This is a genomic window from Streptomyces sp. D2-8 (assembly GCF_023184515.1).
In the GTDB taxonomy this organism is placed as follows: domain Bacteria; phylum Actinomycetota; class Actinomycetes; order Streptomycetales; family Streptomycetaceae; genus Streptomyces.
This window is the reverse complement of record NZ_JAAHBP010000001.1, coordinates 974,986-1,031,562: the sequence shown is the minus strand read 5'-3', so window position 1 is coordinate 1,031,562 and position 56,577 is coordinate 974,986. Positions and strand designations below refer to the sequence as shown.

Below are 56,577 nucleotides of genomic sequence, written 5' to 3'. Positions count from 1 at the left end.
CATGCCGGGCCGGCCCGCGTGGGCCGCGGCGGCGATCCCGGCGACGGGATCGGCGAGCAGCACCGGCACGCAGTCCGCGGTGAGCACGGCGAGGGCGAGCCCCCGGCGCGTGGTGACGATCGCGTCGACCGACGGGATCACGGTCGAAGATCCCCACGGTCCGTCCACCACCGCCACGTCGGCCCCGTGCACCTGGTTCATCCAGACGACCCGGTCCGGTTCGACGTCCAGGGCCTTGGCGGCCAGCTCCCTGTTGGTGCGTACGGCGCCGGGATCGTCGCCGACGGCTCCGCCGAGGTTGAGCTCCTCATACGGAGCGGCGCTCACCCCGCCCCACCGGTCGGTGAAGCCGAAGTGCGCGCCGCTCGCGCTTTCGCGCTGTCCTATCACGACTGAAGGATCACTTGAGGAAGTCCGGTACGTCCAGTTCCTCGGCCGCGCTGTCCGAGTAGGTCCGCGGCGCCGGCGGGACCGGCGGGGCGACCGGGATGTCCTTGACCGGCTCCGGCGCGGGCTCCGGGTCCTCCTTCGGGGTCACGCTGCCGAGCGATCCGAAGGACGGGCGGCTCTCCGCCTGCCGTACCGGGGTCGGCTCCTCGCGCTTGGCCGAGGACGAGCCGAGGACGTTGTCCCGCTTGGCGGGGGGCTGGCCGCCGTCGAAGCCGGCCGCGATCACGGTGACCCTGACCTCGTCACCGAGGGCGTCGTCGATCACCGCGCCGAAGATGATGTTGGCCTCGGGGTGGGCGGCCTCGCTCACCAGCTGGGCCGCCTCGTTGATCTCGAACAGACCGAGGTCGGAGCCGCCGGAGATGGAGAGCAGCACACCGCGGGCGCCGTCGATGGACGCCTCCAGCAGCGGCGAGGAGATCGCCATCTCGGCGGCGGCCACCGCGCGGTCGTCGCCGCGGGCCGAGCCGATGCCCATCAGGGCCGAGCCGGCCTCGGACATGACCGACTTGACGTCGGCGAAGTCGAGGTTGATGAGGCCCGGGGTGGTGATGAGGTCGGTGATGCCCTGGACACCGGAGAGCAGGACCTGGTCGGCCGACTTGAAGGCGTCCAGCACCGAGACCTGGCGGTCCGAGATGGACAGCAGCCGGTCGTTGGGGATGACGATGAGGGTGTCGACCTCTTCGCGGAGTTCGGCGATGCCGTCCTCGGCCTGGTTCGCGCGGCGCCGTCCCTCGAAAGTGAACGGGCGCGTGACCACACCGATGGTGAGGGCACCGAGCGAGCGGGCGATGTTGGCCACGACGGGCGCGCCGCCGGTGCCGGTGCCGCCGCCTTCACCGGCTGTCACGAAGACCATGTCGGCCCCCTTGAGGACCTCCTCGATCTCCTCGCGGTGGTCCTCGGCGGCCTTGCGGCCCACGGCCGGGTTGGCTCCGGCGCCGAGTCCGCGGGTGAGTTCACGGCCGACGTCCAGCTTGACGTCGGCGTCGCTCATCAACAGAGCTTGCGCGTCGGTGTTGATGGCGATGAACTCGACGCCCTTGAGACCGACCTCGATCATCCGGTTGATGGCATTGACACCACCGCCGCCGACACCGATGACTTTGATGACTGCGAGGTAGTTCTGCGGTGCTGCCACGTCGAAGGCCTCTCGCCTCGAGTTACGTGTCGCCGAATCACCGTGACGCCCTGCGCCCCGCGACCCGACGACTGATGCCGAATGGGACGGTCCGTATCGCCGACCCGAACCCTAACCCTGAAGTTTAGGGTTACCAGTGTGTCTGTTCCTTGGAGTCTTCTGAACAGGACACTAAGTCGACAAGTGGCGCACGTTCAACGAACACGCCGAACCTCCCGTTTTTCTTTTCACCCTATGTGATCAGCCGTAGCACTGCCCAACCAGGGTGCTGGCCTGCGCGGATGTGCGTCAACTCCGCGATGACGCGGGCGCGGTGGGGACGCTCACGTCGAAGTACCGCGCGCCGGACGAGGCTTTCATCAGAGCGGTGAGCGTGCGGGCCTTCGCGGCACCCTTCTCGCTGCTTCCCCAGAGGACGGTGCGACCGTCCGTCAACTCCAGTGAGATGTCGTCGTAGGAACGGACCTTGACGGTCCGTGTCCCGCGCGCGACGGCGTCCGGAACCGCACGGGCGACGCCGACCGCCTCGCGCACCAGCCGGGACTCGCCGAAGCGGCGCAGGCTCGCGGCGGCGGAGCTGGACCGGGAGAGCGTCAATTCCAGTGCGGGGACGCCTTTCGGGGCTTCGGAAACCGTGGCGAAGCGGACACCTTCATCGTCCACTTCGACGAACTTTCCGCCCTTTTGGACAATCAGAACCGGAGTCCGTTCAACCACTTTCAGGTCGATTCCGCGAGGCCAGGAACGGACCACGTCAACCGCGTCAATTCGGGGCAATTTCCGGCGCAGTCGCGTCTCGATCTCATCGGTGTCGACGGAAATCAGCGGCTTCCCGAGCGGAACCTCGGCGGCGGCCTCGACCTGAGCTGGCGTCAGGACCCGGGTGCCGGACACGGAGACGTGCTCGGCGCGCAGCCAGTCGGAGCCGTAGAACAGCCAGACCGTCGGGATGCCGAGGAAGACCAGGGCGAGGCCCAGGAGGACGATCGCGCGGAGCCGGGCCCGCCGCGACCGCAGGCGGGGCGGCGGGCCGGACGACTCCTGCTGGCGTTCACCGCGCTCGGCGGTGGTCGATCCGGCCACGCTCCCTGCCTTCCGTCATACAGTCCTATCGGTGTGCACGGCTGGCGGCGATCGCCTCGTACACCATGCCGACGAGCAGGTCGTCGGCGTCCCGGCGGCCGAACTCGGCGGCGGAGCGGGACATCTGGTACAGCCGGTGCGGGTCGGCGAGCACGGGCAGGACGTTCTGCTGGACCCATTCGGGGGTCAGCTCCGCGTCGTCGACCAGCAGTCCGCCGCCGGCCTTGACCACCGGCTGGGCATTGAGCCGCTGTTCGCCGTTACCGATGGGCAGCGGGACGTAGGCGGCCGGAAGCCCGACGGCGGAGAGTTCGGCGACGGTCATCGCGCCGGCGCGGCAGAGCATCATGTCGGCCGCGGCGTACGCGAGGTCCATCCGGTCCAGGTAACTTACCGGGATGTAGGGGGGCATCCCCGGCATCTGGTGGACCTGCGGCAGTTCGTTCTTCGGGCCGACCGCGTGCAGGATCTGGATTCCGGCCTGCTGGAGCCAGGGCGCGACCTGCTGGACGACCTCGTTCAGCCGGCGGGCGCCCTGGGAGCCACCGGTGACCAGCAGCGTGGGCAGGTTCGGGTCGAGACCGAACGCGGCCCGGGCCTCGGGGCGTACGGCGGCCCGGTCGAGCGTGGCGATGGAACGGCGCAGCGGGATGCCGATGTAGCGGGCGCCCCGCAGCTTGCTGTCGGGCGTGGAGACGGCGACCTGGCTGGCGTAGCGCGAACCGATCTTGTTGGCCAGCCCCGGGCGGGCGTTGGCCTCGTGGATCACGATCGGCACCCCGAGGCGCTTGGCCGCGAGGTAGCCGGGCAGGGCGACATAGCCGCCGAAGCCCACCACGGCGTCCGCCTTGGTGCGCTCCAGGATCTGCTCCGTAGCCTTGATCGTGCCGCGCAGCCGGCCCGGGACGGTGATCAGCTCGGGGGTGGGCTTGCGCGGCAGCGGCACGGCGGGGATCAGCGCGAGTTCGTACCCACGCTCGGGGACGAGACGTGTCTCGAGGCCTCGCTCCGTGCCCAGGGCCGTGATGCCCACGCTCGGGTCCTGCCTGCGCAGGGCGTCCGCGAGGGCGAGCGCGGGCTCGATGTGGCCCGCGGTTCCCCCGCCGGCGAGTACGACATGCACCGAAATTCACCGCTCTCCGGACGAGCGCGCCGCCGAGGCGCGCCGTCGCATCGTGTTCCATCTCCGGGGACTCCGCTTGGAACCGGTGCCCCCAGCCCCCCGCTTTCTACCAAAGCGGGGTTGCCGCATCGCAAGCGCCGCCCGCGCAGCGGGCTCGTCGCGCGCGAAGGCGATCAGCAGCCCGATGGCGAACATGGTCGGCAGCAGGGCGGATCCTCCGTAGGAGAACAGCGGGAGGGGGACACCGGCGATCGGCAGCAGACCGAGCACCGCACCGATGTTGATCACGGCCTGGGCCGTGATCCAGGTGGTCACGCCTCCCGCGGCATACCTCACGAACGGGTCCTCCGTGCGTCCGGCCACGCGGATACCCGCATAGCCTAGAGCCGCGAAGAGGGCGAGTACCGACAGCGTCCCCGCCAGGCCCAGTTCCTCACCGGTGACGGCGAAGATGAAGTCGGTGTGGGCTTCGGGGAGTTGGCCCCATTTCTCCACACTCGCGCCCAGTCCGGAACCGAAGATTCCGCCCGAGGCCAGGGCGTAGATCCCGTGCACGGCCTGCCAGCAGTCGACGGGCCCCGACTGGGGTTCGGTGGCGCCCAGGCACTGCAGGCGGGCCATGCGGTTGGCGCTGGTCTTGATCAGGATCAGGCCGAGGACGGCGGCGATCGACAGCACCCCGGCGAACAGCCGCGTGGGGGCACCGGCCAGCCAGAGCAGGCCGAACAGGATGGCCGTGAGGATGATCGCGGTGCCCATGTCGCCGCCGATCATGATCAGACCGAGCAGCATGAAGGCGGCCGGGACCAGCGGCACGAGCATGTGCTTCCACTGGGTCAGCAGCTTCCTGTCCTGCTTGCGGGCGAGCAGGTCGGCGCCCCACAGCACGAGGGCGAGCTTGCCGAACTCGCTGGGCTGGATCTGGAAGGAGCCGCCGAGGGCGATCCAGTTCTGGTTGCCGTTGACCGACACCCCTATCCCGGGGACCTGCACCAGCACCATGAGGACGACGGCACCCGCGAGGATGGGATAGGCGAGCGCCCGGTGCAGTTTCACCGGCATCCGCGAGGCCGCGAGCAGCAGACCGGCGCCGATCCCCGCCGCGAGCAACTGCTTGCGGAAGAAGTACGAACCCGGCAGCGACATCTGCAGCGCGGTGATCTGGGAGGCCGAGTAGACCATCACCAGGCCCAGCACGGTGATCAGCAGACTGCCGCCGAGGATCAGGTAGTAGGCGGTCAGCGGCCGGTCCCAGCCCCTGCGCGCACGCATGTAGAGGCCCAGGACGCCGTTCTCACGCGCGAGCCGTGGCGCGACGGCGCGCTTGGGGGCGCGTGGGGTCGGAGGCCGTCCGGTGCGGCTGGTGGGCATCGCCGCTCACCCTGCCATGCCGGAGGGGACCGTTGCGCGGTGAACGCCCCCAGGCCGCTCGGGCACCAGCCACATCCGTGTCACGCGTCCCTCCCAGGTACGCCCGGCACCGCCGCCAGGGCGAGGCGGACCCGGGTCAGCCGTCGACGGAGCCGAGCTCACGAACGGCGTCCGCGAAAGCGTCCCCGCGCTTGTTGTAGTTGGCGAACATGTCCATGGAGGCACAGGCCGGGGCCAGCAGCACCGTGTCGCCGGGCTGTGCGAGCCGACGCGCCTCCTGGACCGCCGCGCGCATCGCCCCAGTGTCGGTCCGGTCGAGGTCGACGACGGGTACCTGCGGGGCGTGTCGCGCGAGGGCTTCCCGGATGAGCGCGCGGTCGGCGCCGATCAGCACGGCACCCCGCAGCCGCTGCGCCGACTTGGCGACCAGTTCGTCGAAGGTCGCGCCCTTCGCGAGCCCGCCCGCGATCCACACGATCGGCTCGTACGCCGCCAACGAGGCTTCCGCCGCATGCGTGTTGGTGGCCTTGGAGTCGTCGACGTAGGCGACCCCGTCCACGTCCGCCACGTGCGCGATGCGGTGCGCGTCCGGGGTGAACGCCCGCAGGCCGTCCCGTACGGCGCCGGCGGGCACGCCGTAGGCGCGGGCGAGGGCCGCCGCCGCGAGGGCGTTGGCGATGTTGTGCGGGGCCGGCGGGTTGACGTCGGCGACCTCGGCGAGTTCCTGGGCGTTCTTCTGCCGGTTCTCGACGAAGGCGCGGTCGACCAGGATGCCCTCCACGACGCCGAGTTGGGACGGCGCCGGGGTGCCCAGCGTGAAGCCGACGGCCCGGCAGCCCTCCTCGACGTCGGCCGCGCGGACCAGGTCCTCGGTGGCCTTGTCGGCGGCGTTGTAGACGCAGGCGACGCCATTGCCCTCGTAGATGCGGCCCTTGTCGGCGGCGTACGCCTCCATGGAGCCGTGCCAGTCGAGGTGGTCGGGGGCGAGGTTCAGCACGGCGGCGGAGTGGGCACGCAGGGACGGCGCCCAGTGCAGCTGGTAGCTGGAGAGCTCCACGGCCAGGACGTCGTACTGCTCTTCGCCGAGGACCGCGTCCAGCAGGGAGACTCCGATGTTGCCGACGGCGGCCGTGCGCAGGCCGGCCGCCTTCAGGATCGACGCCAGCATCTGGACGGTGGTGGTCTTGCCGTTGGTGCCGGTGACGGCGAGCCAGGGGGCGGCGTCGGGGCCGCGCAGGCGCCAGGCCAGTTCGACATCGCCCCAGACGGGAACGTCTGCCCGCGCCGCCGCCGCGAACAGCGGCTTGTCCGGCTTCCAGCCGGGCGCGGTGACGATCAGCTCGGTGCCCTCCGGCAGGGTGTCGCCGTCCCCGAGGCGCACGGTGACGCCGAGCGCCTCCAGGTCGGCCGCCTGCGCCCGCGCGCGCTCGTCGTCGCCGTCGTTGACGACCGTGACGAGGGCGCCGAGGCCGTGCAGCACCTTGGCCGCCGGGACGCCGGAGACGCCGAGCCCGGCGACGGTGACGTGCTTGCCCTGGAAGTCGAAGGGCTCCGAGGAGGTCACTTGTCCGCTGCCCATCCTGCGTAGAAGAGGCCAAGGCCGACGATCACACAAATGCCCTGGATGATCCAGAAGCGGACCACGACGAGCACTTCGGACCAGCCCTTGAGTTCGAAGTGGTGCTGGAGTGGCGCCATCCGGAAGACGCGCTTGCCCGTGAGCTTGAAGGAGCCGACCTGGATGACCACCGACATGGTGATCAGGACGAACAGGCCGCCGAGGAGGGCGATCAGCAGCTCGGTGCGGGAGCAGATCGCGAGGCCGGCGAGCACACCGCCGAGCGCGAGCGAACCGGTGTCACCCATGAAGATCTTGGCCGGCGAGGTGTTCCACCACAGGAACCCGAGGCAGGCGCCCATCAGCGCGGAGGCCACCACCGCGAGGTCGAGGGGGTCCCGCACCTCGAAGCAGGCGCCCGGGTTGGTCAGCGTCTGCGCGTTGGCGCAGGACTCCTGGAACTGCCAGACGCCGATGAAGGTGTAGGCACCGAAGACGAGCACCGAGGCGCCGGTGGCCAGACCGTCCAGACCGTCGGTCAGGTTCACGCCGTTCGACATCGCCAGAATCATGAACAGCGCCCAGACCACGAACAGCACGGGGCCGATCGTCCAGCCGAAGTCCGTGATGAACGACAGCTTCGTGGAGGCCGGGGTGTTGCCGCGGTTGTCCGCGAACTGCAGCGACAGCACCGCGAAAGTGATGCCGACGATCAGCTGGCCGGCCATCTTCGCCTTGGCGCGCAGGCCGAGCGAACGCCGCTTGACGATCTTGATGTAGTCGTCGAGGAAGCCGACCAGGCCCATGCCGACCATCAGGCCGAGCACCAGCAGGCCCGAGAAGGTCGGCGCCGCGTCGACGTCCGGGTCCAGATAGCCCGTGATCACCTTGGCCAGGAAGTACGCGGCGACGGTCGCCAGGATGAAGGCGATACCGCCCATGGTCGGCGTACCGCGCTTGCTGGCGTGCTCGCGCGGGCCGTCGTCGCGGATGTACTGGCCGTAGCCCTTGCGCGCGAGGAGCTTGATCAGCAGCGGGGTGCCGACCAGCGTCAGGAAGAGGCCAATGACTCCTGCGAACAGGATCTGCTTCATCATCGGGCGGAAACCTCACCCTCGGCACCGGTCTCGAGCAGCGCCTGGGCAACGCTCTCGAGGCCGACCGAACGGGACGCCTTCACGAGCACGACGTCCCCCGGGCGCAACTCGCTGCGCAACAGGTCGACCGCCGCCTGTGCGTCGGACACGTGCACCGACTCCTCACCCCACGAACCCTCGTTATATGCGCCCAGTTGCAGCCAGGCGGCTTCCCTGCCACCGACCGCGACGAGCTTGCTGACGTTGAGCCGGACGGCGAGCCGTCCGACCGCGTCGTGCTCGGCGAGAGCCTCGTCCCCGAGCTCGGCCATCTTGCCGAGCACCGCCCACGTACGACGCCCCCTGCCCATTGCCGCGAGCGCGCGCAGAGCGGCTCGCATGGACTCGGGGTTCGCGTTGTAGGCGTCGTTGACGACCGTCACGCCGTCCGGGCGCTCGGTGACCTCCATCCGCCAGCGGGAGAGGGAGCCCGCCTCGGAGAGCGCGACGGCGATCTCGTCAGCGGACATGCCCAACTCGTGGGCGACGGCGGCCGCGGCGAGCGCGTTCGACACGTGGTGCTCACCGTACAGGCGCATGGTCACATCGCTTGCACCGGAGGGTGTGTGAAGCCTGAACGAAGGCTGTCCGGTGTCCGTGAGTCGCACGTTCTCGGCGCGAACGTCCCCTTCGCCGGACTCTCCGAAAAGAAGCACCTTCGCCTTCGTACGGGAGGCCATGGCCCGTACGTAAGGGTCGTCCGCGTTGAGGATCGCGGTGCCGCCCTCGGCCTCGGACGGCAGGGACTCGACGAGTTCGCCCTTGGCCTGCGCGATCTGCTCGCGGCCGCCGAACTCGCCGATGTGGGCGCTGCCGACATTGAGGACGAGACCGACCTTCGGGGGCGTCAGGCCGGTGAGGTAGCGGATGTGCCCGATGCCGCGGGCGCCCATCTCCAGGACGAGGAACCTCGTCTCATCGGTGGCGCTGAGCGCGGTCAGCGGCAGCCCGATCTCGTTGTTGAGCGAGCCGGGCGTGAACACCGTGGGGGCCTTGCGCCGGAGCACCTGCGCGATGAGGTCCTTGGTGCTGGTCTTGCCCGCCGAGCCGGTGAGGGCGACGAGGGTGGCACCGAGACGCCGTACGACGTGGCGGGCGAGGGCGCCGAGGGCGGTCTGGACGTCGTCCACGACGATCGCGGGCACGCCGACGGGGCGGGTACCGAGCACGGCCACCGCTCCCGCCTCGATGACCGCCGCGGCGAAGTCGTGGCCGTCCACGCGCTCCCCGGCGAAGGCCACGAACAGGCTGCCCGGCCCCGCCTCCCTGGAGTCCCGGACGACCGGGCCGGTGACCTGGACGGACGGATCCGGTATGTCGTGCGTCTGCCCGCCGACGACTTCTGCGATCTCGGCGAGGGAGAGGGCGATCACAAGTTCATCCCCTGGGTCTTCTGGATTTTCATCCCTGGGTCTTCTGGATGGCTTCGCGGAGCACCTGGCGGTCGTCGAAGGGACGGACCACCCCGGCGATGTCCTGGCCCTGCTCGTGGCCCTTGCCCGCGACCAGCACGGTGTCGCCGGGTTCGGCGCGGGCGACGGCGGCGGCGATCGCGGCGGCCCGGTCCTCGAAGACCTGCACCTCGCCGCGCTCGTGGGCGGGCACGGACGCCGCGCCCTGGAGCATCGTGGCGAGGATCGCGAGGGGGTCCTCGCCGCGGGGGTTGTCGGAGGTCAGTGTGGCGGTGTCGGCGAGCCGGGCCGCCGCGGCGCCCATGGGCTGGCGCTTGGTCTTGTCCCGGTCGCCGCCGCAGCCGAGGACGATGTGCAGCTTGCCCTCGGTGACCTTGCGCAGGGCGCGCAGCACGGACTCGACGGCGTCGGTCTTGTGGGCGTAGTCGACGACCGCGAGATAGGCCTGTCCGGCGTCCACGCGCTCCAGGCGGCCCGGCACACCGGGGACGGCGGCGACCCCGTCGGCCGCGGACTGCGGGTCGAGGCCGGCGACGGCGAGGGCGACGATCGCGGCGAGGGTGTTGGCCACGTTGAAGGGCCCCGGCAGCGGCGACTTGGCGCTGATCCGCTCGCCCTTGGGGCCGATGACGGTGAACGTCGAGTCCAGCCGGCCGACCTCGACGTCCTCGGCGCGCCAGTCGGCGTCCGGGTGGCCCTCGGCGGAGTAGGTGACGACCGGGACGGTGGCTTCCTTCGCCAGCCTGCGGCCGTACTCGTCGTCGACGTTGACCACGCCGAGCTTGCCCCGTTTCGGGGTGAACAGCTGCGCCTTCGCCTGGAAGTAGTCCTCCATGCCGGAGTGGAACTCCATGTGTTCCGGGCTGAGGTTGGTGAAGACGCCGATGTCGAAGACGCAGCCGTCGACCCGGCCGAGGACCAGGGCGTGGCTGGAGACCTCCATGGCGACCGCGTCGACGCCGCGTTCGCGCATCACGGCGAACAGGGCCTGGAGGTCGGTGGCTTCGGGGGTGGTGCGCTCGGACTTGATGCGCTCGTCGCCGATGCGCATCTCGACCGTGCCGATCAGGCCGGTGGACCGAACCGTCTTCAGGCCGCCCTCGACGAGGTAGGCGGTGGTGGTCTTGCCGGAGGTGCCGGTGATGCCGATCTGGAGCAGGTCCCGGCCGGGGTGGCCGTAGATCGTGGCGGCCAGCTCGCCCATCTGTGCGCGGGGGTCGTCGACGACCAGGACCGGCAGCCCGGACGCGGCGGCGCGCTCGGCGCCGGTCGGGTCGGTCAGCACGGCGGCGGCGCCGAGGCCCGCGGCCTGGTTGACGAAGTCGGCGCCGTGCAGCCGGGCCCCGGGGAGGGCGGCGTACAGGTCACCGGGGCGTACGGCGCGCGAGTCATGGGTGATGCCCGTGACCTCGGCGGCGCTCTCCGGCGTGGAAGCACCCAGCTGATCGGCGAGTTCCGCGAGGGGTGTGGCGGAGACCTGCACCGGCCTGGGCGGCCCGGGGTATGTCACGGGGTGGCCCTTCTGGGTGATTTGGGACTGATCAGCGTGTGGCACGGCGGTGAGCGTACCGGGCGTACCCGCCTCCGGGCGAAGCGAGGGGCTGGAGCTGCTCTGATTCCCGGGGTCGGGGGTGATCGTTGTCACGGAGGCGGTCCTGGTGGCTCGGTGGGGCTGGGTGCTGATCAAGGCGTGTGGGCGCTGATCACTGCTTGAAGGAGACGGGCAGCTTCGCGGGCTTGGCGCCGGTCGGCGGGACCTGGAGGGACTTCAGTGCGAACTCCATGACCTTCTTGTAGACGGGTCCGCAGATCTGACCGCCGAAGTAGCTGCCCTGGGTGGCGTTCTGGATGGCGCAGTAGACGGTGACGCGGGGCTTGTCGGCGGGCGCGAACCCGGCGAACGACGAGGTGTAGCCGTGGTACTTGCCGGTGGCCGGATCCACGCGGTTGGCGGTACCCGTCTTGCCCGCGACGCGGTAGCCGGGGATGCGCGCCTTGGTGCCGGTGCCCTCCTCGTCGTCCACGACGGACTCCAGCATCTGGGCGAGGGTCTTCGCCGTCCTGTCGCTGACGACCCGGTTCTTCGCGGGCTTCGGGGCGGGTGTGAAGCGCCCGTCGGGGCCCTTGGTGCCCCGCACGAGGGTGGGTTCGACGCGGACGCCGCCGTTGGCGATGGTCGAGTACACGGAGGCCGCCTGCATGGCGTTGATGGAGACGCCCTGGCCGAAAGGGATCGTGTACTGCTGCGAGGTCGACCACTTGTCGGGCGGGGCGAGGATGCCCTTGGTCTCGCCGGGGAAGCCGAGCCCCGTGTAGCTGCCGAGGCCGAACTTGCGCAGGTAGTCGTAGAGGACCTTGTTGGCCTGGGCCTGGGTCCTGCCGAGCTGGCCGGTGGCGAGGATGGTGCCGATGTTGCTGGACTTGGCGAGGACGCCGTTGAGCGTCAGGTACCAGGTCGGGTGGTCGATGTCGTCCTTGAAGAGCCGGTCGCCGCGGTGCAGCCGGTTGGGCACGACCACGTGGGTCCCCGGTGTGGCCGCGTTCTCCTGGAGGACGGCGGCCATCGACATGACCTTGGCGGTGGAGCCGGGCTCGAAGGCGTCCTGGAGGGCGGCGTTCCCGAGGGCGGCCGGGTCGGCGTCCGACAGGTCGTTCGGATCGAAGCCGGGCGAGTTCGCCATGGCCAGGATCTGCCCGGTGCGGGTGTCCTGGACGATGACGTAGCCGCGGTCGGCCGCGGACTCCTTCACCTGCTCGCTGATGGCGTTCTGGGCGGCCCACTGGATGTCGCGGTCGATGGTGAGCTCGACGTCGCTGCCGGGGACGGCGGGGGTCTCGGTGGAGCCCGCCGTGGGCACGAGACGGCCGCCGGACTGGGCGTAGCGGATCTTGCCGTCCTTGCCGGCGAGCTGCTTGTTCAGCTGCAGCTCGATGCCGCCGCCGGGCTTGCCCTCGCCGTTGACCCAGCCCAGTATCCCGGCGGCGAGGTCCCCGCCCGGGTACACGCGCTTGCTGGTGGCCACGGAGAAGACGCCCGAGAGGACGTTGTGCGTGGACTTGTCCGTCTCCGCCTTCTTGGCCAGTGCCGACTTGAGGTCCTTGATCTGCTTCCAGACCTGCGGGGTCTGGCGGGAGGCCAGTTTGACGTAGCGCAGGGCCGTGTTCTTCGGCCGCAGCTTCTCGACCAGGTCTTCCTGCTCCTGGCCGAGGATCGGCGCGAGGAGGGCGGCCGCCTGCTCGGGCCCGTCCGCGATCTTCAGCATGTCGGGGGCGAACATGGTGGGGTCGGCGGTGATGTCGTAGGCGTCCTCGCTGGTCGCGAGGGCCACACCCGACCGGTCCGTGATCTCGCCGCGGTCCGCGGCCAGCACCTGCCCGACGTACCGGTTCTGTTCGGCCTTGGCGGCGTATGTGCTCGCGTCGACGGCCTGCACCTGGAAGAGCCGCACGACGAAGGCGGCCAGGACCAGGGTCAGCGCGAGTCCGACCAGGCGCAGGCGGGGGCGGGGGCTGCCGAGCCTCAGCGGTTTGGGTGCCGCGGGGCGGCCCTGTCCCGGCCGCCGGGCCGGACGGACCCCGGGGCCGGGACGGCGCCGGGCGTCGGGGCGGCGCCGGGCGTCGGGGCGGGCGGGCCTGGAGGGGCCGGGCACGCGGCGGCGTGGCGGTTGCCTGTCGGACACTTCCGTCACCTGCCGGGGGTCGGGGCGGGGCCGTTGGGCATGGCCTCGGGGGCGAGGACCAGGGGCGTGTGCGCGGAGGACTGCCGGACTCCGGGGGCGGCGCTGGGCACGCCCTTGACGGTGCCGTCGGGCTCGAGGAAGGCGGGGTCGCCGCCGGGCACCATGCCGAGCTCACGGGCGCGGCGCTGCAGGGCGTCGGGAGCGGAGTAGGCGTCGATGTCCCGCTGGAGGGCCTGCTCCTCGTCGGTGAGGTTCTTGGTTCCGCTCTGGAGGTCGTCGAGTTTGAACGCGCCTTCGCTGAGGGCCGAGTTCAGCACCAGGAGGGCGATGAGACCGCCGCCGAGGAGGAGGACGACCAGGAGGACGAAGGGCGTGCGGGCCGCCTGCCCGGGGCCGGTCGGGAGGAGGCGCGCGAGTCGGGCCGCCCTCCCCTTCAGTTCGGGTTTGCCGCTCACGCACGCTCCCTCGGTCCGGCCTGCTCACGCCTCACTCGACGTCCTCCCTGATGCGCTGGGCGCCGCGCAGCCGCGCCGGTGCCGCTCGCCGGTTCTCGGCGATCTCCTCTTCGGTGGGGAGTTCGGCACCGCGCGTGAGGAGCTTGAGCCGCGGCTGGTAGCGCTCGGGGACGACGGGCAGCCCGGCCGGCGCGGTGGTGGCGGCGCCCGCCGCGAAGACCTGCTTGACCAGCCGGTCCTCCAGCGAGTGGTACGACAGGACCGCGATCCGCCCGCCGACGTCGAGCGCCTTCACCGCGGCCGGGATCGCCCGCTCCAGGACGGAGAGCTCGCCGTTGACCTCGATGCGCAGGGCCTGGAAGGTGCGCTTGGCCGGGTTGCCGCCGGTGCGCTTGGCGGCCTGCGGCAGGGCGTCGCGGATCAGCTCGACCAGCCGCGCGCTGTTGCTGAACGGCTCCTTCTCCCGCTCGCGCACGATCGCGCTCACGATCCGCTTGGCCTGCTTCTCCTCGCCGTAGGCCCGCAGGATGCGCACGAGTTCGCCCGGCGGGTAGGTGTTGAGGACCTCTGCGGCGCTGACGCCGGTCGTCTGGTCCATGCGCATGTCGAGCGGGGCGTCCTGGGCGTAGGCGAAGCCGCGGTCGGCCTCGTCGAGCTGCATGGAGGAGACGCCCAGGTCGAACAGGACGCCCTGCACGCGCGCGATGCCGAGCCGGTGCAGCACCTCGGGGAGCTCGTCGTAGACGGCGTGGACGAGGGTGGCGCGCTCGCCGTAGGGCGCGAGGCGCTCGCCGGACAGCCGCAGGGCCTCCTTGTCGCGGTCGAGCGCGACGAGCCGGGTCTCGGGGAACCTCGCGAGGAGCGCCTCGCTGTGGCCGCCGAGGCCGAGGGTGCAGTCGACGACCACGGCGTCCGGGCCCTCCAGGGCGGGTGCCAGCAGATCCAGGCACCGCTGGAGCATCACCGGGACGTGTCGACTCTCTCCCTCCCGTCGCCCACCACCCTCATTCGAATGCGCTTCGCGCCCCATCGATCCCGGGCCCTCTCAGATCCGGCGCGGCCGTACGCACCGCCGGGTCCCCGCCCGCTCGTGAAGGGGAGGCCTGCCGGCGCCGGGAGCGTCAGCCGACCGGGAGCGGGAGGAGGCCGAGCCGTACGTACGCGCCGCGCACGCGGGGAGACCTCCGGTCGTCGCCGGGGTCTCCGAAGAATTCAGTCCAGCGGGGAGTCTCGCCTCCCGCTTCGCGTCACTTTAGTCCACCGTGTCGCCCGGTCAATCAACCGGCCTGCGCGTCGCCGCCGTTCGCACGGAGACCCGGGCGCCACTCTTGTGGGTTACCTCACAACCGTCCCTCGACGGCATTCTTTGTCCACTCTCACAGGAGGCCTGGACGGGGTGTGACCAGTAACGTCATACCTATGACGACTTCTGCATCGGTTCCCACAGGTTCGGAGAGCGCCATCGCGGCCGGCGACACGGTCACGGACCGCCTCGTCGAGTCCAACGCCCGGTACGCCGACGCCTTCACCGATCCGGGGATGGACGCCCGGCCCGTCCTGCACGTCGCCGTCGTGGCCTGCATGGACGCCCGTCTCGACCTGCACGCGGCACTCGGCCTGGAGCTCGGCGACTGCCACACGATCCGCAACGCGGGCGGTGTCGTCACCGACGACGTGATCCGCTCCCTCACCATCAGCCAGCGCAAGCTGGGCACCCGCAGCGTGGTCCTCATCCACCACACCGGCTGCGGCCTGGAGAGTCTCACCGAGGACTTCCGCAACGAGCTGGAGGCCGAGGTCGGCCAGCGCCCCGCGTGGGCCGTGGAGTCCTTCCGGGACGTCGACCAGGACGTGCGGCAGTCGATGCAGCGCGTGCGCACCTCGCCGTTCGTGCCGCACACCGACGACGTGCGCGGATTCGTGTTCGACGTGAAGACCGGCCTGCTGCGGGAGGTCGACCCGGCCTCCTGACCCGGCCTGCCGACCTGGGCGCCGCGGGCCTCCCGCCCCGGAAGGCCACCTGCTGTAGCTGTCGAAAACCTGTCAGTCACGCGTTCGAATGGCGGCAAGACCGACATATCGCGGCCAGTTGTCCACAGTCGAGTGACACGAAACGGTAACGGCAGCAAGAATGCGGGAGTGGCGTCGCGCGGAACTTTTCACGCGTGGTGTCCGTGGTTCGGGGTGGGCCGGCCTGCGTCATGCGGCGTCGGCCGGGAAATTGGGGTATCCCGCGCTTCCAGGGAGCAAGGGAAAGGCCGAGGAGGGCCGGGTGACGACCTATGACGATCGAGCGAGCCTCACTGATCTGACCGCCGTGGTGGAACGCGTGCGGGAGTCGGTGGAAGGCGTGATCGAGGGCAAGCCCGAGGTCGTACGGCTCTCGCTGACCGTACTGCTCGCCGAGGGACATCTGCTGATCGAGGATGTCCCGGGAGTCGGCAAGACGATGCTGGCCAAGGCGCTGGCGCGGTCCATCGACTGCTCGGTGCGGCGCATCCAGTTCACGCCCGACCTGCTGCCGTCGGACATCACCGGTGTGTCCATCTGGGACCAGCAGCGCCGCGACTTCGAGTTCAAGCCGGGCGCGATCTTCGCGCAGGTGGTGATCGGCGACGAGATCAACCGCGCCTCGCCCAAGACGCAGTCCGCGCTCCTGGAGTCGATGGAGGAGCGGCAGGTCACCATCGACGGCAAGACCTACGAGCTGCCCAGCCCCTTCATGGTGGTGGCGACGCAGAACCCGGTCGAGATGGAGGGCACCTACCCGCTGCCGGAGGCCCAGCGCGACCGTTTCATGGCCCGGGTGTCGGTCGGCTACCCGAGTGCGGAGGCCGAGCTGCAGATGCTGGACGTGCACGGCGGCGTCTCGCCGCTGGAGGACCTCCAGCCGGTGGCCCACGCGCACGAGATCCTCAAGCTCATCGAGGCGGTGCGCGGTGTGCACGTCGCCGAGCCGGTCCGGCGCTACGCGGTCGACCTGGTCGGCGCCACACGCACGCACCCCGACCTGAGACTCGGCGCCTCACCGCGCGCGACGCTGCACCTGCTGCGCGCGGCGAAGGCGTCCGCGGCCCTCAGCGGCCGGGAGTACGCGCTGCCGGACGACGTGCAGGCCCTCGCCGGGGCCGTCCTGGCCCACCGGCTGCTGCCCACCGCCCAGGCCCAGCTCAACCGGCGCACCGCCGAGCAGGTCGTCGAGGAGATCCTCCAGCGCACCCCGGTGCCGGCGGCGCCGCCGCAGCAGAGCGGCTTCGGCGGCCTGGGCCGTACGGCGCCGGCGTATCCCCAGCAGCCGCCGCGGAGGCTGTGATGACCACCGCGGGGGCGGGGCAGGCGGAAGCCGACCGGGGCGAGAAGGGCGGCATCCGCACCGCCCTGGCCGGTCTGACCACCCGCGGACGCTCCTTCCTGGCCGCCGGCGTCGCGGCCGCGATCTGCTCGTACGTACTCGGACAGAGCGACCTGCTGCGCGTGGGTCTGCTGCTGGCGGTGCTGCCGCTGGTGTGCGCGGCGGTGCTGTACCGCACGCGCTACCGGGTCGCCGGCAGCCGCCGGCTCTCCCCCGCGCGCGTGCCCGCCGGCAGCGAGGCCCGGGTCCACCTGCGGATGGACAACGTCTCGCGGCTGCCCACGGGCCTGCTGATGCTCCAGGACCGGGTGCCGTACGTGCTCGGCCCCCGGCCCCGCTTCGTGCTCGATCGGGTGGAGGCGGGCGGCCGCCGCGAGGTGTCCTACCGGGTGCGCTCCGACCTGCGCGGCCGCTACCCGCTGGGCCCGCTCCAGCTGCGCCTGACCGACCCGTTCGGCATGTGCGAGCTGACCCGGTCCTTCTCGACGTACGACACGCTCACGGTCATCCCGCGTGTGGAGCCGCTGGCGCCGGTGCGCCTCAGCGGCGAGGCGAAGGGCTACGGCGACGGGCGGCAGCGTTCGCTCGCCCTGGCCGGCGAGGACGATGTCATCCCGCGCGGCTACCGCTACGGCGACGACCTGCGCCGCGTGCACTGGCGCTCCACCGCCCGCTACGGCGAGCTGATGGTGCGCCGCGAGGAGCAGCCGCAGCGCGCCCGCTGCACGGTGCTGCTGGACACCCGGGGCATCGCCTACCAGGGCGCGGGACCGGACTCGGCCTTCGAGTGGGCCGTGTCGGGCGCCGCGTCCGTGCTGGTGCACATGCTCGAACGGGGCTATTCGGTACGGCTTCTGACGGACACCGGCAACGCGGTGCCCGGCGAGGGCGGTGACGGCTTCGCGGGCGCGAGCCAGGAGTCGGCGGACGCGGCCGGGCTGATGATGGACACCCTCGCGGTGATCGACCACTCCGACGGCGCGGGCCTGTCCCGGGCCTACGACGTGCTGCGCGGCGGGAACGAGGGGCTGCTGGTGGCCTTCCTCGGCGACCTGGACGAGGACCAGGCGGCCGTGCTGGGCCGGATGCGGCAGCGCAGCCCGGGCGCGGTCGCCTTCGTGCTGGACAGCGACACCTGGGTGCGGGAACCGAGCGATGTGCCCGGCCCGTTGGACGGGAGCGGGGAGCGGCTGCGCATGCTGCGCGAGGCGGGGTGGACGGCCCTGCGCGTGCCGCGGGGCGCCTCCGTGGACGAGCTGTGGCGGCAGGCCGACCGGGAGCGCAGGGGCGTGGCCGCCGCGAGCGGCGGGGAGGGACCGTGATGAGCGGGCGGGTACGACTGACGCTGAGTGCCTGGGCGGCCACGCTGATGGCCGCGTGCGCCCTGCTGCCCCTCGTCCAGCCGGCCACGTGGATCGTGCAGGCGGCCTTCCTGCTGGCCCTGCAGTCGGGCGTGGGGACCGCCGCCCGCAGGGTGCCACTGGCCCGGCCGCTGACGGTGGCGGCGCAGGCCGTGGTCACCGTCGTGCTGCTGACCTTCGTCTTCGCCCGTGAGCAGGCCCTGGCCGGGCTGATCCCCGGGCCGCGGGCCTTCGACCGCTTCGCGCTCCTGCTCCAGCAGGGCGGGGACGACGTCGCGCGGTACGCGATCCCGGCGCCCCTGGAGTCCGACGGCATCCGGCTGATGCTCATCGGCGGGGTCCTGATCATCGGCCTGCTGGTGGACGCCCTCGCGGTGACCTTCCGCAGCGCCGCCCCGGCCGGGCTGCCCCTGCTGGCGCTGTACTCCGTGGCCGCGGGGCTGTCCGACGGGGGCACGGACTGGCTGTGGTTCCTGGTGGCGGCGGCCGGCTATCTGATGCTGCTCCTGGCCGAAGGGCGGGACCGGCTCTCTCAGTGGGGGCGGGTCTTCGGCGGTGCCCCGCGCACGTCCGGCGGGGAGCCGAGCGGCGCGGTCGCCCCGGTCCGCACCGGCCGGCGCATCGGTGTGGTCGCGCTGGGCATCGCCCTGGTGGTGCCGCTCGGCCTGCCCGCGATGAACGGCGGCCTGCTGGACTCCGTGGGAGCGGGCGCGGGCGCCGGCCCCGGCGGCGGGGGCACGATCTCCGCCGTGAACCCGCTGGTGTCGCTGCGGGACAGCCTGAACGCGGACGAGGACCAGCAGGTGCTGTCCGTGCGGACCAAGATGGAAGACGTCTCGGACCTGTATCTGCGGATCGTGTCCCTGGACGACTTCGACGGCACCACGTGGAAACCGTCCCGCCGGTCCATCACCGCCGTCCCCGACGGCACCTTCCCGGACCCGGTCGGCCTCAGCCCGGACGTCAAGCGCACGAAGGTCGGCACCACGATCACGGCGGCCGACTGGTACGCCCAGGACTGGCTGCCGATGCCGTACCCGCCGAGCGGCGTGCGCATCAGCGGCAACTGGCGGTACGAGCCGCAGGGCATGACCCTGGTCGGTGACCACGGGCAGAACACGCGCGGCCTGACGTACCAGGTCACGAGCCTGGACGTGCGTCCGACGGCGGAGCAGCTCGCCTCGGCGGGGCCCGCGCCCGCGGACATCGAGCGCGACTTCACCGAGCTGCCCGACTCGCTTCCGTCGGTGGTGGCCCGCACCGCCCGCAAGGTCACCGCGGGCGCCGCCGACCCGTACGACCAGGCGGTCAAGCTCCAGGACTGGTTCGCCGTGACCGGCGGTTTCGAGTACGACACGCAGGTGCAGGTCGGCAGCGGCTCGCAGGCGATCGCCCGCTTCCTGAAGGACAAGCAGGGCTTCTGCGTGCACTTCTCCTTCGCGATGGCGGCGATGGCCCGCTCCCTGGGCATACCGGCCCGGGTCGCGGTGGGCTTCGCGCCCGGTTCCCCGCAGGCGGACGGCTCGGTTTCGGTGGGGCTGCGGGACGCGCACGCCTGGCCCGAGCTGTACTTCGAGGGCGTGGGCTGGACCCGCTTCGAGCCCACTCCCAACCGCGGCTCGGTTCCGTCGTACACCCTGCCGGACAGCCCCGACAGCTCGGCGCCCGACGCGGCGCGTCCGTCCCAGTCGACGTCCACCGCGCCCTCCACGGCGCCCTCTTCGAGCGAGAGCTGCACGCCGGAGCAGAAGAGGCTGGACGGCGGCTGCGCAAGCGAGTCGCCGCAGGCGGCGCTGCCCACGGACGACGACGGCCCGAAGTGGTACGCGTTCCTGGTGTGGGCCCTCGCCGGTCTCGCCGTCCTCGGCCTGCCCCTGGCTCCGATGCTGTGGCGGCAACGGACGCGCAGGGTACGGCTGGGGGCGCACGGCCGCAGCGAGGCGGACACGGCGCTGCACACGCTGGCCGTCTGGCAGGAGCTGACGGACACCGCGTGGGACTTCGGCGTCACGCCGGACGAGTCGCAGACACCGCGCAAGGCGGCCGCCCGGATCGTCCGCCTCGGCGACCTCGACGCGACGGCCGCGGCCTCGGTGCACCGGGTGGCGAACGCGGTGGAGCAGGTCCTGTACGCACCGCATCCCCGCCCGGTGGCGGGCCTCACGGACGACGTCCGCCGTGCGACGGCGGGCCTCGGCGCGGCGGTCAGCCGCCCGGCCAGGCTCCGCGCGCTGCTGGCTCCCCGTTCCACCGTGCGTGTGGTGTGGGAGGCGTCGGCCTGGTGGACGAGGGTCCGGGAACGCGCCGTGGCGCTGCGGCCCACATGGCGGAAGGCGTCGGGGCAGCAGAGCTGACGGGTACCTACGGCTGAGGGGTACGTACGGCTGAGGCCGGCCGGTGCGGATGCGCCGGCCGGCCGTGCTGTGTCCGGGGTCGGCCTGCCGTGCTGCGCCCGAGGCCCACAGGCCGTGCTGCGTCTGCGTTCGGCCTGCGATGCGAGGGCGCTCCGGCCACCGCTGTGTGCCCGGGGACCTCCCATGGCCTGCCTGACGGCTTGCACACGCATGCGTCAGGGGGCGACCACCTGGTCGGTGGTCACCCCCTGACGTACGTGTTCACGTAGTCCTGGAGAGCCTGGAGAGGCTGCGCGGAGGGCTAATGGCCGCCCTGCTCGTCGCGGCGCTTCTGCCAGCGCTGCTCGATGCGGTCCATCACGGAGCGGCGCTGTCTGCCCTGTCGGCGGGCCTGGGGCCCGGTGGCACCGGCCGCCTGTTCGCCCGGCTTGGGAGCCTTGCGCCAGCCGGTCACGGCGAGCACCGCACAGCCCAGCATGACGAGGAAGCCCACGACGCTGAGCCAGACCTGCTTGGCGACCATTCCAGCCATGAGGAGCGCGATACCTACGAGGAAGCCCGCGACCGCCTGGTAGACCCGTCGCCGGGTGTACGTGCGCAGCCCGCTTCCCTCAAGCGCTGTCGCGAACTTGGGATCTTCGGCGTACAGCGCTCGCTCCATCTGCTCGAGCATGCGCTGCTCGTGCTCCGAGAGCGGCACGGAGTCCTCCTCATCGTGCAGTCGCCGGGGCGACCCGGGGGGTCCCTTCAGGATAGGCAGGGAATCGCCCCCGTGAAACCCGCCCCTCTGCGCCAATTGACCAACCGGAACCCGCCATGGGCGTCCCGGCTCGCTGAGGCTTCCATTCCCCGGCGGCCGATCCGTCATGCCGGAACGGTCTCCCTCGATCATACGGCGCGGCGCACCCATTCGGGGGGCCTGTGGCGTACTCCATGCGCAGCCAAGGCGCTGATCAGCGGCGGTACCTCACGGAGCGGCTCAGGCCTCGACCGCCCCATCGGCCTCGCCGGCCCCACTCGTCTCACCGGTCCCACCGGTCTCACCCAGCACGTGCAGCTGGGTGGCCACCGAGTGGAAGGCGGGGAGCTCGGCCGCGGCCTCCTCCAGCTTCAGCAGCGCTTCCAGGGCTCCGGGCTCGGTGTCCACGAGGACGCCGGGCACGAGGTCGGCGAAGACCCGCACGCCGTGCACGGCGCCGACGCGCAGGCCCGCGCCCTCGACCAGTCCCGTGAGCTGCTCGGCGGTGAATCGGCGCGGTACGGGGTCACCCGTGCCCCATCGGCCGTTCGGGTCGTCGAGCGCTTGCCGGGCCTCCTTGAAGTGCCCGGCGAGGGCGCGGGACAGCACGGCACCGCCGAGGCCGGCCGCGAGCAGGCTGAGGACGCCCTCGGTGCGCAGGGCCGCCACCGCGTTGCGGACGCCCTCGGCCGGGTCGTCCACGTACTCCAGGACGCCGTGGCACAGCACCACGTCGTAGCCACCGCGCTCGGCCACGTCGAAGAGGCCGTGGGCGTCGCCCTGGACGCCCTTGACCCGGTCGGCGACGCCGGCCTCGGCGGCGCGGCGCTCCAGGGCGAACAGCGCGTTGGGGCTGGGGTCGACGACGGTGACCCGGTGTCCGAGGCGGGCGACGGGCACCGCGAAGTTGCCGCTGCCGCCTCCGGTGTCGAGGACGTCCAGCGACTCCCGACCCGTGGCCTTGACCCGGCGGTCCAGGGCGTCCTGGAGGACCTCCCAGACCACGGCGGTACGGAGTGAGGCGCGGGGGCGCATCGGGTCCGACACGGCAGTTGACTCCTCGGCGCGGCACCGCCTCTTGCACGACGGCGCTAACGGGGCGTCTCCCCCGGCCCCGGCCACGGGGAGGGAAGACTTCAGGCGTCCCCCACCCTATTGCCTCGGCCGCGGCGTCCGGATGACCCGGTCCCGAGATGCCCCACGGGTCAGGCCGGCCCGTGCTTCTGAACGGACCTGGACCGCCGGCGCCGGGCCGGCCCGATGCCCGGCCCGGCCCGGTCAGCCCGCGTCCGGCATGTCCCTCCCCGCGCCGGGGCCCGCCGGCTGGTCCTGGTCCGGGCGGGGCTGCGGGAGGACCGGCTGGAGGACCAGCATCCGCTCGACGAGGCGCAGGAACATCGCCACGTCCCGTATCAGGTCGTCGGCGTCCCGGCCGGTGGCCGCGCCCTGGATGCCGGCCTCGGCCCGGGCGCGGCGCCGGGCACCGGCGGCGAACAGCGCGCTCCACTCGGTCAGTTCGGGCGCGATCTCGGGGAGCACTTCCCAGGCGCTCCGGATCTTGGCCCGGGCCCGGGGCGAGGTCTCCGGGCGCCCCCGGGCGGCGAGCACCGCGGCGGCGGTGCGCAGGGCGGCGAGGTGGGCCGTCGCGTAGCGCTCGTTCGGTGCTTCCAGGGCGGTGGCCTCGTCGAGGCTGGCGCGGGCCTGGGCGAGCAGGTCGAGGGCGGCGGGCGGGGCCGTGGCCCGGCGCAGCACGGGGTGCACGTCGCTCGCCGGGCCGGTCAGTGAGGGGGCAGGGCCGGTGGCGCGGCGCCGACGGGCGGCGGCTGCGTGGTAGTTGGCCATGACGAACCTCCTGTCGTCTGGGTGACGGCGCGTCCGTTACGGAGTGCCGTATGTGACCCATCGTGAGGTATGGCACTGACAATCCGTTCTGACCTGCTGTTTTGCTTCGCTCGTAGGTTCGGAGTAGTTTTTGCACTGACCAGTCAGTTCAAATTTAGGGGAGACTCGTGGGGGAACAGGCGGGAGGGGTGCGGATCGCCGCCGACGGCCTCGGGGTCAAGGGGCCACGGGGGTGGGCGGTCCGCGGGATCACCGTCGACGCCGAGCCGGGTGCGCTCATCGCGGTCGAGGGCCCGTCCGGGTCCGGCCGTACGTGCCTGTTGCTCGCGCTGACGGGGCGGATGAAGGTCTCGGAGGGCGCGGCCGCCGTGGGCGGCGCGCGGCTGCCGAAGCAGATGACGGCGGTCCGCGGCATCAGCGCGCTGGCACATGTCCCGGGGGTCGCCGACCTCGACCCGGCGTTGACCGTCGGCGAGCACCTGCGGGAACGGGCGCTGCTCCAGCGGCGGTTCGGCGCATCGCTGCGCGGCCTCCTGCGGCCCCGCGGCGAGCGGGCGGCCGAGGCCCGGCAGCGCGTCGAGGCCGCGCTCGAAGCCGCCGGTCTCGACCTCGAGGCACTGCCCAAGGGGCTGCGCACGGCCGTACGGGATCTGGAGCGTCTGGAGGCGCTGCGGCTGTCGGTGGCGCTCGCCCTCGTCGGCGGGCCCCGGCTGCTCGGCGTCGACGACACCGATCTCAAGCTCTCGGACGGTGAGCGGGAGGAGGTCTGGGCACTGCTCAGGTCCCTGGCCGACGCCGGGACGACGGTCCTGGCGGTGTGCAGCGAGGCTCCCGAGGGGGCCGTCAAGGTCTCCACGGCGGAGAGCCCCGAAGATCCGGCAGCCGAGGACGCTCAGGCCGACCAGGGAGACCAGGCCGATCAGGCCGATCAGGCCGACAGGGGAGAGGAGAAGGCCGATGCGATCGCCGAAACTGGCCGCGCTTGAGCTGCGCCGCTTCGGGCGGGGGAAGCTGCCGCGCGCCGCGCTGGTCGCGCTGCTGGTGCTGCCACTGCTGTACGGCGCGCTGTACCTGTGGTCGTTCTGGGACCCCTACGGCCGCCTGGACCGGATCCCGGTGGCGCTCGTGAACGACGACAAGGGGGCGACCGCCGACGGGAAGAAGGTCACGGCGGGCGACGACATCACGAAGGGCCTGCGTGACAGCAAGACCTTCGACTGGCGGGAGGTGAGCGCCGCCGAGGCCCGCAGGGGCGTCGAGGACGGCAGCTACTACCTGTCGCTCACCATGCCCGCCGACTTCAGCGAGCGGATCGCCTCCAGCTCCGGGAACACCCCGGAGACCGGCGCCCTCCAGGTGCGCACGAACGACGCGAACAACTACATCGTCGGGCAGATCTCCCGGACGGTCTTCGGCGAGGTGCGGCAGGCGGCGTCCAAGAAGACGTCGCGGTCCTTCCTGGACAAGATCTTCGTGTCGTTCTCCGACATCCACGGCAAGACCGTCAAGGCGGCGAAGGGGGCCGACCGGCTCAAGGGCGGTATCGGCAAGGCCGAGAAGGGCTCCAAGGACCTCGCCGACGGCCTGAAGGACGCCGAGGACGGCAGCGGCAAGCTCTCCACGGGCCTGAAGAAGCTCCACACGGGCGCGGGTGACCTGGAGGACGGCTCGAAGCAGGTCGCGGAAGGCACGCAGAAGCTGGCCGACCGGGTCAACGACACCGCCGACAAGGTCGGTCCCTTCCTGAAGGGCAACGAGAAGACCATCGGCGACACCGCCCAGCTGGTCGCCGACACCTCCGGGGTGATCCGCAAGCACCTGGACACCCTGGTGAAGACGGCCCCGACCGCCGCCAAGGGCGCCCGCGCGGCGTCCGGCACGCTGAACGACGTGTACGCCAGGCGCTGCGACGATCCCGTCCTGCCCGACGCGGCCTGCTCCGACCTGAAGAAGGCCAAGGACGCGGCGGCCGACGTGACGCTCATCGCGGACGACCTCAACACGCTGATCGCGGACCAGGACGGCGACCTGGACAAGCTCGACAAGCACCTCGCCACCCTCCAGAAGCAGTCCCAGGCCCTGGCGAACCGCGCACCGCACCTCTCCGAGGACCTCGCCGACGCCGTCAAGAAGATCAACAAGCTGAACGACGGAGCGGCCGAGGTGGCCGCCGGCGCGAAGAAGCTGCACAAGGGGATCGGCACGGCCAAGACCGGTGCCGTCGACCTGGACAAGGGCGTCGGCAAACTGAAGACGGGCGCGGACGACCTCAACGGCGGCATCTTCAAGCTCGTCGACGGCTCCGGGAAGCTCGCCGGCGGCCTGCACGACGGGGCGGAGCGGATCCCCGACTACGACGAGCAGGACCGCGACCGGCGCACCGAGGTCATGGCCGACCCCGTGCGGCTCGCCTCCCATGACCTGCACAAGGCGCCCAATTACGGCACCGGGTTCGCCCCGTACTTCATCCCGCTGTCCCTGTGGGTGGGCGCGATGGTGGCGTACATGCTGATCACGCCCATGAACCGGCGGGCGCTCGCCGCGGGCGCCTCGGCGTGGCGGATCGCACTGGCGGGCTGGCTGCCGGTGGTGGCGATCGGCGTGCTCCAGACGGTGGCTCTGATGTCGGTGCTGCACTGGGCGGTCGGCCTGCAGATGGTGCGGGCGGCCGGGACGGTGGGCTTCCTGTTCCTGGTGACGGCGTGCTTCGCGGCGATCGTGCAGTGGCTGAACGCGCGCTTCGGGGCGGCGGGCCGGATCCTCGTCCTCGCGTTGCTGATGCTCCAGCTGACCTCGGCGGGCGGCACGTACCCCGTGCAGACCAGCCCCGGGTTCTTCAACGCGCTCCACCCGTTCCTGCCGATGAGCTACGTCGTCGAGGCCCTCAGGCGGCTCATCACCGGCGGTGGACTCGATCCGGTGTGGCAGGCGTGCGTGGTGCTGACGGCGTTCACCGCCGGCGCCCTCGCGCTGACCGCCGTGGCGGCCCGCCGGCGCCAGGTGTGGACGCTGGACCGGCTGCACCCGGAGCTGAGCCTGTGAGCCCCACCGGCACGTCTCCCGGAAAGGTTCCTGTGACAATCAGGACCATGGAAAGCAGCAGTGCCGCGTCGGGCGGCAGCACGCGCCGCGAGGCCACCCGGCAGAAGCTCTACGAGGCGGCCGTCACGCTCATCGCCGAGCAGGGGTTCTCCGCCACGACCGTGGACGAGATCGCCGAGCGAGCCGGGGTCGCGAAGGGCACGGTCTACTACAACTTCGCGAGCAAGTCCGTCCTCTTCGAGGAACTGCTGCGGCACGGAGTGGGTCTGCTGGCCGCCTCCCTGCGGGAAGCGGCCGAGCGGACCGCACGGGAGGACGGCAGCAAGGTCGACGCCCTGGACGCGATGATCCGAGCGGGGCTGGTCTTCATCGACCGCTACCCGGCCTTCACTCAGCTGTACGTGGCCGAGCTGTGGCGCACCAACCGGGCCTGGCAGTCCACGCTGATGGTGGTCCGGCAGCAGGTCGTCGCGGTCGTGGAGGACGTGCTGCGCGACGGCGTGGCGGGTGGCGAGTTCAGCGAGGAGATCGACGTCTCGCTGACGGCGTCCGCCCTGGTCGGCATGGTCCTGGTGGCGGCCCTCGACTGGAAGTCCTTCCAGCCGGAACGCTCCCTGGACGACGTCCACGCGGCGCTGTCCCGCCTGCTCCAGGGACGGGTGAGCGGCTGCCGCTGACCGCACGGGGGGGGGCTGGAGAGCTGCTGCCGCTGACCAGGCGCGGCGCGCGGGTGAGCGGCTCTCCCCGCCCGCTCGGGTCGGCGGTGTGAGCGGCTGCCGCCGACCCGTGCGGGCGGCGCGGAGGTGAAGGCGCCGGTCCGGTGTGGCCGCGCAGGCGCGGATGCGAAAGCGCCGGTCCGGTGTGGCCGCGTCCCCCGCGGGCCACCCCGAACCGGCGCCTTCCCTGCTTCCCCCGTACGTCCCCCCGCAGGACCCCCGTTCGGTCGTCCCCCGGTACTCCCCCGTGCCTCGCTCCCGCCGGCACCGCCGGCGGAAGGAGCGGATCGTGGGCCGGCCCCGTTCCGGCGCCCCGTGTCGCCGGTGCCGGAGCCGCGCCCCTTTCCGTGTCTCCACTCTCTCCTTCCGGCGGGTCCTCCCCCATCCGCGCGCGTACTCAACTCCTCGCCTAGGTACACGTACTCACCCCTGCGCGCGCGGCCCCAGGACGCTCCGTCGGCGCCTGGTCACGATCACGTCCGCGCGGGTACTCGGAGGTGGTCGGCGAAGTGCTGTCAGCGGGGGCCGATAAAGTCCCTGGCATGGCACGGATTGCGGTGATCGGCGCCGGGATGGGCGCGCTGACGGCTGCCGCCCGGCTGGCCGTCGCGGGCCACCGGGTGGCGGTGTACGAGCGGACGGACACCTACGGCGGGGCATTGCGCCGCTTCGAGCGCGACGGGTTCTCCTTCGACACCGGCCCCGCCCTGCTGACGCTGCCTGCCGTCTACCGCGACCTGTTCGTCAAGACCGGCAAGGAGCCGCTGGAGTCCCGCGTCGAGCTGGTCCAGGTCGACCCGTCGTCACGGCACGTGTTCGCGGACGGCACCGAGGTGTCACTGCGGAACGCCTCGCGCGCGGGCGTCGTCGCCGCCCTGGACGAGGGGCTCGGCGCGGGCGCCGGGAAGCGCTGGGGCGACTTCCTGGTCCGGGCCCGCGAGGCCTGGGACCGCACCCGCCGGCCGCTCCTGGAGGAGCCGCTGTGGCCGAACTGGCGGGTACTGGCCGAGCGTGAGCCCTACCCCTCGGTGCCCCACAAGCGGCTGCTGCGCACCCGCCGGGCCGGCACACTCGCCGAGATCGGCGCCTGGGAGCTGCGCGACCCCCGGCTGACGGCACTCCTGGAGAGCCATGCCCTCGGCCACGGCCTGGACCCCCGGGTCGCCCCGGCCAGCGCGGCCGTACTGCCGTACATGGAGCACGCCTTCGGCACCTGGTACGTGCGCGGCGGCCTGCGCGAGCTGGCGCGGGCGGTGTACGAGCGGTGCCTGGCCCGGAAGGTCGAGTTTCACTTCGGCGCCGACGTCACCGGTGTGCTGGAGAAGGACGGCCGGGCGTCGGGGGTGGAGCTGGCCGACGGGTCCCTCGTGGAGGCGGACTTCGTGGTCGCCGGCGTCGCGCCCGGCACCCTGGCCCGGCTGACGGCGGGCACCGTCGTACGGGGTGACGGCGAGGTGCCGCCGCAGCCGGCGGCGGCCGCCCGGCTGACCCTCCTGCTGGCCCTGCGTGGCGCCCGCCCCGAGGGCACGGCACACCGCACGGTGGTGCACACCCCCGACCGCGAGGCCGAGCTGGACGCCCTGTTCGGCACGGCGGCGGGGCAGCCCCGTCCCACGGTCACGGTGCTGCGGCCCGACGACCCGCGCCTGGCCCCCGCGGACCACGAGGCGGTCACCCTCACGACGGTGGTGCCCGCGCGGCCCGACCAGCCTCACGACGGCCTCGTCGACCAGATGCTCTCCGTCGCCGAACGCGCCGTACCCGGCCTGCGCGACCGCCTCCTCTGGCACCAGGTGCGCACCCCGGCCGACATCGCGGAGGCGACGGGCGCGGAGGGCGGGGCGGTGCCCGTGCCGGCCCTGGCGGCGGCCGGCGGACGGCTGCTGCATCCGTCCAACAGCACGCGGGTGCCGGGCCTGTTCACCGTGGGCGGCTGGGCCCATCCCGGCGGCGGACTGCCGCACGCGGGCATGTCGGGCGCGCTGGTCGCGGGACTGATCGTGGAGGGGCCGGAGTTCCGCGGCTCGCAGTGAGCACGCCGCCCCGGCAGGGCTCAGGCTTCAGAAACGGTACTGCTCGTCGAAGCCGTTCCCCTGCGGCTGCTGCCCGCCGCCCTGGTACGGGTACGGCTGCTCCGGCGGCAGCTCCTGCCCGTACTCGTCGGTGTTGCGCTGCTGCGGGACCCACACCCCGCCGGGCGGGGTCTCGCCGCCGTAGGTGCCCGCGTACTGGTCCTGGCCGTAACCCTGCTGGCCGTAGTACTGCTGGTCGCCGTACGTGCCGTCGTACGAGGCCTGGCCGTAGTTCGAGGAGCCGATGTACGGGTCGGAGTAGGAGGCGTACTGCTGCTGCCCGTTGGCGTCGTAGCCCTGCTGCTGGCCGTAGCCGGAGTAGTCGTAGGCGTAGGACTGGTCGGCGGCCTGGGCGGCGTACTGGTCATGGGCCTGCTGTCCCGCGGCCTGGTACCCGTTGTCGTAGACGCCGTAGGAGCCGGTGTCATCGGGCAAGGGCTGCGGCTCGTAGACGGACGTGGTCTCGGCGGACGTCGGCTGGTGGGCGGGGCGGGCCGGGGTGAAGACGTCGTCGCGGTCGTAGTCGTCGTCCTGGCCGAATGCGGCGGGGTCGCGGCGGTAGGCGCCGGCCTCGTCGTCGTAGCCGCCCTCGGCCTCCAGGCCGGAGACCTCCAGGGTCGGCTCACCGCGGCCGCGCTCACCGCGGCGCCGCTTGCTGCCGCCCAGCATGGGCGCGTTCATCGCCCAGCCGGCCGAGAAGCCGCTGCGGAACGAGAGGGTGACGTAGGTCTGTCCGACCGCGAAGGCGGCGGCGCCCAGGCCGATCACGACGACCTGCGAGATCAGGACACCGATGACGACGCCGAGGAAGCCGCCGAAGGCCAGCAGCCGCCAGCGCAGCCGGGCCTTGTACTGCAGCAGCACCTCGCCCAGCAGCCACAGCGCGACGATGCCGAACGCGATGTAGAGGACCGTCCAGCCCATGTACGCCCCTCTCCCAGTGGCCGCTACGCAGTGTGTCGTATACCGGTGCGAACGGTCTAGGCCTGCGGTGAGTGGTGCAGGCCCAGGTTCTCGTAGATTTCCAGTGTCGCGGTGGAGTTGTTGAGCGTGATGAAGTGCAAGCCGGGTACACCCTCGGCGAGCAGTTGCGCACAGAACTCCGTGGCGAATTCGATCCCAATGGAGCGTACAGCGGCCGGATCGTCTTTTGCTGTGAGGATCCGCTCTTTCAGGGCAGGCGGGAACGCGGCGTTGGTGAGGGACCCGATCCGCTCCAGCGTCTTCACGCTCGCGATCGGCATGACCTCGGGAATGATCGGGGTCTCGCAGCCGGCGGCCGCGACCCGGTCGCGCAGCCGGAGGTAGTCCTCCGGCTGGAAGAACATCTGCGTGATGGCGTAGTCCGCGCCCGCTCGGCACTTGTCGACGAAGTGGCGGACGTCGGTGTCCCAGTCGGCGGAGCGCGGGTGCATCGCCGGGAAGGCGGCGACGCCCACACAGAAGTCGCCGGACGCCTTGATCAGCTCGACGAGTTCGGCGGCGTAGGCGAGGCCCCGGGGGTGCGGCACCCAGTCGCCCATCGGGTCGCCGGGCGGGTCGCCGCGCAGGGCGAGCATGTTGCGGATCCCGGCGTCGGCGTACTGGCCGATGATGTTGCGCAGGTCGGCCACCGAGTGGTCGACCGCGGTGAGGTGGGCGATCGGGGTGAGGGTGGTGTCGGAGGCGATCGCCTCGGTCGCCTTGACCGTGCCCGCACGGGTGGAACCGCCCGCGCCGTAGGTGACGGAGACGAAGTCGGGCGCCACGGCCTCGACCCGGCGCAGCGCGTTCCACAGGTTCCGCTCGCCCTTCGGGGTCTTGGGGGCGTAGAACTCGAACGAGTACGTCGTCTTGCCTGCCGCGAGCATGTCGCGGACGGTGCGAGCGTGGTCCGACCTGATGGATGCGGTGCCGAGGGCCATACCGGCAGGTTAGCCAGGGGCGGTCGGTCCCCCAACCGGGGGCCGTTATTTGCCCGAATTGTCCACTTGTTGTCCATCCCTTGGACAAACCGTCGTAACTACGCCTCCCGGAGCCGCTTGGCGAACTCGGCCGCCGCGGCCCCCGGGTCGTCGGCCTCGGTGATCGCCCGTACGACGACGACGCGCCGGGCGCCCGCTTCCCGGATCTGGTCGAGGTTGCCCAGGTCGATGCCGCCGATGGCGAACCAGGGACGGTCGGTGCCGAGGGCGGCGGTGTACCGGACGAGGTCCAGGCCGGGGGCGTGTCGGCCGGGCTTGGTGGGGGTCGGCCAGCACGGGCCGGTGCAGAAGTAGTCCACGCCCTGCTGGACGGCGGCCGCGGCTGCCTCGGCCTCTGCGTGGGTGGAGCGGCCGATGAGGACGCCGTCGCCGAGGAGCGCGCGGGCCGCGGGGACCGGGAGGTCGCCCTGGCCGAGGTGCAGGACGTCGGAGCCGGCGGCGTGGGCGACGTCCGCCCGGTCGTTGACCGCGAGCAGCTTGCCGTGCCGGGCACAGGCGTCGGCGAAGACGGCCAGGTGCTCCAGCTCCTCACCGGCCTCCATGCCCTTGTCCCGCAACTGCACGATGTCGACCCCGCCGCTCAGCACGGCGTCGAGGAACTCCCCGAGGTCGTCCTGCCGCTTGCGCGCGTCGGTGCAGAGGTAGACCCGGGCGTCGGCGAGCTGGGCCCGTGCGGTAGCGGCTGCGGTGCCGGTCATGCGTGTCCCCCTGGGTGTCGTGGCGTGCGGGAGCGCCCCTGTCCCGCTACGAACCGCCTCGGGCACCTTACGCCTGCCCCCGCAACCCGCCACGGCGCACGGGGCGCCACCGGGCTCTCCATGGGGAAGCCCACGGCCCCGAACAGGCGCGAGCCGCCTGAACAGGCGCGAGCCACCCCGGGCCGTGACCCCTCGGGTCACGGCCCTCACATCGGGCGTTGTTCAGGTCCGGCCCCGCTCACACGGCACCGGACGGTTGTCCGGTCGAGGTCGGGTCAGACCGCGAGCGCCTGGGCGCGGCGCTTCACCTCCGTGCCGCGATTCTCGCTGAGCGCCTGCGCGGGGGTGCCGGGCAGGCTGGGGTCCGGGGTGAAGAGCCACTCCAGCATCTCTTCGTCCGTGAAGCCGTCGTCCCGCAGGAGCGTCAAGGTCCCGGACAGGCCCTTGACGACCTTGTCCCCGTCGATGAAGGCGGCGGGGACGTGCAGCGCGCGGTTCTCACCTCGGCGTACGGCGATGAGCTGGCCGTCCTTGACCAGCTGCCGCACACGCGTCACCTCGACGCCGAACTGTTCGGCGATGTCGGGGAGGGTGAGCCAGGCGGGGACGAGAGCATCGATCTTTGCGTCAATCTCGGTCACGGAAACCAGCCTGCCATTTGCCACTGACAGTCGGAAGTCGGCCCGGTCCACCCGGGCGCTCGCGCCGGGCCCGGCTCCTACGCCGTGGCCGCCTTCATGGGCCTGGCCGGATCCGTCAGCAGCACCGGATTCATCGGTGTGCCCGACTCGATCAGGCGGCGGCCCTGCGCAAGGTCCCGGGGCCTGCCCACCGCCAGCAGCGCGACCAGCCGCTCACCGCGCAGCCAGCACACCGTCCAGGCCGGTCCGGAGGCGTCACCCCGCCACAGGGTCGTGTCCGCGGCCGCGTGGTGCCCGGCGTACTGGACGAACCGCCCGAACTGCTCGGACCAGAAGTAGGGCACCGGGTCGTACACCGCCGGCGTCTCCCCCGTGGCCCGGCCGGCGATGTTCGCGGCGACCGTGCGTGGCCCCTGGAGGGCGTTGTCCCAGTGATGGACCAGCAGGCGCTCGCCGTAGCGCCCCGAGGGGAAGGAGGCACAGTCGCCGACCGCGTACACGTCCGGCACGGTCGTGCGCAGGTGCTCGTCGGCCACGATCTCGCCGTGGACGCCGAGCTCGATCCCGGAGCCGGCCAGCCAGGCCGTCGCGGGGCGGGCGCCGATACCGACGACGACCGCGCCCGCGGGCAGCCGCGAGCCGTCGTCGAGGAGCACGGCACCTGGCTCGACGCGCTCCACGCGCGCGTGCGTCCGCAGTACCGCGCCCGCGTCGGCGTACCAGCCGGCCATCGGGGCGGCGACCTCGGCGGGCAGTGCCCCGGCGAGCGGCCGTTCGGCGGCCTCGACGACGGTCACCGCGCAGCCCGCCTCGCGCGCGGCCGTGGCGAACTCCGCGCCGATCCAGCCCGCGCCGACGACCACGATGTCGTGCCGGCGGGCCAGCACGGGCCGCAGCCGCTCGGCGTCGTCCAGGGTGCGCAGCAGATGCACGCCGGGCACGCCCTCCGCGCCGGGCAGCCGGACCGGTTCGGCGCCGGTCGCGACGACCAGGACGTCGTACGGCACGGGCCCGTCCTCGGTGTCCAGCTCGTGGTCGGCGGGGCGCAGGCCCAGCACCTCGCAGCCGAGCCGCAGTTCGATGCCGAGGGCTTCGAAGTCGACGTCGAAGGCGGAGCCCTCGGACTTGCCGAGCAGGACGGCCTTGGACAACGGGGGCCGGTCGTAGGGCTGGTGGGGCTCGGCGCCGATCAGGATCACGTCACCGGTGAAGCCCCGCTCGCGCAGGGCGACCGCGGTCTGCACCCCGGCCATGCCCGCACCCGCCACGACGACGCGCCGCGGCGCGGACGAACCTGGTTCCTGCGTCTGCTCGCTCACCTGATCACCATAGACACCTGACGAAATGTCAGTCAGTGCTCATGCGCCGTGACCTGCTCCACAACGCTCGTGCCGTTGCCCCGCTGGGACTCCCACTCCCAGGTCTCCTCCAGCCGCACCCGCCCGTCGGGCAGTTCCACGACCGCCGAGACGCAGTGCCCCGAGGAAGTGGTCCCGTCCCGCTTGAGCTGGACGTACCGGAAGTCCAGCCGATCTCCTTCCCGGGTACCCACGAGATGCCCGCGTACGACGTCGCCGCCCGCGTACTCGGCCCAGATCTCGCCCTGCCGCTCGTGGTACGTGAACCGGGTGCGGGTGCCCACCTGGCCCGGTGCCTGGTCGGCGACCGGGGCGAGGACGAGACCGTCGAGGGATCGGGCCATGGACAGAGGCTCCCTTACTGCGGCATAGGGCATCGGGCTAGGGTGGCCAACGTAAAGCACTCGCGGGAGCCCGGACGCACCGGGCTGAGAGGGAGGCTGGCGGCCTCCGACCGTACGAACCTGATCCGGGTCATGCCGGCGAAGGGAGGGGCTGGACGCCCATGTCGCCTACGTCCACCACGTCAGACGTCCTTGTCATCGGGGGCGGGATCATCGGCCTGGTCACGGCCTGGCGGGCCGCGCAACGCGGGTTCGCCACGGCCGTCGTGGACCCCGAGCCGGGCGGCGGAGCCGCACAGGTGGCGGCCGGCATGCTGGCCGCCGTCACGGAACTGCACTACGGCGAGCAGACCCTGCTCGGCCTGAACCTCGCCTCCGCCCGGCGCTACCCGGACTTCGCGGCCGAGCTCACCGAGCTGACCGGCCAGGACCTCGGCTACCGCCGCTGCGGCACGCTCGCCGTGGCCCTGGACGCCGACGACCGGGCCCACCTGCGCGAACTGCACGCCCTGCAGCAGCAGTCGGGCCTGGAGTCGCAGTGGCTGTCGGGGCGCGAGTGCAGGCGCCTGGAGCCGATGCTCGCGCCGGGCGTGCGCGGCGGGCTGCGGGTCGACGGCGACCACCAGATCGACCCGCGGCGGCTGGCCGGGGCGCTGGTCGCCGCGTGCGAGCGGGCGGGCGTGGTCTTCCACCGGGCGTGGGCGGAGCGGCTGACCGTCGTACGGGACCGGGCCGCGGGCGTCGTCCTGGCCGACGGGACGGAGGCGACCGCCGGGCAGGTGGTGCTCGCCGGGGGGAGTCTCAGCGGACGGCTCGCGGGGGTCCCGGAGGACGTGCTGCCTCCCGTGCGGCCGGTGAAGGGGCAGGTCCTGCGGCTGACCATGCCCCAGCGGCACGGGCCGTTCCTGAGCCGGACCGTGCGCGCGGTGGTGCGCGGCAGCCACGTCTACCTGGTGCCGCGCGCGAGCGGCGAGCTGGTCATCGGGGCGACCAGCGAGGAACTGGGCTGGGACACCACCGTGACCGCGGGCGGCGTGTACGAGTTGCTGCGGGACGCGCACGAGCTGGTCCCGGGCATCACCGAGCTGCCGCTCACCGAGACCCGGGCCGGGCTGCGCCCCGGCTCCCCCGACAACGCGCCGCTGCTCGGCCCGACCGGCCTCGACGGGCTGCTGCTGGCCACCGGGCACTACCGCAACGGCATCCTGCTCACCCCGGTGACCGGCGACGCCATGGCGCACGTCCTGGCCACGGGTGAACTCCCCGCGGAGGCCCGCCCCTTCACCCCGAAGCGCTTCAGTCCCGCCACCGCACTCACGGAGCAGCCCGCATGAACATCTCCGTCAACGGGGAGCCCCGGGACGTCCGGCCCGGCACGGCTCTCGACGCCGTCGTGAAGTCGCTGACCGCATCACCCTCGGGCGTGGCCGCCGCCCTCAACGAAACCGTCGTCCCGCGCACGCGGTGGCCGTCCACGCCCCTCTGTGAGGGAGACCGCGTGGAAGTCCTCACGGCCGTCCAAGGAGGCTGACCATGGCCGACGATCCGTTTGTCCTCGGTGGTACGTCCTTCACCTCCCGCCTGATCATGGGCACGGGCGGGGCGCCCAGCCTCGACGTGCTGGAGCGGTCGCTGGTCGCGTCCGGGACGGAGCTGACGACGGTCGCGATGCGCCGGGTGAACGCCTCGGTGCACGGCTCGGTGCTGTCCGTCCTCGACAAGCTCGGCATCCGGGTGCTGCCCAACACGGCGGGCTGCTTCACCGCCGGTGAGGCCGTCCTCACGGCCCGCCTCGCGCGCGAGGCCCTCGGCACCGACCTGATCAAGCTGGAGGTCATCGCCGACGAGCGCACGCTGCTGCCGGACCCGATCGAGACACTGGAGGCGGCCGAGACACTGGTCGACGACGGGTTCACGGTGCTGCCGTACACCAACGACGACCCCGTGCTGGCGCGGAAGCTGGAAGACGTGGGCTGCGCGGCGATCATGCCGCTCGGCTCGCCGATCGGCTCCGGGCTCGGGATCCGCAACCCGCACAACTTCCAGCTGATCGTCGAGCACGCGCGCGTGCCGGTGATCCTGGACGCCGGCGCCGGTACGGCCTCGGACGCGGCGCTGGCGATGGAGCTGGGGTGTGCGGGTGTGATGCTCGCCTCGGCGGTGACGCGGGCGCAGGAACCCGTGCTGATGGCCGACGCCATGCGGCATGCCGTGGAGGCGGGACGGCTGGCCCACCGGGCCGGGCGGATTCCCCGGCGGCACTTCGCGGAGGCGTCGTCGCCGACGGAGGGCATGGCCGTACTGGATCCGGAGCGGCCCGCTTTCCGGTAGCGGGCAGGGCACACGTCACAGGTCGGCTGCAGTCCCGCCCCGGAAACAGCCGGGGGGACAGGGCTGTCGGTCGTGGCTCGTACACTCGCCTGCGTGGACACGACCCTTCAGGACCCCTTGGTCGGGCAGGTGCTCGACGGCCGATACCGCATCGACGCGCGGATCGCGGTCGGCGGGATGGCCACGGTCTACCGGGCCGTGGACACCCGGCTCGACCGGGTCCTCGCGCTCAAGGTGATGCACCCCTCGCTCGCGGTCGACGCCTCGTTCGTCGAGCGGTTCATCCGCGAGGCGAAGTCCGTGGCCCGGCTGGCCCACCCGAACGTGGTGCAGGTCTTCGACCAGGGCACGGACGGCTCATACGTGTACCTGGCGATGGAGTACGTCGCGGGCTGCACCCTGCGGGACGTACTGCGCGAGCGCGGCGCCCTGCAGCCGCGTGCCGCCCTGGACATCCTGGAGCCGGTGCTGGCCGCGCTGGGCGCCGCGCACCGCGCCGGGTTCGTGCACCGCGACATGAAGCCCGAGAACGTCCTGATAGGGGACGACGGCCGGGTCAAGGTCGCCGACTTCGGCCTCGTCCGGGCCGTGGACACGGTGACGAACACCACCGGCACCGTCCTCGGCACGGTCTCGTACCTCGCCCCCGAACAGATAGAGAACGGCACCGCCGACCCCCGCGTCGACGTGTACGCGTGCGGCGTGATGCTGTACGAGATGCTGACCGGCGACAGGCCGCACGACGGGGACTCCCCCGCCGTGATCCTCTACAAGCACCTGCACGAGGACGTCCCGCCGCCCTCGGCCGCCGTGCCCGGCCTGGCGTACGAGCTGGACGAGATGGTGGCCTCGGCGACGGCCCGCACCCCGGCCGTCCGCCCGCACGACGCGGTGGCGCTGCTCGCGCAGGTCCGCGACGGACGCGGCCGGCTGAGCGAGGACGAGCTGGACGCGGTGCCGCCGCAGGCGCTCTCGGTGGACCACGACAACGGCGACGACCGGACGACCGTGATCCCGCGCGCCCTGGCCACGCCGCGTCCGCTGCCGGTCAACGAGGACGACGAGGCCTCCGGGGCCGCCCTCAACCGCACCAGCCGCCTGGCGTCCCCGCCGCCGCCCCCGCCGTCCCGGCGCCGCTCGGGCTCCCGGCGCGGCCCGGTGGCGATCGTCGTCGCCGTCCTGCTCGTGCTCGGCCTCGGCGCCGGCGTCTGGTACATCAACTCCGGCCAGTTCACCAAGGTCCCCCCGTTGCTGTCGAAGACCGAGGCGCAGGCCCGGGACGAGCTGAAGGATGCCGGGCTCGAGGTGGGCGAGGTCAGCCACGCCCACAGCGACACCGTCAAGCGAGGCACGATCCTGGGCATGTACCCCGAGTCGGGCGCCCGTATCCGCCTCCACGACTCCGTGTCGTTCACCATCTCCGACGGCCCCGAGACCACGCGCGTGCCCGCCCTGGCGGGCCAGAAGCTCGACAAGGCCCGGGACCAGCTGAGGGAGGACGGGCTGGAGCCGGGCATGGTCACCCGCGAGTTCAGCGACGACGTGCCGCGCGGCTCGGTGATCTCCGCGCGCCCGGCCGACGGCACGAAGGTGCGCGCGGGCACGGCCGTCGCGCTGGTCGTCAGCAAGGGCAGCCCCATCGACATCCCCGACGTCACCGGCTCGGACGAGGCGGACGCGAAGGCCGAGCTGATCGAGGCCGGCCTCAAGGTGAAGATCGCCACCGAGCGGGTCAACTCCTCCGAGTACGACAAGGGCCAGGTCGTCCGGCAGACGCCGAAGCCCGGCGGCCGGGCGGCCGAGGGCGACACGGTGACGCTGACGCTGTCCAAGGGCCCGGAGATGATCGAGGTCCCGGACGTGGTCGGCGCCGGCGTCGACGACGCCAGGCAGGCGCTGGAGGGCGCCGGATTCGAGGTCGAGGAGGACCGCGGGCTGCTCGGCCTGTTCGGCGACGAGGTCAAGAGCCAGTCCGTCGAGGGCGGACAGCGGGCCCCCAAGGGGTCGACGATCACCATCAAGATCAGGTGACGGCGGCGGGCAGGGAGCCCGTGGACGGGGCAGGGCCGGACGCATGACACCCTGAACGGGTGAACAGTCAGCTGTCCGGCCCCTCCCGCAACCCGGTGGGCGGCCACGTCCCCGTGGCCGGTGGGCTCCATTCCGTAGGCCTGTCGTACGCCCGTGACCTGAAGGCGGAGACCGTCCAGGTCTTCGTCGCCAACCCGCGCGGCTGGGCCACGCCGACCGGAAACCCGAAGCAGGACGAGGCGTTCCGCGCGGCCTGCGCGGCCGAGTCGATCCCGGCCTACGTGCACGCCCCCTACCTGATCAACTTCGGCTCGCACACCGAGGCGACCGTGGAGCGGTCGGTGGAGTCGCTGCGGCACTCCCTGCGGCGCGGCCGGGAGATCGGGGCGCTGGGCGTGGTCGTGCACACGGGCAGCGCGACCGGCGGCCGGGAGCGGTCGGTGGCACTGAAGCAGGTACGGGAGCATCTGCTGCCGCTGCTGGACGAGCTGACCCACGAGGACGACCCGTTCCTGCTGCTGGAGTCGACGGCCGGCCAGGGCGCCTCCCTGTGCTCACGGACGTGGGACTTCGGCCCGTACTTCGAGGCGCTGGACGCCCACCCGATGCTCGGCGTGTGCCTGGACACCTGCCACATCTACGCCGCAGGCCACGACCTGACCGGCCCCAGCGGCATGCACCAGACGCTGGACCTGCTGGTGGACACGGTCGGCGAGGGCCGGTTGAAGCTGATCCACGCCAACGACTCCAAGGACGTGGTGGGCGCGCACAAGGACCGGCACGAGAACATCGGCGTCGGCCACATCGGCGAGGACCCGTTCCGGGCCCTGATGACACACCCCGCGACCGAGGGCGTGCCGCTGATCATCGAGACGCCGGGCGGCAAGCAGGGGCACGTGGCCGACGTGGAGCGGCTGAAGAAGCTGCGCGACGGCTGAGCCCGTCAGAGGCCGGGGCCGTCCGCGGGCCCCTCCTGGTACGAGTAGCGCTGCTCCTGCCAGGGGTCGCCGATGTTGTGGTAGCCGCGCTCTTCCCAGAAGCCCCGCCGGTCGGCGGTCATGTACTCCACGCCGCGCACCCACTTGGGGCCCTTCCAGGCGTAGAGGTGGGGCACGATCAGGCGCAGCGGGAAGCCGTGCTCGGCGGTGAGCAGCTCGCCGTCCTTGTGGGTGGCGAACACGACCTGCTCGTCGGCGAAGTCGGACAGCCGGAGGTTGGAGCTGAATCCGTACTCGGCCCACACCATCACATGGGTGACGTCGTCCGCGGGCGGCGCGAGGTCGAGGAGCGTGCGCGCGGGGATACCGCCCCACTCGGCGCCCAGCATGCTGAACTTCGTGACGCAGTGCAGATCGGCCACGACGGTGGTGTAGGGCAGGGCCGTGAACTCCTCGTGGGTCCAGCAGTGCTTGCCGCCGTCGGCGGTGGCACCGAAGACCCGGAACTCCCAGCGCTCGGGCCGGAACTTGGGGACGGGCCCGTAGTGCGTGACCGGCCAGCCGCGTTGCAACCGCTGCCCCGGGGGCAGCTCGGGCTGCGTCGCTCCTGCTGGATCGCGCCCTTCTCCCGATTCGTGTTCCAGCGGCTGACCCATGACTCCATCCTGACAGACCCCGGGTGATGCCCCTGACCGGGCCCACCCCGAAACAGGACAAAGTAAACTAAGCATGCCCTTACTTACTAAGTGCAGACTTACTGGACGATCTTCTTCACCAGTGGAATCATGCGGCGCAACTTGCCAGTTCCCACGCGTGGAAGGAGCCTCTGCGATGCAGGGCGACCCCGAGGTCCTCGAATTCCTCAACGAGCAGTTGACCGGCGAGCTGACGGCGGTCAATCAGTACTGGCTGCACTACCGGATCCAGGACAACAACGGCTGGACCAAGCTCGCCAAGTACACGCGTGAAGAGTCCATCGATGAGATGAAGCACGCGGACAAGATCACCGAGCGCATCCTCATGCTGGACGGCCTGCCCAACTACCAGCGGCTCTTCCACGTACGGGTCGGCCAGACGGTCACCGAGATGTTCCAGGCGGACCGGCAGGTCGAGGTCGAGGCGATCGACCGGCTCAAGCGCGGTATCGAGGTGATGCGCAGCAAGGGCGACATCACGTCCGCGAACCTCTTCGAGACGATCCTGGAGGACGAGGAGCACCACATCGACTATCTGGACACGCAGCTGGAGCTGATCGACAAGCTCGGTGAGGCGCTGTACATCGCGCAGCAGATCGAGCAGCCGAGCTAGTGCCGCGGCACTAGGGCCTGCCGTCAGGCGGCGTCTTCCAGGTCCGCGAGCACCGGCTCGTTCCGGTCGGCCAGATCACGGCGGGGGCAGGATCCCCTGCCCAGAATGGCCTGGATGCGGCGCACACAGGACCCGCAGTCCGTACCCGCCTTGCAGGCGGAGGCTATCTGGCGGGGGGTGCAGGCGCCGCCGTCCACGTGCTGCTTGACCTGCTGCTCGGTGATCCCGAAGCAACTGCAGACGTACACGCGGTTCACCTCCCGGACGGGTCGTTCTCGGATGCGCCGTCCCCGTTGATCGGTGAGGCTAACCTAACCTTACCCGCCGGGTCCGGAGCACAAAAGTGGAGAGGGGCGCGGATCGTGTGATCCGCGCCCCAGTCCATGCTCCGGTAACAGGCGGACCCGTTACTGGTCCCTGTACATCTCGGCCACGAGGAACGCCAGGTCGAGCGACTGGCTGCGGTTGAGCCGCGGGTCGCAGGCGGTCTCGTAGCGCTGGTGCAGATCGTCGACGAAGATCTCGTCACCGCCGCCCACGCACTCGGTGACGTCGTCGCCGGTGAGCTCCACGTGGATGCCGCCCGGGTGGGTGCCGAGGGCCTTGTGCACCTCGAAGAAGCCCTTGACCTCGTCGAGCACGTCGTCGAAGCGGCGGGTCTTGTGCCCGGAGGCCGCCTCGAAGGTGTTGCCGTGCATCGGGTCGGTCACCCAGGCCACGGTCGCGCCCGAGGCGGTGACCTTCTCGACCAGCTCGGGGAGCTTGTCGCGGACCTTGTCGGCGCCCATGCGGACGATGAAGGTCAGCCGGCCCGGCTCGCGCTCGGGGTCGAGGCGCTCGATGTACTGCAGCGCGTCCTCGGCGGTGGTCGTCGGACCGAGCTTGATGCCGATCGGGTTGCGGATCTTCGAGGCGAACTCGATGTGCGCGTGGTCCAGCTGCCGGGTGCGCTCACCGATCCACACCATGTGCCCGGAGACGTCGTACAGCTGGCCGGTGCGCGAGTCGACCCTGGTCAGCGCGGACTCGTAGTCGAGCAGCAGCGCCTCGTGCGAGGCGTAGAACTCGACCGTCTTGAACTCCTCCGGGTCGGCCCCGCAGGCGTGCATGAAGTTCAGCGCCTGGTCGATCTCGCGGGCGAGCTGCTCGTAGCGCTGGCCGGACGGGGACGACTTCACGAAGTCCTGGTTCCAGGCGTGCACCTGGCGCAGGTCGGCGTAGCCGCCGGTGGTGAAGGCGCGCACCAGGTTCAGCGTGGAGGCGGACGCGTGGTACATCCGCTTCAGCCGCTCGGGGTCCGGGACGCGCGCGGCCTCGGTGAAGTCGAAGCCGTTGACGGAGTCGCCGCGGTACGTCGGCAGCGTCACGCCGTCGCGGGTCTCGGTCGGCTTGGAGCGCGGCTTGGAGTACTGGCCGGCGATCCGGCCGACCTTCACGACCGGCACGGACGCGGCGTACGTGAGCACGGCGCCCATCTGGAGCAGCGTCTTCAGCTTGTTGCGGATGTGGTCGGCGGACACCGCGTCGAAGGCCTCGGCGCAGTCGCCGCCCTGGAGGAGGAACGCCTCTCCCTTGGCGACGGCCGCCATCCGGGCGCGCAGCTGGTCGCACTCGCCCGCGAAGACGAGCGGCGGATACGACTCGAGGTCCGCAACGACTGCGCGCAGAGCCTCGGTGTCGGGGTACTCGGGCTGCTGCGCCGCGGGCAGGTTTCGCCAGGTGTTGCCAGCACTCGCGCTGGTCTTAGCGTTCACGGTCACGACCTCAACATTACGGGGTCGTGTCGGACGTCCTGACCCATGCCCAGCAATTGAGACACCCCGTACGCCCCTCGGACGTGGGGTAGGGTGCGTCGCATGTTCGCGCATTCGACACAGACCTGGTGGTGGACCGCTCATCCGGCGGCCCGCTGACTGCGCGTACACACGACTTCGCGAAGGCCGCCCGAGGGGCGGCCTTCGGCGTTTCCCGGGGTCCGTTCCTCTCTCACCGAGATGGAGCACGGACCCATGAACCTGCTCGGCTTGCTGGACGACCCCCGTCCGTTCGCCCTGCTGCGCCGCCGCACCCCGGGCCACGACCACGACCTGGTCGAGGTCCTGATCGGCCCGGTCGCACCGCACGACCGCCTCGCCGACCTCCCCGACCAGAGCCTCGCGCTGGTGCCCTTCCGGCAGATCCGCGAGCGCGGCTTCGACGTCCGCGACGACGGCACGCCCCTGCTGGCCCTCACGCCCCAGGAGTCGTACGGCGTTCCGCTGGCCGAAGCCCTGGAGCAGCTCCCGGCGCACGACGTGCGGGTCGAGAACGGCGGCTTCGATGTCGCCGACGAGGAGTACGCGGAGATCGTCGGACGCGTGCTGCGGGAGGAGATCGGGAGGGGTGAGGGCGCCAACTTCGTGATCCGGCGGACGTACGAGGGCGAGATCCCCGGGTTCGGACGGGCCGACGCGCTGGCGCTGTTCCGGCGGCTGCTGGAGGGCGAGCGGGGGGCGTACTGGACGTTCGTCGTGCACACCGGAAATGAGAAAGGGCCCGAAGGGCCTTCCTCGGAAGGGCCGGGGCGGGAGACGGGTGGGCGCACGCTGGTCGGGGCCAGCCCCGAGGTGCATGTGCGGATGTCCGGCGGCACGGTCGTCATGAACCCGATCAGCGGCACCTACCGCTACCCCGCCGAGGGGCCCACGCCCGAGCATCTGCTCGGCTTCCTCGCCGACGGCAAGGAGATCGAGGAGCTGTCGATGGTCGTCGACGAGGAGCTCAAGATGATGTGCACCGTCGGCGACATGGGCGGGGTCGTGATCGGGCCCCGGCTGAAGGAGATGGCGCACCTCGCGCACACCGAGTACGAGCTGCGCGGGAAGTCCTCACTGGATGTGCGGGAGGTGCTGAAGGAGACCATGTTCGCGGCGACCGTCACCGGCTCGCCGGTGCAGAACGCCTGCCGGGTGATCGAGCGGCACGAGAGTGGCGGGCGGGGGTACTACGCCGGGGCGCTGGCCCTGATCGGCCGGGATTCGGGCGGTGCCCAGACCCTCGACTCGCCCATCCTGATCCGCACCGCCGACATCGACGCGGGCGGGCGACTGCGGGTGCCGGTCGGCGCGACCCTGGTGCGCGGCTCGGACCCGGCGAGCGAGGTGGCCGAGACCCACGCCAAGGCGGCGGGCGTGCTCGCGGCGCTGGGAGTACGGCCGTCACGGCCACGTGCGGAGCACACCCGCGCCCGCCTCGCCGACGATCCCCGCGTGCGTGCCGCGCTGGACGGACGCCGGGCTTCGCTGGCCCCCTTCTGGCTGCGCATGCAGGAGCCCGCGGCGGAACTGGCCGGACACGCCCTGGTCGTGGACGGCGAGGACACCTTCACGGCGATGCTCGCGCACGTGCTGCGCTCCAGCGGCCTGGAGGTGAGCGTGCGGCGGTACGACGAGCCGGGGCTGCGGGAGGCGGTGCTCGCACACGAGGGACCCGTCGTGCTCGGACCCGGTCCGGGCGACCCGTCCGACCTCGCCGATCCCAAGATGCGCTTCCTGCGCGACCTCACCGCCGAGTTGATCAGGGGCGGACGGCAGGGCGTGCTGGGCGTCTGCCTCGGACACGAGCTGATCGCGGCCGAGCTGGGGCTGGACATCGTGCGGAAGGACGTGCCGTACCAGGGGGCGCAGACGGAGATCGAGCTGTTCGGGCGGCGGGAGGTCGTGGGCTTCTACAACAGCTTCGTGGCGCGCTGCGAGGACGAGGCGTTCAGGGAGCTGGCCGCGCACGGTGTCGAGGTGAGCCGCGCCGCGAACGGGGAGGTCCACGCGCTGCGCGGGCCGGGGTTCGCCGGGGTGCAGTTCCACCCCGAGTCGGTGCTGACGCTGAACGGCGCGGCGGTGGTGCGGGATCTGGTGGGGCAGCTGCGGGGGACGAGCGCGCCCTCGGTGTAGTGCGGGCCCGGTCGGGGCCGTGCGGCCCCGACCGGCACCGGGCGCCGGGCCGTCAGCCGAAGAACACCCCGACCTCCTCGTACAGCGCCGGGTCCACCGTCTTCAGGCGGGCCGTGGCGTCCGCGATGGGGACGCGGACGATGTCCGTGCCGCGCAGGGCGACCATCCGGCCGAAGTCGCGGTCGCGGACGCAGTCGATGGCGTGCAGCCCGAAGCGGGTGGCGAGCCAGCGGTCGAAGGCGCTGGGGGTGCCGCCGCGCTGGACATGGCCCAGGACCGTCGTGCGGGCCTCCTTGCCCGTGCGCTTCTCGATCTCCTTGGCGAGCCACTCGCCGACCCCGGACAGCCGGACGTGCCCGAAGGAGTCCAGCGACTGGTCCTTGAGGACCATGTCGCCGTCCCTGGGCATCGCCCCCTCGGCGACGACCACGATCGGGGCGTACGACGCCCGGAAGCGGGAGGTCACCCAGGTGCACACCTGCTCGGTGTCGAAGCGCTGCTCGGGGATGAGGATGACGTTGGCGCCGCCGGCCAGGCCCGAGTGGAGGGCGATCCAGCCGGCGTGCCGGCCCATCACCTCGACGACCAGGACCCGCATATGGGACTCGGCGGTGGTGTGCAGCCGGTCGATGGCCTCGGTCGCGATGCCGACTGCGGTGTCGAAGCCGAAGGTGTAGTCGGTGGCGGACAGGTCGTTGTCGATCGTCTTGGGGACGCCCACGCAGGGCACGCCGTGTTCGTCGGACAGGCGGGCGGCCACGCCCAGGGTGTCCTCGCCGCCGATGACGACGAGCGCCTCGACCTCCAGCCCGGCGAGGGTCTCCTTGATCCGGCGGATGCCGTTCTCCACCTTCAGCGGGTTGGTCCGCGAGGAGCCGAGGATCGTGCCGCCGCGGGGCAGGATGCCGCGTACGGCGGGGATGTCGAGACGGACGGTGTCGCCTTCCAGGGGTCCTCGCCAGCCGTCCCGGAAGCCGGTGAAGTCATGGCCGTACTCCTGCACGCCCTTGCGGACGATGGCCCGGATGACGGCGTTGAGGCCTGGGCAGTCGCCGCCTCCGGTCAGTACTCCGACGCGCATGGAACAGTCCCTTCGCCGCAGGTGCCTGACGAAGGGTCAGTGTGACGTGCGCCTCACTCGTCGTCGAGGCCGCGCTCGATCGCGTACCTGACGAGCTCCACGCGGTTGTGCAACTGGAGCTTGCCCAGGGTGTTCTGGACGTGGTTCTGCACCGTGCGGTGGGAGATGACCAGGCGTTCGGCGATCTGCTTGTAGCTCAGGCCCTTGGCGACCAGGCGGAGCACCTCGGTCTCGCGGTCGGTGAGCCGGGGCGCCTTCGGTTCGTCGGTGTCGGGGGCGGGGCCCGGTTCGGAGGCCAGGCGGCGGTACTCGCCGAGGACCAGCCCGGCGAGGCCGGGGGTGAAGACCGGGTCGCCGACGGCCGTGCGACGGACCGCGTCCTGCAGCTCCCCGGTGGAGGCCGACTTCAGCAGATAGCCGGTCGCGCCGGACTTCACGGCCTCCAGGACGTCGGCGTGCTCACCGCTCGCGGACAGCACCAGGACCCGCAGTGCGGGGTTCGCGGCGACGACCTCCTTGCAGACCTGCACACCGGGCTTGCCGGGCAGGTTCAGGTCGAGCACGAGGACGTCGGGTGCGGCGGCCTTGGCGCGCCGCACGGCCTGGTCGCCGTCGCCCGCGGTGGCGACCACCTCGAAGCCCGACTCGGCCAGGTCGCGGGCGACGGCGTCGCGCCACATGGGGTGGTCGTCGACGACCATGACCTTGATCGGGTCCTGGAGGTCTTGGGTGGTCTCCGTCATCGCTGCTCCGCCTTCCCCCGAGTGTTCGCGTCCTTCGGTACCTTCAGCTCGACCTCCGTGCCCTGGCCCGGCACCGAGATCAGCTCCGCGCTGCCGCCGAGGTCGCGCAGCCGGCCGCGGATCGACAGGGCGACACCGAGCCGCCCCTCGCCCTCGGCCTGGACGAGCCGGCCCGCCGGGATGCCGGGCCCGTCGTCCCGTACGGTGACGATCACCTCGTCCGGCTCGTCCTCGACCAGGATCCAGGCACGCGCGTCCTGACCGGCATGCCGGCGGACGTTGTCCAGGGCGGCCCCGACGGCGGCGGCCACCTCCCGGGCGGCGACCGGCGCCAGCGGCACGGGCGCGCCCGGTTCGGCGAGGCTGACCATGGCCCCCGCGTACGGCGCGAGCAGGGCGCGCAGGTCGATGGGGCCGCCCGGCTCCGGCTCCTCGTCGTCGTCGTCGACGGCCCGGACGACCGCGCCCTCGGCGGCGTCCTCCGAGACCCGCGAGAGGGGGACGAGTCCGCCGGAGACCAGGGTGCGCAGCGCGACCTCCTGCTCGCCGGCCATCCGGCCCAGCTCGGCCGCCTCTCCCCCGATCACGGCCCCGCGGCGCTGCACCATCGCCAGCACCTGGAGCACGCTGTCGTGGATGTCGCGGGCGAGGCGTTCCCGCTCCCGCGTGGCGGCCTCGATCTCCAGGGCGCGGGCGAGGGTGCGCTCGGAGGCGCGGGCTACCTCGACGACGTAGCCGATGGCGACGGAGGCGATGCAGACCAGGATGACGTTGTGGACGGTGTCGCGGGCCGGGCTGCCGCGCTCGACCAGGTTGGCGACGGCCACGAGGGTGGAGGCGAGGGCCGCCCAGCGCCAGCCGCCCTTGATGGCGAAGGCGAGAACGGCACCGGCGGTCCATATCGACGGCAGGGTCGGGCCGCCCGCCTGGACCCGCTCGTGCGCGTCGGCGACGGGCGTGAGCAGGATGCCGGCGACGGCGACGGTGAGGTCGGCGGCGAGGAACCGCTTGGTGCAGCGGGCGGCGTTCGCGACCCGGGGCAGGGTGGCCAGGGTCCACCCGCACAGCACCGCGTAGTAGCCGACGGCGACCCAGGGGCGGACGAACTCGTCGTGGGCGGTGGCGAACAGGCCGACCGCGTACAGCATCGTGAGCACCCGGTAGGCGGTGAGCGCACGCCACAGCGGCTGCTCGACCGACATCCTCATCACACGCTCGCGCTTGGCCATCTCCCCCGCCCCCCGACCCCGGCCCCGCCTAGGGCTCGGTCCGCCGCTGCTCCGTCTGCTTTTCCTTCTCGGCCTTTTCCTTCTCGGCCTTTTCCTTCTCGGCCTGTTCCTTCTCGGCCCGCGCGAGAGCGGCCTTGGCCGCCTTCTCGGCTTCCTTCTCCGCCTTCGCCGCTTCCGTGAGCTGCCGCTTCATGGCCGTGGCGTACATGTCGACGTACTCCTGGCCGGAGAGCTTCATGATCTCGTACATGACCTCGTCGGTCACCGCGCGCAGCACGAACCGGTCGTGCTCCATGCCCTGGTAGCGGCTGAAGTCCAGGGGCTTGCCGATCCGGATGCCGGGCCGCATCAGCTTCGGCATGACCTTCCCGGGCGGCTGGATCTTCTCCGTGTCGATCATGGCGACGGGGATGACGGGCGCGCCGGTCGCGAGCGCCACGCGCGCGAGGCCGCCCGGCTTGCCCCGGTAGAGCCGTCCGTCGGGCGAGCGCGTGCCCTCCGGGTAGAGCCCGAACAGCTCACCGCGCTCCAGCACGTCTATGCCGCTCTTGATGGCGGCCTCACCCGCGCCGCGCGCACCCGAGCGGTCCACGGGGAGCTGCCCGACCCCCTTGAAGAAGGCGGCCGTCAGCCGGCCCTTCACACCGGGCGTGGTGAAGTACTCGGCCTTCGCGATGAAAGTGACCTTGCGGTCCAGGACCGCGGGCAGGAAGAACGAGTCGGAGAACGACAGGTGATTGCTCGCCAGGATCGCTGCGCCCTCGGCGGGTACGTTCTCCAGGCCCTCCACCCAGGGTCTGAAGGCGAGCTTCAGCGGACCCCCGATGGTGACCTTCATCGTGCCGTACAACAACCGAGTGCCTCCTGTATGTGTCGATCAGACCATAACCCGGAGCGCCGTCAAAGGCTCCGACGGCCCTGGTCGGTGTCAGTGCGGTCGCGTACGGTGAAGGTCCCGCGAACGCCGTGCGACCCCTTCCATGACGTTCCGTGACATTCCGTGATCGTGCCAGTCCCTTCTCACGACCAGGAGGCCGAAGGTGCCGGTCCTTGCCGGAGCCGAGCCGTTTCACCACGAGGGCGGAGAGGTGGCCGTGCTCCTCTGCCACGGCTTCACCGGATCACCGCAGTCGCTGCGCCCCTGGGCGGAGCACCTCGCCGAGCACGGCCTGACCGTCTCCCTGCCGCTGCTGCCCGGACACGGCACGCGCTGGGAGGACCTGCGGATCACCGGCTGGCAGGACTGGTACGCGGAGGTGGACCGCGCGCTGCGCCTGCTGTGCGAGCGCCGCGAGACGGTCTTCGTGGCCGGTCTGTCGATGGGCGGCGCGCTGGCCCTGCGGCTGGCCGCGAAGCACGGCGACGCCGTCCGCGGTGTCATGGTGGTCAACCCCGCGAACAAGGTGCACGGCCTGGCCGCGCACGCCCTGCCGGTGGTGCGCCACCTCGTCCCCGCGACGAAGGGCATCGCCAGCGACATCGCCAAGCCGGACGGCAAGGAGCTCGGCTACGACCGGGTGCCGCTGCACGCGGCGCATTCGCTGCGCCGGTTCTTCCAGGCCACCGACCGCGAGCTGCCGCAGGTCACCCAGCCGGTGCTGCTGATGCGCAGCCCGCAGGACCATGTGGTGCCGCCCGCCGACTCGGCCCGGATCCTCAGCCGCATCTCGTCGACGGACGTGAAAGAGGTCATCCTGGAACAGAGCTACCACGTCGCCACGTTGGACCATGACGCGGACCGGATCCACGAGGAGAGCCTCGCGTTCATCGGCCGCATCGCGTCCGGCCTCGGCAAGGAGCCCGGGCTCGGCAAGGAAGGGACGACCGCAGGTGGCTGAGCACGACTCCGACCGCGAGGGCCGGGAGCCGGACGAGAAGGGCGTCCCCTTCGACGAGGAGGCCGCCTGGGCTGCGATCGTCGCCGGGTACGGCGACGAGCCGCCGGACCCGCCGGGCGCCAAGCCGTTCAAGTCGATCGAGGACCTGGCCCTGCCGGCGACGGGGACCAACGACGCCGGGACCGGCGACAGGACCGACACGGCCGTGAAGTCCGGGGACACGGTCAAGCCCGCCGAGCCGCAGGAGGCCGAGGGGCCCGGGGACACGCCCGTGAAGCCCCTGGGCGGCTCGGTCTCCTTCGCGCCCGGCGTCGGCCCGCGCGACTACACGACGCCCGAGCCCACCGAGGACGACTTCGACGAGGACGACGAGGGCCACTTCGTGCCCCCGGAGCCGCCCCCGCTGCCCACCGCCGACCCGACCGCCAAGTTCGCCTGGCTCGGCGTGCTCGGCGGGCCGGTGCTGCTCCTGCTGGCCGTGCTGCTCGGCTGGGACATGACCTGGTGGCTGGCCACGCTGGGGATCGGCGGGTTCGTCGGCGGGTTCGCGACGCTGGTGATGCGCATGCGCACGGACGACGAGGACGACGACGACCCCGGGCGGGGGGCGGTCGTCTAGGGGCTTTCTCCTGCGGAGATCCGTCAGAAGGCCCCTGGGGAAGCCGGGACTCTGAGGGCGGCCAGGACCGGGAGGTGGTCCGTGGCCGCCCTCAGGTCTGCGTCGGACACTCCCGGCTGCCCGGACGGCACGCCGCAGCCCAGCACCTCGATGCCCTGCGTCGCGAAGATCGCGTCGATGCGCTGGTAGGGGTCGGTGGGCGTCCAGGTGTGTTCACCGCCCCAGGGGGCCGCGGCCCGGCAGTCGGTCAGACCGTCGGTCAGCCGGCGGAAGGCCGGGCCGTCGGGGCGTTCGTTGAGGTCGCCGCCGGCGATCGCGTGCTCCGCACCCAGGGCGGCGAGCCGGTCCAGGAGCATGCCGGACTGCTCGTAGCGCTCGTCCTTCCGGAGGGACAGGTGGCAGCTGAGCACGCCGAGGCGGGTGCCGGCGAACCGGACGACCGCGGTGGCGAAGCCACGGCGGTGCAGGCCGGGGGTGGGGGGCAAGAGGACGTCCTCCGTGCGTTCGACGCTCGCCCGGAGCGAGCTGAGGATCGCCGGGCCTGTGGTGGTGGCGCCGCCGGTGACGATCACCAGGTCGGAGGCGAGGGCCAGGCGGGCGAGTTTCTTGCGCCAGCGGAAGAAGCGGGGGGCTTCTTGGACCAGGACCAGGTCGGGTGCGCAGGCCTTGATGACGCGGGCCAGGGCGGCGGTGTCGTCACGCATGGAGCGGATGTTGTAGCTGAGGACCCTGATGACCGCGGAACCGTCGGGTTCGGTACGGGAGTTGGGGAGCAGGGGCATGTGATGAATTTACGCCCCATGGCTCGGGGCGCGGGGTTTGTACGCGAGTGCCGGTCGTATGTGGCTCATCGCGCAGTTCCCCGCGCCCCCGGAAGCGACAGGGCGTCACATGATCGGGTCGGGCTCCCGCGCCAGGTCGGCCGCTCCCACCAGGCCGGCCTTGTTGCCCAGCTCCGCGGCTCGGACCTCGGCCACCGGGCGCCAGTTGCCGCCGACCAGCCAGCGCTTGTAGGACTTCCGGATCGGGCCCAGGACCAGCTCGCCCTCGTCGGAGAGGCCGCCGCCGACGATGAACGCGGAGGGGTCGAAGAGGGAGGCCAGGTCGGCGAGGCCCGCGCCGACCCAGCGGGCCAGCTCGCGGTAGGAGTCGACGGCCACCCGGTCGCCCTGGCGGGCGGCCATGGAGATGTGCTTGCCCTCGATGCCGTCGTGGGTGCCGTCTCCGAGGCCGAGGAGGATCTCGGCGTTCTCGGGGGTGGCGTTGGCGCGCTGCTTGGCGTACCTCACCAGCGCCCGGCCCGACGCGTACTGCTCCCAGCAGCCCTGCGAGCCGCAGCCGCACAGCAGGCCGTCCGGCACCATACGGATGTGCCCGAACTCGGCGGCCACGCCGAAGTGCCCGCGGCGCAGCTTGTTGCCGATGATGATGCCGCCGCCGAGGCCGGTGCCCAGCGTGATGCAGATGACGTTGCGGTGGCCCTTGCCGGCACCGAACTTGTACTCGCCCCATGCCGCGGCGTTCGCGTCGTTCTCCACGACCACCGGGAGGCCCACGCGGGCCTCGACCTTCTCCTTGAGCGGCTCGTTGCGCCAGTGGATGTTGGGCGCGAAGTAGACCTCGGAGCGCTGCCGGTTCACGTAGCCGGCGGCACCGATGCCCACGCCGACGATGTCGTGACCGACGCGTGCGCCGTCCACCGCCGAGGCGATGGCGTCCACGATGCCCTCAGCCGTGCCCGGGGTCGGCACCTTGTGGGTCGAGAGGATGTTGCCTTCCTCATCGACCACGCCGGCCGCGATCTTCGTGCCGCCGATGTCGACGCCGATGGTGAGTCCCATGAATCCCTCAGTTTCGGTCGAGCCCCGCTGGGGCCAACGGTACCCGAGGCCCTGCCGTCGGTCCGCCGTCGTCCGCACGGTGGGCACCCCGGGCGGCCGCCCGGGGCCGCCGCTCGGCCGGGGCCGGGGACTCAGTCCAGGTCGATGCGCTCCCCGGGACCGGCGTCGTCGCCGCCGTCCCGGCGTTCGCCCCGGTCACCGGGGTCCGCCTGGTCGTCGCGGCCGGTCCAGCGCCGCTCCTGGGCCTGGACGGCGGAGCGGTAGGCGGCGAGCAGTTCGTTCCCGGCCGCGGCCAGGTGGTCGAAGACGTCCGGATTGCGCTCGATGACGGGTTCCACGGCGTCCTTGGCCTGCTGGACGACCTGCCGTACGACCTGCTGGGCGGCGGGCCCCGCGACCGCGCCGAGCAGCGGGGACTGCGCATCGGACAGTTTCTCGGCGACGGCGTCGACGAGCTTCTTCAGTTCCTCGGCCGCCGAGCCCGGGGGCGGGCCGTACTCGGTGCGGCGGCGGGCCTTCTCCGCCTGGAGGTCCTCGGCGCACGCGGTCGCCCAGGCGTCGGCGTCGCTCGCCCGTACCTCGTCCGCGGCCTTTTCGCGGGCGGCGTCGGACGGGGGGAGCTCTTCGCTCATGACGGACTCCTGACTACGGTTCGTCCCTACGACGTTACCCGAACGGGCGTACCGGGTTCACCGGCCGGGACCGGCCGGGTCCGTCCGATTCCGCCTGCCGGCTCACGGGGTCCGGGGCCACAGCTTCGGGTCGGGTGCGAAGCGGATGCGCAGCTCGCCCTCGCGCAGGGCGGCCCCGTCGACGGTGCAGCGGCGCAGCGCGGAGGGCAGCGGGACGAGCCGGCGGAACCGCCCCGCCGTGACGACGAGTTCGTCGCCGCGCCGTACGAGGTCCAGTTCCTCGCGTATGGCGCCGGGCAGCGGGATCTGCCAGACGAGTACCCCTTCCTCGCCGAGCCGGTCCGTCACGGACCAGTCGGCCGCGGGAGGCGCCTGCTCGACGCCGGGCACGGCGAGGGCGGTGAGGTCGTCGAGGCCGCGCGGGTCGCTTCCGAGGTGGGCGACGGTGCGGACGTCGTACGACTGGCGCCACTCCTCCAGCGTCTTGCGCTGCTGGGCGACCGGGCCGGCGAGCCAGGTGTCCGGGGACGCCTCGGGCAGGACGCGGTTGGCGACCACGACGTCGGTGCGCAGACCGCGCAGGGCGAGGCCGAGGCCGGCGGTGCGCAGCGCGTCGGCACCGGCCGGGCCGGGTTCGGCGACCAGGCGTACGACGGTGTCGCGGTCGGCGAGGACCGCCTCGACGGCGGCCAGTTCCAGGTCCCAGCGGGCTGACGTCCCGTAAAGCCACTCGGCGGGCATGGGGACGCCGGCGAGGCGGCCGAGGACGGGGCGCAGGGCGCGGGCGGCCTGCCGTTCGGGCGGGAGGAGGCGGCGCAGGTAGCGGCGGAGTTCCTCGGGCAGGGCGAGGAGGGCGAGGGCCTGCGGGGCCGGGGGGAGGTCGACGACGAGGGTGTCGTACTGCTCCGACAGCGCGGCATCGCGCAGGGCGCGCAGCAGGGCGAGTTCCTCGGCGCCGGGCAGGGCGGTGAGTTCCTCGGGGTCGAGGCGGGAGGCGCCGAGGAGGTCCAGGGCGGAGGAGGCGCGGTCCTGGAGGGCGGTGAGGTCCCTGCGGAAGTCCTGGGCGGCGTCGGGGCGCCAGGCGGTGAGGTGCGGGGCTGCCTGGACCGGGGCCGGGCCGGTCTTCACCCCCAGCGCGGCACCGAGGGTGTCCGTGCGGTCGGTGCCGAGGACGAGGGTGCGGGTGCCCTCGGACGCCGCGGCCAAGGCGGTCGCGGCCGCGAGGGTGGTACGACCGCTGCCGCCGGGGCCGGTGATCAGGATGGTGCGCATGGGGTTGACGGTACCGGGCGTTGCCGAGGCGCCCGGTGTCGCCGCTGGGGCCGGGTGGGTGTGCGGCCGGGGCTACTTGCCGGCTTCGACCCTCTTCTTGAGGCCGGCCAGCGCCCTGTCGATGATGACCTTCTCCGCCTTGCGCTTGATCATGCCGAGCATGGGGATCTTGACGTCCACGGTCAGCACGTACGTGACCTCGGTGCCGCCCGCGCCGGACGGCTTGAGGAGGTACGAGCCGTCCAGGGAACGCAGCATCTGGGACTTCACGAGCGTCCAGGAGACCTCGTTCTCGCCCGTCCAGGTGTATGCGAGGACCTGGTCGTCCTTGATCGCGCCCGCGTCCATGACGAGGCGGACCTGCTCGGCGCGGCCCTGGGCGTCGGCCTTCAGGACCTCCGCCTCCTTCACCTCACCGGTCCAGTCCGGGTAGCGGGCGAAATCGGAGATGACCGCCATGACGTCGGCCGGGGCCGCCTCGATGGTGATGCTCGAGCTGGTGTGTTCCGCCATCGCCGTGGCTCCTCCAGATGCGGGCCGGTATGAGGTCGTGCGCACGCGTGTGCAGCGTGAAGGCTACCGCGCACCGGGCCCGGTGATCGCACCCGACCTGGGACGTCCTCACCACTCCAGCGCCCACGGGGTCCCGGTCGCCGCGAAGTGCCCCACGTTCACACACTCGGTTGCCCCGATCCGCATCCGCCGCACCAGCGGCTGGTGCACGTGCCCGAAGAGGGAGTACCGGGGCCGGGTGCGGCGAATGGCGTCCAGCAGCGCCCGGCTGCCGCGCTCGAAGCGGCGGGCGACGGTGTCGTAGACCAGTTCGGGCACCTCGGGCGGGATGTGGGTGCAGAGCACGTCCACCTCGCCCACGGCCTCGATCTTCGCCGCGTACTCCTCGTCGCTGATCTCGTACGGCGTCCGCATGGGTGTGCGCAGGCCGCCGCCGACGAAGCCGAAGACCAGGCCGCCGATCTCGACGCGCTCGCCGTCGAGGACGGTCGTGCCGGGGCCGGCGTACTCCCGCCACAGGGGCGGCATGTCGACGTTGCCGTAGGTGGCGTACGTAGGAGAGGGGAACGCGGCGAACATCTCGGCGTACTGCTTGCGCACCGCCTCCTCGATCACCGAGGCGCGGTCCTCGCCGACGCCGGCCCACAGCCGGGCACCGAACTCCCGGGCCTCCTCGAAGCGGCGGGCGGTGCGCAGCGCCACGATGCGGTCGGCGTTCTCGACGCCGAACAGGTCGGGGAAGATGCCGCGCGCGTGGTCGGCGTAGTCGAGGAAGAGGACGAGATCGCCCAGGCATATCAGGGCGTCGGCGCCCTCACCGGCCCTGGCCAGGTCGCGGGCGTTGCCGTGCACGTCGCTCACCACGTGTACGCGCGTCCGGTGGTATCCGGCTGGTGTGGGTGCCATGACGATCAAGCGTAAGCGTGTGCGGCACACGTGAACAGTGGCGGCCCTACCTGCGGTTACTGGCCAGTCAGTTAGTGCGTGGACTACTGTGCGCGAAGGAATACCCAACTGTGTGACGCAGCGAACATCTCGACGGGACCCCCTGTCGGAGAAGCCATACCGGCGGGTAACGTCCGGGCAGTCCAGTCGTGCTCTGCATTTCAACAAGTGAATGCCTGAGTACCTCCCCGAGCCTTGGACCGCACCGTCGCAGCACACACCGTCGTGGCGCCGGCGCCCTATGAGGAGCAGCAGTCTTGCGCGAGTTCAGCCTTCCGGCTTTGTACGAGGTCCCTGCGGACGGAAATCTGACCGACATCGTTCGCAGAAACGCCGCGCAGCACCCGGACGTCGCTGTCATCGCCCGCAAGATCGGCGGCAGCTGGCAGGACGTCACGGCCACCACGTTCCTCGCCGAGGTGCACACGGCGGCGAAGGGGCTGATCGCCGCCGGCGTCCAGCCGGGCGACCGGGTGGGCCTGATGTCCCGCACCCGCTACGAGTGGACGCTGCTGGACTTCGCGATCTGGAGCGCGGGCGCGGTGACCGTGCCGGTGTACGAGACCAGTTCGCCGGAGCAGGTGCAGTGGATCCTCGGTGACTCGGGCGCGACCGCCTGCGTCGTGGAGACGGACGCCCACTCGGCCGCGATCGAGTCGGTGCGCGACCGGCTGCCGGCGCTCAAGCACGTGTGGCAGATCGAGGGCGGCGGGCTCGACGAGCTGGGCCGGCTCGGCCAGGACGTCACCGACGAGACGGTCGAGGAGCGCGGCTCGATCGCCAAGGCCGACGACCCGGCGACCATCGTCTACACCTCCGGCACCACGGGCCGCCCCAAGGGCTGTGTCCTCACCCACCGCAACTTCTTCGCGGACTGCGGGAACGTCGTGGAGCGCCTGCGCCCCCTGTTCCGCACCGGCGAGTGCTCGGTCCTGCTCTTCCTGCCGCTGGCACACGTCTTCGGCCGGCTGGTGCAGATCGCCCCGATGATGGCGCCGATCAAGCTGGGCTGCGTCCCGGACATCAAGAACCTCACCGACGAGCTGGCCGCGTTCCGCCCGACGCTGATCCTCGGCGTGCCGCGGGTTTTCGAGAAGGTCTACAACTCGGCCCGAGCCAAGGCGCAGGCCGACGGCAAGGGGAAGATCTTCGACAAGGCGGCCGACACCGCGATCGCCTACAGCAAGGCGCTGGACACCCCGTCGGGCCCGTCCCTCGGCCTGAGGATCAAGCACAAGACGTTCGACAAGCTCGTCTACAGCAAGCTGCGCGCGGTCCTCGGCGGCCGGGGCGAGTACGCCATCTCGGGCGGCGCCCCGCTGGGCGAGCGCCTCGGGCACTTCTTCCGCGGCATCGGCTTCACGGTCCTGGAGGGCTACGGCCTGACCGAGTCCTGCGCCCCTACCGCGTTCAACCCCTGGGACCGGCAGAA

General features: G+C 71.9%; 53 protein-coding genes and 1 riboswitch (2 of these 54 cut by a window edge). Of the genes, 19 read left to right on the top strand and 34 right to left on the bottom strand.

From position 1 onward, the window contains the following. The 12 genes from pgeF to rsmH form a co-directional block, all read right to left on the bottom strand. A protein-coding gene (gene pgeF / locus G3I77_RS04610; protein WP_248501249.1) for a peptidoglycan editing factor PgeF crosses the window boundary here: on the bottom strand, positions 1–390 show its 5' portion. Its footprint begins 342 nt before the window's first position; only the first 390 of its 732 coding nucleotides appear in the window; its start codon is at positions 388–390; its stop codon lies off the left edge, out of view. A gap of 10 nt (positions 391–400) precedes the next feature. Continuing rightward, positions 401–1,594: a cell division protein FtsZ gene (gene ftsZ, locus G3I77_RS04605; RefSeq protein WP_248501248.1), complete on the bottom strand. Its 1,194-nt coding sequence runs from the start codon at positions 1,592–1,594 to the stop codon at positions 401–403. 288 nt (positions 1,595–1,882) lie between these two features. Further along, positions 1,883–2,677, bottom strand: coding sequence for an FtsQ-type POTRA domain-containing protein (locus tag G3I77_RS04600; protein WP_248501247.1), 795 nt, complete (start codon positions 2,675–2,677; stop codon positions 1,883–1,885). A gap of 25 nt (positions 2,678–2,702) precedes the next feature. Continuing rightward, positions 2,703–3,800 carry an undecaprenyldiphospho-muramoylpentapeptide beta-N-acetylglucosaminyltransferase gene (murG, locus tag G3I77_RS04595; protein WP_215122034.1) on the bottom strand — a complete coding sequence of 366 codons (1,098 nt, stop codon included), beginning with the start codon at positions 3,798–3,800 and terminating at the stop codon, positions 2,703–2,705. 6 nt (positions 3,801–3,806) lie between these two features. Further along, the gene (gene ftsW, locus G3I77_RS04590; RefSeq protein WP_248501246.1) at positions 3,807–5,171 is read right to left on the bottom strand and encodes a putative lipid II flippase FtsW; all 1,365 of its coding nucleotides are present in this window, start codon (positions 5,169–5,171) and stop codon (positions 3,807–3,809) included. Positions 5,172–5,307: 136 nt separating this feature from the next. Next, positions 5,308–6,750 (bottom strand): UDP-N-acetylmuramoyl-L-alanine--D-glutamate ligase, encoded by a 1,443-nt coding sequence (murD, locus tag G3I77_RS04585; protein ID WP_248501245.1) that lies wholly within the window; start codon positions 6,748–6,750, stop codon positions 5,308–5,310. Further along, entirely contained in the window at positions 6,732–7,823 is a 1,092-nt protein-coding gene (mraY, locus tag G3I77_RS04580; RefSeq protein ID WP_248501460.1) for a phospho-N-acetylmuramoyl-pentapeptide-transferase, read from the bottom strand. The genes murD and mraY overlap by 19 nt, the downstream gene beginning before the upstream one ends. After that, complete coding sequence (gene murF / locus G3I77_RS04575) at positions 7,823–9,238, bottom strand: UDP-N-acetylmuramoyl-tripeptide--D-alanyl-D-alanine ligase (RefSeq protein WP_248501243.1); 1,416 nt, start codon at positions 9,236–9,238, stop codon at positions 7,823–7,825. Before murF ends, mraY begins: the two co-directional genes overlap by 1 nt. A 28-nt stretch (positions 9,239–9,266) precedes the next feature. Continuing rightward, complete coding sequence (locus G3I77_RS04570; protein ID WP_248501242.1) at positions 9,267–10,787, bottom strand: UDP-N-acetylmuramoyl-L-alanyl-D-glutamate--2,6-diaminopimelate ligase; 1,521 nt, start codon at positions 10,785–10,787, stop codon at positions 9,267–9,269. A gap of 193 nt (positions 10,788–10,980) precedes the next feature. Then, on the bottom strand, positions 10,981–12,957 hold the full coding sequence (locus G3I77_RS04565) for a penicillin-binding protein 2 (protein WP_308311357.1): 1,977 nt from the start codon (positions 12,955–12,957) through the stop codon (positions 10,981–10,983). A 5-nt stretch (positions 12,958–12,962) separates the two neighbouring features. Then, positions 12,963–13,412 carry a hypothetical protein gene (locus G3I77_RS04560; RefSeq protein WP_248501239.1) on the bottom strand — a complete coding sequence of 150 codons (450 nt, stop codon included), beginning with the start codon at positions 13,410–13,412 and terminating at the stop codon, positions 12,963–12,965. A 31-nt stretch (positions 13,413–13,443) separates the two neighbouring features. Continuing rightward, positions 13,444–14,442: a 16S rRNA (cytosine(1402)-N(4))-methyltransferase RsmH gene (gene rsmH / locus G3I77_RS04555; RefSeq protein ID WP_282572399.1), complete on the bottom strand. Its 999-nt coding sequence runs from the start codon at positions 14,440–14,442 to the stop codon at positions 13,444–13,446. Positions 14,443–14,831: 389 nt separating this feature from the next. Between rsmH and G3I77_RS04550 the strand changes: the two genes are divergently transcribed. From G3I77_RS04550 to G3I77_RS04535, 4 genes are all read left to right on the top strand, one after another. After that, positions 14,832–15,383: a carbonic anhydrase gene (locus tag G3I77_RS04550; RefSeq protein ID WP_248501236.1), complete on the top strand. Its 552-nt coding sequence runs from the start codon at positions 14,832–14,834 to the stop codon at positions 15,381–15,383. A gap of 301 nt (positions 15,384–15,684) precedes the next feature. Continuing rightward, positions 15,685–16,725, top strand: a complete 1,041-nt coding sequence (locus G3I77_RS04545; RefSeq protein WP_248501234.1) for a MoxR family ATPase — start codon at positions 15,685–15,687, stop codon at positions 16,723–16,725. Continuing rightward, complete coding sequence (locus G3I77_RS04540) at positions 16,725–18,086, top strand: DUF58 domain-containing protein (RefSeq protein WP_248501233.1); 1,362 nt, start codon at positions 16,725–16,727, stop codon at positions 18,084–18,086. The genes G3I77_RS04545 and G3I77_RS04540 overlap by 1 nt, the downstream gene beginning before the upstream one ends. After that, complete coding sequence (locus G3I77_RS04535) at positions 18,086–20,479, top strand: DUF3488 and transglutaminase-like domain-containing protein (protein WP_248501232.1); 2,394 nt, start codon at positions 18,086–18,088, stop codon at positions 20,477–20,479. Before G3I77_RS04540 ends, G3I77_RS04535 begins: the two co-directional genes overlap by 1 nt. A 301-nt stretch (positions 20,480–20,780) precedes the next feature. On the opposite strand, the gene G3I77_RS04530 is transcribed toward G3I77_RS04535, so the two are convergent. The 3 genes from G3I77_RS04530 to G3I77_RS04520 all read right to left on the bottom strand — a co-directional run bounded on the left by G3I77_RS04530 (position 20,781) and on the right by G3I77_RS04520 (position 23,060). Then, the gene (locus G3I77_RS04530; RefSeq protein ID WP_248501230.1) at positions 20,781–21,179 is read right to left on the bottom strand and encodes a DUF3040 domain-containing protein; all 399 of its coding nucleotides are present in this window, start codon (positions 21,177–21,179) and stop codon (positions 20,781–20,783) included. 279 nt (positions 21,180–21,458) lie between these two features. Then, entirely contained in the window at positions 21,459–22,265 is an 807-nt protein-coding gene (locus G3I77_RS04525) for a methyltransferase (RefSeq protein ID WP_248501228.1), read from the bottom strand. A 231-nt stretch (positions 22,266–22,496) separates the two neighbouring features. Continuing rightward, a complete protein-coding gene (locus G3I77_RS04520; RefSeq protein WP_248501227.1) occupies positions 22,497–23,060 on the bottom strand; it encodes an SAV_6107 family HEPN domain-containing protein in 564 nt (187 codons plus the stop codon). Between the two features lie 167 nt (positions 23,061–23,227). On the opposite strand from G3I77_RS04520, the gene G3I77_RS04515 reads away from it, so the two are divergent. The 4 genes from G3I77_RS04515 (at position 23,228) to G3I77_RS04500 (ending at position 28,851) form a co-directional block, all read left to right on the top strand. Further along, entirely contained in the window at positions 23,228–24,046 is an 819-nt protein-coding gene (locus G3I77_RS04515; RefSeq protein ID WP_248501225.1) for an ATP-binding cassette domain-containing protein, read from the top strand. After that, entirely contained in the window at positions 24,018–26,102 is a 2,085-nt protein-coding gene (locus G3I77_RS04510) for a YhgE/Pip domain-containing protein (protein ID WP_248501223.1), read from the top strand. The genes G3I77_RS04515 and G3I77_RS04510 overlap by 29 nt, the downstream gene beginning before the upstream one ends. A 47-nt stretch (positions 26,103–26,149) precedes the next feature. Beyond that, on the top strand, positions 26,150–26,779 hold the full coding sequence (locus tag G3I77_RS04505) for a TetR/AcrR family transcriptional regulator (RefSeq protein WP_248501222.1): 630 nt from the start codon (positions 26,150–26,152) through the stop codon (positions 26,777–26,779). A 581-nt stretch (positions 26,780–27,360) separates the two neighbouring features. Continuing rightward, complete coding sequence (locus G3I77_RS04500; protein ID WP_248501221.1) at positions 27,361–28,851, top strand: NAD(P)/FAD-dependent oxidoreductase; 1,491 nt, start codon at positions 27,361–27,363, stop codon at positions 28,849–28,851. A gap of 27 nt (positions 28,852–28,878) precedes the next feature. On the opposite strand, the gene G3I77_RS04495 is transcribed toward G3I77_RS04500, so the two are convergent. The 6 genes from G3I77_RS04495 to G3I77_RS04470 form a co-directional block, all read right to left on the bottom strand. Further along, positions 28,879–29,814: a hypothetical protein gene (locus G3I77_RS04495; protein WP_248501220.1), complete on the bottom strand. Its 936-nt coding sequence runs from the start codon at positions 29,812–29,814 to the stop codon at positions 28,879–28,881. Between the two features lie 56 nt (positions 29,815–29,870). Next, positions 29,871–30,794: a methylenetetrahydrofolate reductase [NAD(P)H] gene (gene metF, locus G3I77_RS04490; protein ID WP_248501219.1), complete on the bottom strand. Its 924-nt coding sequence runs from the start codon at positions 30,792–30,794 to the stop codon at positions 29,871–29,873. A 98-nt stretch (positions 30,795–30,892) separates the two neighbouring features. Then, on the bottom strand, positions 30,893–31,552 hold the full coding sequence (thiE, locus tag G3I77_RS04485) for a thiamine phosphate synthase (RefSeq protein ID WP_248501218.1): 660 nt from the start codon (positions 31,550–31,552) through the stop codon (positions 30,893–30,895). Between the two features lie 275 nt (positions 31,553–31,827). Then, a complete protein-coding gene (locus G3I77_RS04480; protein ID WP_031131943.1) occupies positions 31,828–32,193 on the bottom strand; it encodes an Rv2175c family DNA-binding protein in 366 nt (121 codons plus the stop codon). Between the two features lie 77 nt (positions 32,194–32,270). Beyond that, positions 32,271–33,512 (bottom strand): FAD-dependent oxidoreductase, encoded by a 1,242-nt coding sequence (locus tag G3I77_RS04475; RefSeq protein ID WP_248501217.1) that lies wholly within the window; start codon positions 33,510–33,512, stop codon positions 32,271–32,273. Positions 33,513–33,544: 32 nt separating this feature from the next. Continuing rightward, positions 33,545–33,895, bottom strand: a complete 351-nt coding sequence (locus G3I77_RS04470; RefSeq protein WP_248501216.1) for a hypothetical protein — start codon at positions 33,893–33,895, stop codon at positions 33,545–33,547. Positions 33,896–33,947: 52 nt separating this feature from the next. After that, positions 33,948–34,059: riboswitch (TPP riboswitch) on the top strand. On the opposite strand from G3I77_RS04470, the gene thiO reads away from it, so the two are divergent. From thiO to G3I77_RS04445, 5 genes are all read left to right on the top strand, one after another. After that, the gene (thiO, locus tag G3I77_RS04465; protein WP_248501215.1) at positions 34,057–35,229 is read left to right on the top strand and encodes a glycine oxidase ThiO; all 1,173 of its coding nucleotides are present in this window, start codon (positions 34,057–34,059) and stop codon (positions 35,227–35,229) included. Its footprint overlaps the riboswitch before it by 3 nt. Further along, positions 35,226–35,426 carry a sulfur carrier protein ThiS gene (thiS, locus tag G3I77_RS04460; RefSeq protein ID WP_248501214.1) on the top strand — a complete coding sequence of 67 codons (201 nt, stop codon included), beginning with the start codon at positions 35,226–35,228 and terminating at the stop codon, positions 35,424–35,426. The genes thiO and thiS overlap by 4 nt, the downstream gene beginning before the upstream one ends. A 2-nt stretch (positions 35,427–35,428) precedes the next feature. Beyond that, entirely contained in the window at positions 35,429–36,226 is a 798-nt protein-coding gene (locus tag G3I77_RS04455; protein WP_248501213.1) for a thiazole synthase, read from the top strand. Between the two features lie 93 nt (positions 36,227–36,319). Then, positions 36,320–38,257, top strand: a complete 1,938-nt coding sequence (gene pknB / locus G3I77_RS04450; RefSeq protein ID WP_248501212.1) for a Stk1 family PASTA domain-containing Ser/Thr kinase — start codon at positions 36,320–36,322, stop codon at positions 38,255–38,257. A gap of 59 nt (positions 38,258–38,316) precedes the next feature. Then, entirely contained in the window at positions 38,317–39,195 is an 879-nt protein-coding gene (locus G3I77_RS04445) for a deoxyribonuclease IV (protein ID WP_248501211.1), read from the top strand. Positions 39,196–39,200: 5 nt separating this feature from the next. Here the strand turns inward: G3I77_RS04445 and G3I77_RS04440 are convergent, their stop codons facing one another. Then, positions 39,201–39,851: a sulfite oxidase-like oxidoreductase gene (locus G3I77_RS04440; protein ID WP_248501210.1), complete on the bottom strand. Its 651-nt coding sequence runs from the start codon at positions 39,849–39,851 to the stop codon at positions 39,201–39,203. Between the two features lie 175 nt (positions 39,852–40,026). Between G3I77_RS04440 and bfr the strand changes: the two genes are divergently transcribed. Further along, a complete protein-coding gene (gene bfr, locus G3I77_RS04435; RefSeq protein WP_248501209.1) occupies positions 40,027–40,503 on the top strand; it encodes a bacterioferritin in 477 nt (158 codons plus the stop codon). Between the two features lie 23 nt (positions 40,504–40,526). Here bfr and G3I77_RS04430 read toward each other — a convergent pair whose 3' ends face one another. Continuing rightward, on the bottom strand, positions 40,527–40,760 hold the full coding sequence (locus tag G3I77_RS04430; RefSeq protein ID WP_248501208.1) for a (2Fe-2S)-binding protein: 234 nt from the start codon (positions 40,758–40,760) through the stop codon (positions 40,527–40,529). A gap of 150 nt (positions 40,761–40,910) precedes the next feature. Further along, positions 40,911–42,263, bottom strand: coding sequence for a class II 3-deoxy-7-phosphoheptulonate synthase (locus G3I77_RS04425; protein WP_248501207.1), 1,353 nt, complete (start codon positions 42,261–42,263; stop codon positions 40,911–40,913). Positions 42,264–42,359: 96 nt separating this feature from the next. Between G3I77_RS04425 and G3I77_RS41080 the strand changes: the two genes are divergently transcribed. Further along, positions 42,360–42,416 carry a trp operon leader peptide gene (locus G3I77_RS41080; RefSeq protein WP_078625594.1) on the top strand — a complete coding sequence of 19 codons (57 nt, stop codon included), beginning with the start codon at positions 42,360–42,362 and terminating at the stop codon, positions 42,414–42,416. Between the two features lie 96 nt (positions 42,417–42,512). After that, a complete protein-coding gene (locus G3I77_RS04420) occupies positions 42,513–44,432 on the top strand; it encodes an anthranilate synthase family protein (RefSeq protein WP_282572398.1) in 1,920 nt (639 codons plus the stop codon). 52 nt (positions 44,433–44,484) lie between these two features. Here G3I77_RS04420 and G3I77_RS04415 read toward each other — a convergent pair whose 3' ends face one another. From G3I77_RS04415 to G3I77_RS04400, 4 genes are read right to left on the bottom strand one after another with little or no spacing between them, the layout of a single operon-like run. Beyond that, a complete protein-coding gene (locus G3I77_RS04415) occupies positions 44,485–45,513 on the bottom strand; it encodes a 6-phosphofructokinase (RefSeq protein WP_248501205.1) in 1,029 nt (342 codons plus the stop codon). A 53-nt stretch (positions 45,514–45,566) separates the two neighbouring features. Further along, the gene (locus G3I77_RS04410) at positions 45,567–46,256 is read right to left on the bottom strand and encodes a response regulator transcription factor (RefSeq protein ID WP_248501204.1); all 690 of its coding nucleotides are present in this window, start codon (positions 46,254–46,256) and stop codon (positions 45,567–45,569) included. Then, positions 46,253–47,485: a MacS family sensor histidine kinase gene (gene macS, locus G3I77_RS04405; protein WP_248501203.1), complete on the bottom strand. Its 1,233-nt coding sequence runs from the start codon at positions 47,483–47,485 to the stop codon at positions 46,253–46,255. The genes G3I77_RS04410 and macS overlap by 4 nt, the downstream gene beginning before the upstream one ends. Positions 47,486–47,513: 28 nt before the next feature. After that, complete coding sequence (locus G3I77_RS04400) at positions 47,514–48,323, bottom strand: 1-acyl-sn-glycerol-3-phosphate acyltransferase (protein WP_248501459.1); 810 nt, start codon at positions 48,321–48,323, stop codon at positions 47,514–47,516. A 202-nt stretch (positions 48,324–48,525) separates the two neighbouring features. Here G3I77_RS04400 and G3I77_RS04395 point away from each other — a divergent pair, with 202 nt between their 5' ends. Both G3I77_RS04395 and G3I77_RS04390 read left to right on the top strand, forming a co-directional pair. Then, positions 48,526–49,323, top strand: coding sequence for a carboxylesterase (locus tag G3I77_RS04395; RefSeq protein WP_248501202.1), 798 nt, complete (start codon positions 48,526–48,528; stop codon positions 49,321–49,323). Continuing rightward, entirely contained in the window at positions 49,316–49,942 is a 627-nt protein-coding gene (locus G3I77_RS04390; RefSeq protein WP_248501201.1) for a hypothetical protein, read from the top strand. The genes G3I77_RS04395 and G3I77_RS04390 overlap by 8 nt, the downstream gene beginning before the upstream one ends. Before the next feature lie 23 nt (positions 49,943–49,965). Here the strand turns inward: G3I77_RS04390 and G3I77_RS04385 are convergent, their stop codons facing one another. The 6 genes from G3I77_RS04385 to G3I77_RS04360 all read right to left on the bottom strand — a co-directional run bounded on the left by G3I77_RS04385 (position 49,966) and on the right by G3I77_RS04360 (position 55,106). Then, positions 49,966–50,724: an endonuclease/exonuclease/phosphatase family protein gene (locus tag G3I77_RS04385; protein ID WP_248501200.1), complete on the bottom strand. Its 759-nt coding sequence runs from the start codon at positions 50,722–50,724 to the stop codon at positions 49,966–49,968. Positions 50,725–50,829: 105 nt separating this feature from the next. After that, positions 50,830–51,783 carry an ROK family glucokinase gene (locus tag G3I77_RS04380; RefSeq protein WP_248501199.1) on the bottom strand — a complete coding sequence of 318 codons (954 nt, stop codon included), beginning with the start codon at positions 51,781–51,783 and terminating at the stop codon, positions 50,830–50,832. 131 nt (positions 51,784–51,914) lie between these two features. Further along, positions 51,915–52,415 (bottom strand): DUF5304 domain-containing protein, encoded by a 501-nt coding sequence (locus G3I77_RS04375; RefSeq protein WP_248501198.1) that lies wholly within the window; start codon positions 52,413–52,415, stop codon positions 51,915–51,917. A gap of 102 nt (positions 52,416–52,517) precedes the next feature. Next, positions 52,518–53,687, bottom strand: a complete 1,170-nt coding sequence (locus G3I77_RS04370) for an ArsA family ATPase (RefSeq protein ID WP_248501197.1) — start codon at positions 53,685–53,687, stop codon at positions 52,518–52,520. Positions 53,688–53,759: 72 nt separating this feature from the next. Next, positions 53,760–54,200, bottom strand: coding sequence for an SRPBCC family protein (locus tag G3I77_RS04365; RefSeq protein ID WP_248501196.1), 441 nt, complete (start codon positions 54,198–54,200; stop codon positions 53,760–53,762). A 108-nt stretch (positions 54,201–54,308) separates the two neighbouring features. Further along, positions 54,309–55,106: a metallophosphoesterase gene (locus G3I77_RS04360; protein ID WP_248501195.1), complete on the bottom strand. Its 798-nt coding sequence runs from the start codon at positions 55,104–55,106 to the stop codon at positions 54,309–54,311. A 296-nt stretch (positions 55,107–55,402) separates the two neighbouring features. On the opposite strand from G3I77_RS04360, the gene G3I77_RS04355 reads away from it, so the two are divergent. After that, positions 55,403–56,577, top strand: the 5' portion of a protein-coding gene (locus G3I77_RS04355) for a long-chain fatty acid--CoA ligase (RefSeq protein WP_248501194.1). Its footprint extends 622 nt past the window's final position; the window shows 1,175 of its 1,797 coding nt (coding positions 1–1,175); the start codon lies at positions 55,403–55,405; the stop codon falls past the right edge of the window.

What these genes read in the sequence shown, in the direction of transcription:
- ftsW (WP_248501246.1), bottom strand. Translation starts at nt 5,171, where the DNA reads ATGCCCACCAGCCGCACCGGACGGCCTCCGACCCCACGCGCCCCCAAG.
- murD (WP_248501245.1), bottom strand. Translation starts at nt 6,750, where the DNA reads ATGGGCAGCGGACAAGTGACCTCCTCGGAGCCCTTCGACTTCCAGGGC.
- mraY (WP_248501460.1), bottom strand. Translation starts at nt 7,823, where the DNA reads ATGAAGCAGATCCTGTTCGCAGGAGTCATTGGCCTCTTCCTGACGCTG.
- rsmH (WP_282572399.1), bottom strand. Translation starts at nt 14,442, where the DNA reads ATGGGGCGCGAAGCGCATTCGAATGAGGGTGGTGGGCGACGGGAGGGA.
- G3I77_RS04550 (WP_248501236.1), top strand. Translation starts at nt 14,832, where the DNA reads ATGACGACTTCTGCATCGGTTCCCACAGGTTCGGAGAGCGCCATCGCG.
- G3I77_RS04540 (WP_248501233.1), top strand. Translation starts at nt 16,725, where the DNA reads ATGACCACCGCGGGGGCGGGGCAGGCGGAAGCCGACCGGGGCGAGAAG.
- G3I77_RS04535 (WP_248501232.1), top strand. Translation starts at nt 18,086, where the DNA reads ATGAGCGGGCGGGTACGACTGACGCTGAGTGCCTGGGCGGCCACGCTG.
- G3I77_RS04520 (WP_248501227.1), bottom strand. Translation starts at nt 23,060, where the DNA reads ATGGCCAACTACCACGCAGCCGCCGCCCGTCGGCGCCGCGCCACCGGC.
- G3I77_RS04510 (WP_248501223.1), top strand. Translation starts at nt 24,018, where the DNA reads ATGCGATCGCCGAAACTGGCCGCGCTTGAGCTGCGCCGCTTCGGGCGG.
- G3I77_RS04505 (WP_248501222.1), top strand. Translation starts at nt 26,150, where the DNA reads ATGGAAAGCAGCAGTGCCGCGTCGGGCGGCAGCACGCGCCGCGAGGCC.
- G3I77_RS04500 (WP_248501221.1), top strand. Translation starts at nt 27,361, where the DNA reads ATGGCACGGATTGCGGTGATCGGCGCCGGGATGGGCGCGCTGACGGCT.
- G3I77_RS04495 (WP_248501220.1), bottom strand. Translation starts at nt 29,814, where the DNA reads ATGGGCTGGACGGTCCTCTACATCGCGTTCGGCATCGTCGCGCTGTGG.
- metF (WP_248501219.1), bottom strand. Translation starts at nt 30,794, where the DNA reads ATGGCCCTCGGCACCGCATCCATCAGGTCGGACCACGCTCGCACCGTC.
- thiE (WP_248501218.1), bottom strand. Translation starts at nt 31,552, where the DNA reads ATGACCGGCACCGCAGCCGCTACCGCACGGGCCCAGCTCGCCGACGCC.
- G3I77_RS04470 (WP_248501216.1), bottom strand. Translation starts at nt 33,895, where the DNA reads ATGGCCCGATCCCTCGACGGTCTCGTCCTCGCCCCGGTCGCCGACCAG.
- thiO (WP_248501215.1), top strand. Translation starts at nt 34,057, where the DNA reads ATGTCGCCTACGTCCACCACGTCAGACGTCCTTGTCATCGGGGGCGGG.
- thiS (WP_248501214.1), top strand. Translation starts at nt 35,226, where the DNA reads ATGAACATCTCCGTCAACGGGGAGCCCCGGGACGTCCGGCCCGGCACG.
- G3I77_RS04455 (WP_248501213.1), top strand. Translation starts at nt 35,429, where the DNA reads ATGGCCGACGATCCGTTTGTCCTCGGTGGTACGTCCTTCACCTCCCGC.
- G3I77_RS04440 (WP_248501210.1), bottom strand. Translation starts at nt 39,851, where the DNA reads ATGGGTCAGCCGCTGGAACACGAATCGGGAGAAGGGCGCGATCCAGCA.
- bfr (WP_248501209.1), top strand. Translation starts at nt 40,027, where the DNA reads ATGCAGGGCGACCCCGAGGTCCTCGAATTCCTCAACGAGCAGTTGACC.
- G3I77_RS04420 (WP_282572398.1), top strand. Translation starts at nt 42,513, where the DNA reads ATGAACCTGCTCGGCTTGCTGGACGACCCCCGTCCGTTCGCCCTGCTG.
- G3I77_RS04415 (WP_248501205.1), bottom strand. Translation starts at nt 45,513, where the DNA reads ATGCGCGTCGGAGTACTGACCGGAGGCGGCGACTGCCCAGGCCTCAAC.
- G3I77_RS04410 (WP_248501204.1), bottom strand. Translation starts at nt 46,256, where the DNA reads ATGACGGAGACCACCCAAGACCTCCAGGACCCGATCAAGGTCATGGTC.
- macS (WP_248501203.1), bottom strand. Translation starts at nt 47,485, where the DNA reads ATGGCCAAGCGCGAGCGTGTGATGAGGATGTCGGTCGAGCAGCCGCTG.
- G3I77_RS04400 (WP_248501459.1), bottom strand. Translation starts at nt 48,323, where the DNA reads ATGAAGGTCACCATCGGGGGTCCGCTGAAGCTCGCCTTCAGACCCTGG.
- G3I77_RS04385 (WP_248501200.1), bottom strand. Translation starts at nt 50,724, where the DNA reads ATGCCCCTGCTCCCCAACTCCCGTACCGAACCCGACGGTTCCGCGGTC.
- G3I77_RS04380 (WP_248501199.1), bottom strand. Translation starts at nt 51,783, where the DNA reads ATGGGACTCACCATCGGCGTCGACATCGGCGGCACGAAGATCGCGGCC.
- G3I77_RS04375 (WP_248501198.1), bottom strand. Translation starts at nt 52,415, where the DNA reads ATGAGCGAAGAGCTCCCCCCGTCCGACGCCGCCCGCGAAAAGGCCGCG.
- G3I77_RS04370 (WP_248501197.1), bottom strand. Translation starts at nt 53,687, where the DNA reads ATGCGCACCATCCTGATCACCGGCCCCGGCGGCAGCGGTCGTACCACC.
- G3I77_RS04365 (WP_248501196.1), bottom strand. Translation starts at nt 54,200, where the DNA reads ATGGCGGAACACACCAGCTCGAGCATCACCATCGAGGCGGCCCCGGCC.
- G3I77_RS04360 (WP_248501195.1), bottom strand. Translation starts at nt 55,106, where the DNA reads ATGGCACCCACACCAGCCGGATACCACCGGACGCGCGTACACGTGGTG.